This is a genomic window from Helicobacter pylori (assembly GCF_900120335.1).
In the GTDB taxonomy this organism is placed as follows: domain Bacteria; phylum Campylobacterota; class Campylobacteria; order Campylobacterales; family Helicobacteraceae; genus Helicobacter; species Helicobacter pylori_BU.
The window spans coordinates 1557133-1614803 of the sequence record NZ_LT635477.1 but is presented as its reverse complement, the minus strand read 5'-3'; the positions used below and the strand labels follow the sequence as shown (position 1 = coordinate 1614803).

Here is a 57671-nt window from a genome sequence, read left to right as displayed (position 1 = left end):
AAATAAGGCGGGCTTGTGATGATCAAATCCACGCTATTATCTGGCACTTCATTCATGTTGGCGCTGCTATGATAAAACACTTTATTGATATTCAATCTTATTTTTACCTTTTATTCAACTTCAATGGGTTTCACAGAGATAATTTTACAATGAAATAAGGGTATTTTAAAAAATGAGTCAGTCAAGGCAATCTAAATTTTCAATAAGCCAAACTCCCTAACGCTCTCGCTTAAAAGGTAATCGTCTTCTAGTAAAAAAATCTTTTTTTACATGGGGGTATTGTAGCACTTAATTAAAGGGCTTTGTTATAATACTTCCTAATGTTTTTTAAGGAGCGTGATGATGAAAACGAACGAAGCGCAATTTTATGAAGTTTTAGAAAACCTTTTCATAGGCGTTAAGATTGAAGACCAGCCAGAAAACCTTTTAAATCCTAACGCTAAAGCGGTGAAAAATGGCATGATCAACCTCATGAAGGCTAAAAGCCAGTATTACCACCATAAAAAACAAGAATTAAAAAAACTCATTGATTCAAAATGCCAAGACAACAACGATCTCAAAGAAGAATTGTTTGACAAACTCTATAGCTTTTTCAAGCGTTATTTCAGCGCTAATGGAGGGATTTATTTCAACGACACGCCCCTTTACGATAATCTTTATACCAAAAGCGATTATGAAAAATGCTCCCTTAAAAAAGACACCGCCTTATTTTATAAAACTAAAGATCTTTATTACGTGAAAAGCGAAACGATTTATAAGGATTTTTGCTTTGAATTAGAGGGTATTCTTTTTAATTTTGACGCTTCTTCACTAGAAAGCAAAAAGTATAATGAAAAAGTGGATTTAGTCTTTGATTTAAAAAGTATAGTAAAAGATATAGACACAAAAACTAACACCCTGAATTTCAGCGTTACACTCAGCAGCAAGGGGACTCAAACAAAAACGAATGAAATCCTAAAAGAATGCTCCAATCAAGGCGTCAAACTTGATGAAGAAGTGTTAAAAAAAGCGTTTGTGAAATTCAAAAAGCAAGGCAGTATGGATTATTTTATTCATAAAAACGCGCAAGGGTTTTTAAAAGAGCAGTTGGATTTGTATCTGTTTGAATACCTTTTTAAAGAAATGACTGCATTTGATTTAAAACGCCTTAATGGAATCAACATTATTAAAGAAGTGGCTTTAGAAGTGATTGCATTAGTGAGCGAGTTTGAAAACGAACTCTGTAAGATTTGGAACAAACCCCGCTTGGTGTTGAACTCGCATTTCATTGTGAGCTTAGACAAACTCAAAGCCAAAAACTACGATTTGAATAAGATCACAAGCCACCCAAACTACCCCAAACAAGTTAAAGAATGGGAAGACTTGAATTTAGAGATCGCAGACAATCTTTTAGAAAACGAGTTTTTGCCCCTAGACACACTCTATTTTAAAGATTTAGAAGAAGAGGTTAAAAGCTTATTCAGCGAAAATGAAATCAACGGCACGCTCATTAAAAGCGAAAACTACCAAGCCCTAAACTCCCTTAAAAACCGCTATAAAGAAGCCATTGATTGCATTTATATTGATCCGCCTTACAACACGCAAAACAATGAATTTGTTTATGCGGATAATTTCAAACGCTCCAGTTGGCTCGCTATGATGGAAAACCGCCTGGAGCTTGCGCATGCCTTATTGAGTGATAAAGGCGTGATGTTTGTGAGCATTGATGATAACGAACAGGCTTATTGCAAAGCGCTCATGGACGAAGTGTTTAATGGGGGGGGGTGATAACTTTGTAGCGAATGTGGTTTGGCAACGCTCCTACTCGCCTATTAATTTAAAAAAACATTTTTCCAACAACCATGACTATATTTTAACTTATGCAAAAAACATTGAAAACTTGCATGATTTTACCCTTGAACGCACAAGCGAGATGAATGCACGCTATAAAAATTTAGATAACGATGAAAGGGGCGTGTGGAAATCCTCCGATTTGTCAGTTGGACCGGCTGTTGAGCGTAATATTTACCCTATTTTTAACCCCTACACCAAGCAAGAAATATACCCTCCGCATGGTCGCTCTTGGGTTTATTCGCAAGAAAAATTACAAGAATTGATCGCTGACAATCGCATATCTTTTCCTACAAGCGGTAATGGTGTGCCACGCTATAAACGCTTTTTGAGTGAAGTCAAGCAAGGCGTAACCCCCATGAGCCTATGGACTTATCAAGAAGTAGGACACACCCAAGACGCCATGCGAGAAATTAAAGAGATTTTTGAAGGGCAAGCCCTTTTTGACACCCCCAAACCCGAAGCCCTACTCCAACGCATTTTAGAGATTTCCACAAAAGAAAACGACCTCGTGTGCGATTTTTTCGCTGGGAGCGGGACGACTTGCGCGGTGGCGCACAAGTTGAAAAGGAAGTATATCGGTGTTGAAATGGGGGAGCATTTTGAGCGCGTGATTTTGCCTCGCCTTAAAAAGGTTATAGGCGGTTTTAAAAGCGGCACGCTTAAAGAATTTAATGGAGGTGGGGTAGTCAAAGTTTATGAATTGGAAAGCTATGAAGAGATTTTAAGAAAAATCAAGTATGAAGACAACGACAAACCCCTAGCTTATGATGAACAATACAGCGATTTAGTGGAGCGCAAAGAACATTCTTACACGCTCAATATAGAAGCGCTAGAAAAAATGGGCGTGGATATTAAAGAGACTTTGGAAAATTTACACGGCGTTGGAGTGGAGTTTTTCAATGAAAAAGTGGTGAAGTTTAAAGGGAATGATAAAGAAGTGGGGATTTTAAAAGCCTTAAAAGAAGCGCTCATTTGGTAAGGAAGAATAATGGCAAAGAAAAAACAAGAAGTAAGGAATAATGAAATTTTTGTCGCTCAAAAACTCACTGAAGAGGAATTGAACGCTAACGAGATTAACGATCCGTTAGAAATGCTGGACTTTAAAAGCTTTGATAGTAATAAAGAGCTTTTAGATTACCAACAGCAAGCTTTGATCAACGCTTTTAGAATGCTTGTCGCTTATTTTAGGGATTTCAAAGAAAATAAAAAAGAATTTTACGCATTTTATCAAAAGCATTATTCATTCGCTAATTGCGATTTCGCTAAAAAGAAACTGAATCATTTGTTAAAGAGCCATTTTAAAGTAGAAAATGGTTGCGTGAAGTTTGAAAATTTTATCAACCGCCTAGCCTTTTACATGGCCACAGGGAGCGGTAAAACGATCGTCATTATCAAACTGGTAGAGCTTTTAAGCGTGGCTATGGCAAAGAGTCTGTTTTATTGAAGAAAAACAATTTAAGCGCTTTTAAGGAATTGAAAGATTTAAACGACAAGGAAAAAGAAATCGCGCTTTTAAAAGCGTTATTGCTTTTAGGCATGCAAAAACGCTATAAAACAGAAGGCTATTTTCATGACCCTTTAATGCTCGTGTTCACGCATTCTGTGAACGTGGAAAACAGCGATGCGGAAATCTTTTTTAAAACTTTAGCGCGCGTGATTGAAAATGACGATGAGAGCGATTTTTTAAAAGCCAAAGAAGATTTATTAGAGGAATTAAAGGAGCCGGAATTCCTTTTTAGCGATGGCAAAGATAAAGATAAAGAATATAAAATTGAGGTCTTTAAAGAAAGTTTAAACGATATAGATTTTAAACGCTTAAAAGAAGAGGTTTTTTATGCCAGTAACGGGTATATTGAAGTGATCATTAACCCTAAAAACAACCAAGAAATCGCTTTCAAGCTCAACACGAGCGATAAAGTCTTTTGCCTGATTAGAATAGGCGATATTACAGAATGGATCCGTGAAAAATTAAAGAGCGTGAAGGTGGTGAGTAAGAATTTGAGCTTTAAAGAAGAGAGCTATTTCAGCCAGATCGATAAGAGCAGTATCAATATTTTAGTGGGGTCTCGCGCTTTTGACACTGGGTGGGATAGCACAAGGCCTAGCGTGATTTTATTTTTAAATATAGGGCTTGATGATGACGCTAAAAAATTGGTGAAACAATCTTTTGGCAGGGGCGTAAGGATTGAAAGCGTCAAAAACCAACGCCAAAGGTTAGCGTATTTAGACATAGATGAAGCCATTAAAGAAAAGTTGAAACCAAACGCTGCAATGCTGGAAACGCTTTTTGTGGTACCCACCAACCATGCAAGCCTTGAAGCGATTTTAAAGTTCCAAAAAGAGAGTGAAAATGGGGGTGAGAATAGAGGCTCTTGGCATGAAATCAAATTAGAAAAAACGCCCATAAAACACGCCTTATTCGTGCCTTGCTACCGAAAAGAACAAACCAACGCTCTTAAAATTTCTCCAAGCGCTTCGTTTAAAATGAGCGAAAAAAATTTTAAGGATTTAAAAGAGTATTTTCATTTAATGAGTGAAAAGCATTTTATTTTAAAGCATGAAATTTATGACCCTAAAGATTATGCGCTGTTAAAAGATTTGATACAAACAGCGCATTTTAAAAAGGTATCAACCTGGCATTATAAAGATTTAGATTACATGATCTCTGAAATTAAAGGCAAGCTATACCCCAATCAAAAAGTGCCTAAAGACGAGTTTAACGCCCTAGATAATGAGAAAATCGTGCATTTTAAAAGGATTCAAGTTAAGGCGAGTAAAAAAGAAGCATTAATGAAAACCATCCAAGAAGTGAAAGAGTATGCGCCTTTGGATAAAGAAACTTTAAGAAAAAAAATCGCGCAAGGCGAGATCGACATTGATAATATAGACAAACACAAACAAGACAAAACGTTCAAAGTTGATGATGCAGAGCTGTTAAAGCTCAAAGAACATTACTACACCCCTTTAATTAAAGCCAAAAACTGCGATTGGCTTAAGCATGTGGTTAAAGTAAAGAGCGAGAGCGATTTTTTAGAAGAGTTGTTAAAGATTACAGAAATGTTGCAAGAAAACTATGATTTTTGGGCGTTCAGCAAGATTGATGAGCATTTAGACCATTTGTTTATCCCTTATATAGACAACGCTACAGAAAGGCGCTTTTTCCCTGATTTTATCTTTTGGCTGCAAAAAGGCAGCACGCAGATCATTTGCTTCATTGATCCTAAAGGGAGCAAACACACTGATTACGAACATAAGGCAGATGCGTATGAACTTTTTAAAGATAAGGTTTTTAACCCTAAAAACGATCCCAATCTCAAAATCAAAGTGGTTTTAAAATTTTATGGGGATAAGGATGATGTGGGGGAGGGTTATAGGGATTTTTGGATTGAAAAAGGGAAACTAGAATATTTTTTTCTGGATTTAAAGGATTGGTCTGATTTCATTGAAAGGGGCTAAAAACGCGTTTGAATAGCCTTGAATAGAGCGCTAGTTTTTCACACCGCTTAAAAACACATGCCTTAAAAGTTTGGCTTCGCTTAAAAAAGCGTTTTTCAACACCGCGCTTTTATAAGTGTAATGATCTTCAACGCTTGAAACTTCGCCCACAAACACCCCCGCTCCAAAAATCCCGTCTAACCCGCTCGTTAGCACCTGATCGCCTATGTTGATTTCAGCGCTTGGGACAATGAAATCCACGATTAATTCTTGCTTGAAATTAGTCCCTATAAAGCCTAAGACTTGATTTTGGCCTACCATCACGCTATAAGCGCACCGCTTGTGAGCGTTCAAAAACCCGTTCAAGCGCCCTTTTTCTAGCACGGCAATGCCTATGGCTTGGTTGTGAGAAACAAGGCCATAAATCTTGTTTTCTTCTAAATTCGTAATAGGTTTAAGAGAAACGCTGCGCGTGTCTTCTAAACTGATGAATGAAGTCATGAAAGTGGGGGTATAAGTCATTTTTGGATTTTCTAAAGGATAAATACTATTCAAACGCTCTTTCAAATCAGCGTTTTCTAGTTTTAAAGTTTCTAAAATCAAGCGTTCTTTTTGAAACTCCTTAATGTTTTGGGCTTGAAAAAAATACGCTTGAACGTTGTCCAGTAAGCTGTTTTTTGCGCTCATCAAGGCGTTTTTAATCCGGTCGCTGATATAAGAAGAGCTGCCTTTAATGTCTAAAAAATAAAAAATAAGAAAAATCCCTAAAAGCCAAAGGAATTTAAAATAAAAACGCATGCATTATTCACTAAAACCCACACGGCTGAGTAAATCCAAATCTTGTATGGCTTCCCCTGTGCCTTTGGCTACCGCCAATAAAGGCTCATCGCCCACATACACAGGGAGTTTAACCATATCGCTCAAATACTTGTCTAAGCCCTTAATCAAAGCCCCACCGCCGGTAAGCACCACGCCATTTTGCACAATGTCTTTCGCTAAATCCGGCTTCACCTCTTCAAGCACGCTCCTTAAAGCGCTAGAGATTTCCCTCACCTGATCTTTAATGGCTTCAAACACATCATCAGAGCTCAATTCAATCGTGTGCAATAGCCCGCTCACTTGATCCCTCCCTGACACTTCCATAGTGAGTGGCGGATCCAATTTGATCGCGCAACCGATTTCAATCTTAATCTCTTCGCCGGTGCGCTCCCCTATCAACAAATTGAATTTCTTGCGGATGTATTCCACGATGCTTTGATCCAATTTATCCCCAGCCACTCTAATGCTTTTAGAAATGACTAACCCCCCAAGGCTGATCACGCCAATTTCAGTCGTGCCACCGCCAATATCCACGATCAAACTCCCTTGCGGCTCTTTCACTGGCAAGCCTGCCCCGATCGCGGCTGCCATAGGCTCTTCAATCAAAAAGACTTCTCTAGCCCCAGCGCTCAAAGCGCTCTCTTTAACCGCATTCCTTTCCACGCTTGTCAGCCCATAAGGCACGCACACCATGATGCGCGGTCGGATCCATGTTTTTCGTTTGTGCGCTTTTTCAATAAAGTAGCGGATCATTTTAGCGGTAATGTCATAATCGGCGATCACGCCATCTTTCATGGGGCGAATCGCTCTGATGCTGTTAGGGGTTTTGCCTAGCATTTCCTTAGCCTCGCTCCCCACTGCCAAAATATCATAAGCTTTAGAATCAAACAACCCCATGCGCACCGCCACAATAGAAGGCTCATTGATAATAATGCCCTGCCCTTTGACCAACACGATCGTGTTAGCCGTGCCTAAATCTATGGCAATATCATGCGAAAACAAACCGATTAATTTGCTAAAAATCATGCCCTTTGTGATCCTTTGTTATTAAATTGAATTGAATTGATAAGCGTATTCCTTAAGGAAAGATTTTAGAATGCGTTTTAGCGATGATCAAAGGTTCAGCTTGTTTCAAAACACAATCTTTAGTGATACGCACTTCTGATCCCTTAAGCTTGGGTAAATCAAACATAATATCCAAACAAAAATCTTCAATGATCGCCCTTAAGCCCCTGGCCCCCGTTTTTCGCTCTAAAGCGAGTTGAGCGATTTCTTTAATGGCTTCTTCTTCAAAAATCAAATCCACTTCATCCATTTTGAAAAGTTGCTGGTATTGCTTGATTAGGGCGTTTTTAGGTTTTTGTAAAATATCCACCATCGCTTCTAAACTGATGCTATCTAGCGTGCTTAAAACCGGCAAACGGCCAATAAGCTCAGGGATAAGCCCATAAGTTACTAAGTCATGGGTTTGGACTAAATGCAGGATCGCTTCTTGCTCTTTTTTGCTCATCTTTTCTTGAGTGAAACCCAACACATTTTGCGTGGTGCGTTTTTTAATGATTTCAGCTAACCCGTCAAACGCCCCGGCGCAAATAAATAAAATATCGCTCGTGTCAATTTGAATGAAATTGCCCTCAGGGTGTTTTCTGCCGCCTTTGGGGGGGATATTCACCAAAGAGCCTTCAACGATTTTCAACAACGCTTGCTGAACGCCCTCGCCAGAAACGTCTCTAGTGATGGAGCGGTTTTCTGACAAACGGCTGATTTTATCAATCTCATCAATAAACACAATGCCTTTTTGGGCTTTTTGGACATTCCAATCGCTCGCTTGCAACAATCTTGTGAGGATATTTTCCACGTCTTCGCCCACATAACCCGCCTCAGTCAAGCTAGTCGCATCGCTAATGGCGATAGGAATATCCAAATGCTTGGCGAGAGTTTGCGCCATTAAAGTCTTGCCTGAACCTGTAGGGCCGATCAGTAAAATATTGGACTTGCTCAACTCCACTTCTTCTAAATGCTCTAACTCTAAATCGCTGTCTTGGTTGTCTTGTTTTTTGAGTTTTTCTTTAAAAGATAAGCGCTTGTAATGGTTATACACGGCTACGGAAAAAACCTTTTTAGCCTGCTCTTGCCCTATCACATAATTGTCTAAAACCGCCTTAAGCTCTTTAGGGGCTGGAATGCGAGAGAGCAAAAACTCTTCTTCATAGGCACTAGATTCCATTCGCCTCAATCGATCTCTTTTGAGCGCTAATAAAGAATCCATTCTGTCGTATTTGCTGTCGTATTTGTGCAATTCCCCATGCATCACATCTATACAATATTCGCACACGCACACATCTTTATTGAGATTGCTCGCAAAAATAATACGGCGTTTTTTGGGATCTCTGGATTCTGGTTTTTTGCAAAAACTGCAATAAAGCGTTTCGTTCATGTTATTCCTCTTGTTTTTCTTCGCTAGAATATTCGCTTGACTTATACGCCACGCCCCTAGAACTCTCTAAAATAAAAGAGCAAATCTCTTTCACAAAAGGGTTATTGACATGCTCTTCTAACTCTAATTTAGCGCTCTCTCTTAAAGAGGGGATAGGGCGGAACAACCTCTTATAAAGCGCATGAATAAAATCAATATCCTTACTCTCTAATAATTGGCGCATCCGGTGGCGGTTTAACCCCCTAATAAAAGCACGATTGCCCTCCACGGTGCAATAAGGCGGCACGTCTTTGCCTAAAGCACTCTTACCGGCTATCATGCACCCTTTAGCGATACGCACAAACTGATGGATCGCGGTAAGGCCGCCAATGTTGACATAATCGCCTATTTCAATATGCCCTGCTAAAGTTACGCCATTAGCCAAAATACAATGATTACCGATCACGCAGTCATGCGCGACATGCACGTAAGCCATGAGCAGGTTTTTATCCCCAATAAGGGTTTTTTGAATCCCCCCTTCAGTGCCGGGATTTATCATGCAAAATTCACGAATAAGGTTGTCTTCTCCAACAATCAATTCGCTGTATTCGCCCTTGTATTTTAAATCTTGAGGCTGTGTGCCTAGCACGGCAAAAGGAAAAATTTCGGTGTTTTTCCCGATGAAAGTATGCCCTTGTAAGGTTACATTGTTATGGAGTTTCACGCCATCATTGAGCTTGATATGATCCCCAATAACGCAAAATTCCCCAATCTCTACGCCCTTGCCAATCTCTGCCTTAGGAGAGATGATGGCTGTTTTTGCAATTTTACTCATTTTTATTCTCTCTCTGCGATCATGGCTTTTAATTCGGCTTCAGCGACCACTTTGCCATCCACTTGAGCCGTGCCGCCCACTTGCCAGATCATGCCCTTATGCTTTAAGACTTCTAAATGGTATTCTAATCTGTCGCCTGGGGTTACAGGAATGCGGAATTTAACCTTATCAATCGTCATGAAATACACGATTTTTGTTTTGGCTATTTCAGGGTCAAACCCCCACATGCTAGTGAAAGCCAAAAACCCTCCGCTTTGCGCCATGCCCTCTACGATCAAAACGCCCGGGAAAATGGGCTTATTAGGGAAATGCCCGTTAAACACATCTTCATTAAAAGTGATATTCTTATAAGCGACAATTTTTTGATTGGCTTGTAACTCTATAATTCTATCCACTAAGAGCATGGGATAGCGGTGCGGTAAAATCTGTAAGATATGCTCTATAAAAAATTGAGATTGTAAGTTTTGATGGCTTTGTTCCATAAAATAAACTCCTTGTTTTGGATTCAATTAAAGTGCCATTTTTAGCGTTGGTTATCCTATAAAAATAACCGCTATTATACCATAAGAAAACCGCTCGCTTGTATTTGCAAAAACGCCGATGCATTGCGTCATAAGCTTAAAGAAACGCTTTATTCAAACACCACTCATGCATCATTCATACATTATTCATGCGTGTGACTTAGAATATTCTCTCTTAAATGGTAGTGCGGGTATTTGTTAGAATCCAAAACCACTTGCCCCATGAGCTGCTTGTCCAAATTGAAAATTAAAGGGGCTAGATAATTCACGGTGGAAAGCTCAATAGGGGTTTGAACCACCATGATATTAGCGACTAGAACGCTCTTGGCTCCCTCTAATTCTAAAAGGATTTTTAAGGGGGTAGGCACTTCAAATTCGTATTTTCTTAAAGCAAAGGGATTGACCAGCGTGAAAGACACCACGGAATCATCTTCTGCGCTGTTCAAACGCAAAAAGATTTCATCAATCTTTTGCAAGTGCATTTTATGAATGGTTTCAAACCCTAAGATAGGCGCTTTCACATCAAAAATCATAGGCGATTGCATTCCCTTTAAAAAAGCACAAGATCTTCTCCTTAAAGAATAAAAGACCGCCTTAAAACCAGCGCTCAATGATTTCTAAACTAAAAATCTGTATTATATCAAACAATTTTGGTAAAATCAATTTTTGCTAGTTTTGGGTATAATTCAATGACTGAATAACGATGAAAGTTTAACTGAATAATTATAAAATATAACTAAGGAGTGAGAGATGAGTAAAATAAAACCACAAATCAAGAAAAATAATCCTAGCAAATCTAATTATAGTAGTGGGTGGCACATTTTTGGCGCGGTGTGCATGATTGGAGAAATAGTGCTTACGCTATTGGGTGGGGCTAAGAATAAGAAAAAATAACCATGAGTGGTTCAAAGATTTAATTTTATAAGACAAATGGCATGCGTTTAAAACATTTTAAGACATTCCTTTTTATCATAATGGCGGTGATTGTGATAGGCACCGGTTGCGCGAATAAAAAGAAAAAAAAAGATGAATACAACAAACCGGCGATTTTTTGGTATCAAGGGATTTTGAGAGAAATCCTTTTTGCTAATTTAGAAACAGCGGACAATTACTATTCTTCTTTACAGAGCGAACACATCAACTCCCCCCTTGTCCCAGAGGCGATGCTAGCCTTAGGGCAAGCGCACATGAAAAAGAAAGAGTATGTTTTAGCGTCTTTTTACTTTGATGAATACATCAAGCGCTTTGGGACTAAGGACAATGTGGATTATTTGACCTTTTTGAAACTGCAATCGCATTATTACGCTTTTAAAAACCATTCTAAAGACCAGGAATTTATCTCTAACGCTATTGTGAGTTTAGGCGAATTTATAGAAAAATACCCTAACAGCCGTTACCGCCCCTATGTAGAATACATGCAAATCAAATTCATTTTAGGGCAAAATGAACTCAATCGCGCGATCGCGAATGTCTATAAAAAACGCCACAAGCCTGAGGGCGTGAAACGCTATTTAGAAAGGATAGATGAGACTTTAGAAAAAGAGACTAAACCCAAACCATCGCACATGCCTTGGTATGTGTTAATTTTTGATTGGTAGGATATTTCAAACCATACAAATTTATAACAGAGAGATGAAAAATGACTGAAGATTTTCCTAAAATTCTGCCTTTATTGGTAGAAGAAGACACCTTTTTATACCCCTTTATGATAGCCCCTATTTTCTTACAAAATAATGCGAGCATCAAGGCAGCAGCTTACGCTAAAAACAATAAATCGTTAGTCTTTATTGCATGCCAAAAAGACAAATTGAACGATAATGAAGCCCCTTATTATGATGTGGGGGTGATAGGCTCTGTCATGCGTGAAGCCAACATGCCTAATGGACGCGTGAAATTGCTCTTTAATGGCATCGCTAAGGGGCGTATTTTAGAGCCTGCCAAAGAAAACGAGCAAGGCTTTTTGGAAGCTCAAATAAGCCCTATTGAATATTTAGAATACGATAAAGAAAACATTCAGGCTATTGTGGAAGTGTTAAAAGAAAAGGTGATCACTCTAGCCAATGTCAGCTCACTCTTCCCCCCGGATTTGATCAAGGCTTTAGAAGACAATGACGATCCTAACCGCATCGCTGATTTAATCGCAGCGGCCTTGCATTTAAAAAAAGATCAAGCGTATTTTCTTTTTGCGAACAACAACACCGAACAGCGCTTGTTGGATTTGATTGATATTGTGATAGAAGAGACTAAAACCCAAAAACTCCAAAAAGAAATCAAATCCAAAGTCCATCAAAAAATGGAGCAAACCAATAAGGAATATTTCTTAAAAGAACAGCTCAAGCAAATCCAAAAAGAGCTTGGCACAGACAAACAGCGAGATGAGGATTTAAACCAATACTACCAAAAACTAGAAAGCGTCAAGCCTTTTTTAAAAGAAGAAGCGTTTAAAGAGATTAAAAAGCAAATTGACCGACTGAGCCGAACCCATGCGGACAGCTCAGATAGCGCGACTTTGCAAAATTATGTTGAAACCATGCTGGATGTGCCTTTTGGGCAATATGAAAAAAAAGCACTAGACATTAAGCATGTCAAAGAGCAATTGGATAACGATCATTATTCCTTAAAAAGGCCTAAAGAGCGCATTGTGGAATACTTTGCCACCATGCAGCTTTTAGAAATGCGCCACAAGAAAAAACCAGAAAAAAAAGACAAAACTAAAGGCACGATTTTATGCTTTTATGGGCCTCCTGGCGTGGGTAAAACGAGTTTAGCTAATTCCATCGCTAAAGCGATAGAGCGTCCTTTAGTTCGGATCGCTTTAGGGGGCTTAGAAGACGTGAATGAACTAAGAGGGCACAGGCGCACTTACATAGGCTCCATGCCCGGGCGCATTGTCCAAGGGCTTATTGAAGCTAAAAAGATGAATCCGGTCATGGTTTTAGATGAAATTGATAAGGTGGATAGGAGTGTTAGGGGCGATCCAGCGAGCGCTTTATTAGAGATTTTAGACCCTGAGCAAAATATCGCTTTTAGGGATCATTATGCGAATTTCAGCATTGATTTGTCGCAAGTGATTTTTATCGCTACCGCCAATAATATTGACAGGATCCCAGCTCCCTTAAGAGACAGAATGGAATTTATCAGCGTGTCCAGCTACACGCCTAGCGAAAAAGAAGAGATCGCTAAAAACTACCTCATCCCCCAAGAATTAGAAAAGCACGCCTTAAAGCCTAGCGAAGTGGATATTAGCCATGAGTGCTTGAAACTCATTATTGAAAAATACACCAGAGAAGCGGGCGTTAGGGATTTACGAAGACAGATCGCAACGATTATGCGTAAAGCGGCTTTAAAATACCTAGAGGATAACCCGCACAAAAAAGGGCGAACCAAAAAAAGCGAAGACAAAGATAAAAAAGGCGGAAATGAAGAAAACGAAAAAAGAGGTGAGAGTAAAGACTTCTGCGTCTCTATCACGCCTGATAACCTTAAAGAGTATTTAGAACGCATGGTGTTTGAAATTGACCCCATAGATGAAGAAAATAAAATCGGTATCGTCAATGGCTTGGCATGGACTCCAGTGGGCGGTGATGTGCTTAAAATTGAAGCGGTTAAGATTAGGGGCAAGGGGGAATTGAAACTCACCGGGAGTTTAGGCGATGTGATGAAAGAATCCGCCATTATTGCCTTTTCTGTTGTCAAAGTCTTATTGGATAACGAAACCTTAAAAGCGCCCAAAATCCCTAGCGAGGCCGATGCAGAGAATAAGAAAAAGAAAAAAGCGCTGAAAGTTTATAACGCTTACGATTTGCACTTGCATGTCCCTGAAGGGGCTACGCCCAAAGACGGCCCGAGTGCTGGGATCGCTATGGCGAGCGTGATGGCGAGCATTTTGTGCGATAGGGCTATAAGAAGCGAAGTGGCGATGACAGGCGAATTGACTTTGAGCGGGGAAGTTTTACCCATAGGAGGGTTGAAAGAAAAATTGATCGCTGCTTTTAAAGCCGGCATCAAAACCGCTCTCATTCCTGTCAAAAATTACGAAAGGGATTTAGATGAGATCCCTACTGAAGTGCGAGAGAATTTAAACATCGTTGCGGTGAAAAACATCGCTGAAGTGTTAGAAAAAACCTTGCTTTGAAATTTGGCATGAAAGCAGGCATTATTGGTTTAGGGCTTATGGGGGGGAGTTTAGGGCTAGCCTTACAAGAATGGGGGCGTTTTAAAAGCGTTATAGGCTATGATCATAACGCTTTGCATGCTAAATTGGCTTTGACTTTGGGGCTTGTAGATGAATGCGTGGAATTTGAAAAGATTTTAGAATGCGATGTGATTTTTCTGGCTATTCCGGTTGAGGGCATCATTGAATGTTTGAAAAAAATGACTCCTATCAAAAAAAGCGCAACGATTATTGATTTAGGGGGGGCAAAAGCGCAAATCCTTCACAATATCCCTAAAAGCATTCGTCAAAATTTCATCGCCGCGCACCCCATGTGCGGGACAGAGTTTTATGGCCCTAAAGCGAGCGTTAAAGGGCTGTATGAAAACGCCCTTGTGATATTGTGCGATTTAGAAGATTCAGGGACTGAGCAAGTAGAACTCGCTAAAGAAATCTTTCTAGGCATTAAATCGCGCTTGATCAAGATGAAATCCAACGAGCATGACACCCATGTGGCTTATATCAGCCATTTACCCCATGTTTTGAGCTACGCGTTAGCTAACAGCGTTTTAAAGCAAAACGACCCAGAGATGATTTTATCCTTAGCGGGTGGGGGGTTTAGGGACATGAGCCGTTTGTCTAAAAGCTCGCCTTTAATGTGGAAGGATATTTTCAAACAGAACCGAGACAATGTCTTAGAAGCGATTGAAAAATGCGAAAAAGAAATCGCGCAAGCTAAGGCTTGGATAGAAAATAACGATTATGAGAGTCTCGCAGAATGGATGACGCAAGCGAACAAACTCCAGGAGTTCATGTAAAATAATTTAAAATTTGCATATCGTTGTTTTTAGGGCAATACGGAAAAAATAGTATAATTTTCATAACAAAGAGTAAAACATGAAAAACAAACTCTTATGGTTATTGACCTTAAACGCTGGATTGTTTGCTAGCGTTCCTAACCCAGCAAATGTTATAGTGGGGGTTGTGAAAAGTATTGTAGAATGGGGATTGTCTTTATGGATTACAAGTTGTTTCATATGGATAGCGTGGATTAACAAATCAGCACTATAAGAGGTTATTTTAAACCCGGATCTATTGTTGTGTTTGCCATAATCATTTTTATTTCATTCCTCCAACGCCTATAAAACCCTTATCGCTTCTAATAAAAACCAGTTTTAAGCCGTTTAGGGATTTGATTCCTTAAACCTTTTTATCCAAAATACCGGTGTTTTTACGGGTATTTTATATTGGTATTTTAAGGGCAGTTTTTAATACTTCTTAGAATTATTCATGTATTTAGGCAATTCATTCAACTCAGCGTTTTTATTGTTCTTAAAAACCACTTGCTTTTCAACTCGTTCGTATTCTTTGCAATCTCTTCTCATTTCTTGTAAGGGGTATTTTTGGTTGTCATTAGGGATATAAAAGCATTCGCTTTTAGCGTTTTCATAGCTATCCGTTAGGCTTGTATCATAGTGGTACCAAAAGCCGCTAGGGATAGCGATATTCTTAGAGCTAAAAGTCCTGTAACCCTGTTTGATGATAGTAAGTTCTTCTACTAAAACTTGGTGGTATTTCCTGGCCAAATTACGGCCCTCTTTTTCCACCAATAAAACAGAATGCCTGTTGGTGTTTTTGGCTTCAGGGGTGATATTAGTCATTCTGTAAGTCTCTCTTAAAGGATTAGAGGCAAAATCAAAAGAAGCGTCATTCGCCACAAAATGCCCCCTATCAAAACCGCTTTTTGTGTAGTCTTTTGTCGTGGCTTGTTGATACTCCGCTAATCGTGTGTCCGTTTTAAACTCATAGCGTTTTTCAATATTGTTTTTATCCACTAAATCCCCAAACAACACGCTCACGCCATAAATAGGGTTTTTTAATTCGCTAGAATAACACACCGAATAGAAGTTATTTTTTAAGACCTTACAATCAATGTTAGTGAGCATGCCATTAGCGTTATGAGTGGGATTGTGGTTTTTAGCAGGATTAGCGCTGTTGACTTGATCCTTGATTTCATTAAGCTTTTTAGCGGTGTAGCTGTTAATAGCCTTAGTGAAATTATCCAACATGTCCGCTTGGAGCCAACTCATAGCGATCAGGCTAAAACAGAGCCAGTTTTTAAAGGTTTTCATGTTTCACTCCCTTTTTGATTGGCTTGAATACTACAACAATATTTTTAATAGTTTATTTTTAAGGATCTTTTTTATTTTATAGCGAGTTTATAGCGAGCGAATGCTTACTGCTAACAGATTAGTTATCCTTATGTCAGGCAAAGCTAAAATTTTTTAGCCCAAGCGTTTAAAATCCCTCCAACCTTTAAACCATATTATTTATTTTTGCCCACTAAATAGGCATAGCGTTTTGATGCGTTAAGTGGCACGCGTTGAATAATCAAACTCAAGAATAAAAAATTTCATTGTATTTTTTGGTGATCTCATCTATCTCCCATGCGTCTTCATCAATATCGCCCAAGTTTAAATAGTCTTCATTAGAGTCTAAAGAAGCGCAACAAATCCTTTTTTGCTCATTGAGATCTAATTTTTGGAACTCTTCGCTATGGATTTCATCCATCTTATTATCGGTGCGTTTTAAAAAGCGCGCATTTAGCGCGTTAAAGATTTTTAGGCATTCATCGGCGCTTTTAGCGTTAAGGATTTGTTTTTTAATTCCTGAATTCACTTCTTTTAATTCAGCATAGACGAAACTCCCGCCCCCTTTAAAATCGCATTTTTTAGAAATGCCCCCTTGCTCGCCCTCTATGACTTTTTTTAACCTTTCTTTAGTGATAGTTTCTATATAGTCCATTTGCTCGATACCAATGTAGCGGCGTTTCATTTTGTGCGCCACCGCGCAAGTCGTCCCGCTCCCGGCAAAAAAGTCCAACACGAGGTCGTTTTCGTTGGTAGAAATTTCTAAAATTCTTGAAATTAGGGCTTCGGGTTTGGGTGTTGAAAACAAATCGGTATTTGAATTTGCAAAAAGGACTTTTATTTCACTTGTAGCTTTTATATTTGTGGTAACCCCACATTCTGCGTTAAAAACATTGCTTGCCTTTACTTCCCTATCGCCTTTTCTAATATATCTCATAGAAAACTCATCGCTTTTTATCACAAAAGTTGTGCCTTCTCTTATTTCGTTATCCAGCTTGTCTTGTGTCCATTTAAATTTGGCGTTAATTCTTACCATGTTTGAATTTGTTTTATTTACTATTCTTAAATCATCAATTAATTCCATTTTATTAAATTTTGTAGGCTTAATCACTCCCTTAAAGGTTTTAAAATATATGGAATTTGGTGGAAATTGTAAAGTTCTCTTTACATTTACTTCATTTAAAATAGGAAAATCTTGTCCTTCTTCAGCCATATCCCTATTGAAAATAAGCCCAAATTTAGTTTTTTCATAGCACAAAATATATTCTGTTTTTATGCGTATTCTTGATAAGCTATTACTTGTCTTTTCCCACACAAAACAAACTACAAAATTCTCCCTAAGAAAAATCTCATCCATTAAAACCTTTAAATAAGCCTGTTCGTTGTCGTCGCATTGCACAAAAATCACGCCATCATCGCTTAAAAATTCCCTAGCCGCTTCAAGCCTGTTTTTCATAAACACTAGCCAAGAGCTGTGGTTAAAATTATCGTTGTAATTAAAGCTGTCATTACCCGTATTATAAGGGGGGTCAATGTAGATGCATTTCACTTTTTTAGCGAATTTCTTTTTTAAAGTTGGTGTTGTTATCTTTAGCGTTACCGAGTAAAACATTGTCTTTAAAAGGGAAATTCAAAACGACTAATTCGCTAGATTTGATAAAGCCCTCTTGTGAAAATAAGCCTATTTTATTTTTAAATCGTGTGAAAGAGCGGTCTAATTCTTTTATTTCTAAATATTTTTCTAAACATTCCAATAACGCCTTTTCATTGAATACGAGCGAATTGGCGATCGTTTTAAAAAAGTGTTTTTTGTAGTCGTTAGCGTTTTCATGCTCAAGCATGAAAGTTAAAAGCTTTTCATCATGCTCTATAATTAAAGTGACTAAGCGTTCTTTAGTGAAATGATTGATTAAAATATCTAGTAGGGTTTTGAGTGGGGTTTTTAACATTCTTTGTCCTTAAAGGTTTGATGGAAAGCGGTTTGAAAATCGCCATTGACTGCGCTATTATGGAGCGTGAAAAAAGGCAAGCCTTTTAAATGGAGTTTTTTGTTATGGCTTTTAAGCGTGGCGTTTTCTAGCATTTCTAAAAATTCTTTTTTCCAAGCGTTAGAAGGCTCTAAATGCTCGCCTTTAGCTTCCATATAACAAGTGAAGCCTAAAAATTCATCTTCATGCGTTTGGGCAAAAAGGATAAAATCCGGCTCAAAACCTTGCGCGTAAAAGGGGCCTTCTATATTGCAAAAAACTTTTAATTCAGCGAAATGATCGTTCCTTAAAACGCACCATTCTTTGAATTTCTTGTCTAAAAGCTCTTTATGGTCGTTGATAAAATCTAAAAACTTCCTTTCTAAATCGCTGTCTAGTTTTCGCATGTCCTTAAAAAGCAGCCATTCATAGGGGGGAATGTCTTTTTCCCATTCGCTAGCGCTAAGGCTTTTATTGTGCGTTTCAAATTCTTTTAATTCTAACGCGCTCACGCTAGGTTCATCTTGCTTTTTTAAAAGCGTGTCTTTTAAGTTTCCAATGATATAAACAGCGAGTTTTAAAAGCGTTTTGTTGTCGTCAAACTTTTGGTTTTTATGGAAGTTTGTTTTTAATGGCGAAATATATTGCTCTATAAATCCCACCTTATTGTTAAAGGCATGTTTTGTAAAGGCTTTTTTAAGCGTTTTGAAATCCAGGTTTTTTAAATTAAGGGCTTTTAAAAAATAATTTAGGGGGATTTTATCTAAGGCATGGGTCATATAATAAGTTCTATCGCCTTTATTTTCTTCTTTAAAATCCACTTTCTTTTCACGCACATTAAAAGCAAATAAAGGGACATGCAAGCTTTGGAGTGTGGCTTCAACAGGGTCTGAATAGTCCATATTAAATAAGTTTTTCTTATTTGTCTTTTGCGTTGCTCGCATAGTAGCATTTGAAACGCTTGGTGGGTGTTAAGGGGATAGTTGTTTTTTCCTTTTCCTTTTCAATGAATCCTAATCCTAAATCTTGTAACTCTTCTTTTAATTTAGCGATAAACTCGCTGTTATAAATGGCATGGTAGTCTAACCTCTCTAGCGCGCTTAAGGAATTATCAAGATCAAATTTGCGTTGGTAAAACTCTATGCGGCTTGGCTTGAAATCGTTATAGCTAAAGGGGTAGTATCTCGCTCCTCGCCCTATGAGCTGGGCGTCTTTAATGGTGTCTTTTTGATTCGCTTTGTTTTTAAGCCTGACAATGTCAAACAAATTCAGCACATCCCAGCCTTCATTGAGCTTATCCACGCTAAAAATCACTCTTTTAGGGTTGTCTCTGTCTTCTAGGGAGTTCAATAAAAGCATGCCTTTTTCTAATTCTTTTTCGTTATTGGTGTTAATTTGAACGCTTTCTTTGAATTTATTTTGTAGAAGCGCGACAAGGTTAGGGGCGTGGTTTTGCTCATCAAAAAAGTTTTTAGCGGCTTTAAAAAAAGTGTTGCGGCTGTGATTGAAAAAATTTTCTAAATCTAAAGGGCTTAAATTTTCTAAAAAGGTATTGAAGCGCTCTTGATTTTTCTTACTCTCTTCAATCCTTTCGCTTTTAAACAAAATACATGGTTTAAAGTTTTCAATATTGTGGTGTTGGGCTAGTAATTCTTTATACAAACTGGAAACGCATGCCCCTAAAAAGCGTGTTTCTAATTCTTTGTTTTCATAGGAAAGGGAGTAGATGTTTTTGCAAAATTTATCCTCGCTAAATTCTTTTAAGGTGTAATCGATCACCTTTAAATTTTCATATTTGTCTTTAACGCTTTTTTCATTAGGGATAGTGGCGCTAAATTCCAGCAATAAATTGTCTTTATTTTGTTTTAGGGCTAATTTCACCACGCTTTCCCAGTTGCGTTTTTCACTAGCCTCACTATCATTTAATTTCTTTTTAGTTTCTGTGTTTAAGTGGTGTGCTTCATCCGCTAAAAAAACTAATTTCTGATCTTTTAAATCCTCTAGGGTGATAGCGTTTTCTTTAGCTCTAGTGAATAGTGAAAACAAGCCTTGAATGGTGCTAAAATAAATGTTGATAGCGTTGTTGTGGCTCTCGTTCAAATTATTGATGCTTTTAATTTCTGTGTTTTCATCATTGATATTGATACTTTCACTAAAAAGGTATTTTGACGAAGCGCTGTCTGTAAAATTCAATTTCGTTTTTTCTAAAATGCTAACACTATTCACAAAAAAGATAAAGTTTTGATAGCCTTGCTTGTAGCATTCTAAAATCAAACCCGCCATCACTAAGGTTTTGCCACTACCGGTGGCCATTTCAAACATGAAATGCTTTTGAGTTGGGTTAGATTGGCGTTTTTCTAAATAATTATCTATCGCTTGCTTTTGGTAATCTCTAAGCTCTTTTTTTAAATTACTGGTGATGTGGGTGGGTAGCTCTATTTCTTTATTATTGGGCGCGTTATTTGGCGCGTTATTAGGCGTGCGATCTTTTATCGCTGATTGGGGGGGGGGGGGGGTAACTTTGATTGAATGAATCTTGCATGAAATCCCTTAAGTGAAAAGTTAAGGGAATTATAGCGTAAAGTTTTGAGATTGGTTTTTTAGGGGCGATAGCTTGCAATTAAAATTAAATAAAGTTTTAGTTTTAATATTTAATGGAATAAAGCCCTTAAAATCAAAAGCGCTTCTTTTTCTTTGCTATAATCAACCTAAAAAAACCAATATTTTTAACCAAACAAAGGATTACGATGCAAGAGATTTTTTTATGTTCTATTTCCAATGTGCGCAGTGGGGATTGTAAGGAAGATTGCGCTTATTGCACGCAAAGCTCGCACCACCAAGGAGCGATCAAGCGCTATAAATTTAAAGATGAAAAAGTGGTTTTACAAGAGGCTAGAGCGTTAAGGCAATTAGGGGCTTTAGGGTTTTGTCTGGTTACTTCAGGGCGCGAATTAGACGATGAAAAATGCGAATACATCGCTAAATTAGCTAAAGCCATCAATCAAGAAGAATTGGGCTTGCATCTCATCGCATGCTGCGGGCGCGCGGATTTGGAGCAATTAGAATTTTTAAGAGATGCGGGCATCCATAGCTATAACCACAATTTAGAAACTTCGCAAAATTTCTTCCCTAAGATTTGTTCCACGCACACATGGGAAGAAAGGTTTATCACATGCGAAAACACCTTAAGGGCGGGGTTAGGCTTGTGCAGTGGGGGGATTTTTGGGCTTAATGAGAGCTGGGAAGATCGGATTGAAATGCTTAGGGCGTTAGCTTCGCTCTCCCCGCACACCACGCCGATTAATTTTTTCATTAAAAACCCGGTATTGCCCATTGATGCAGAGACTTTAAGCGCAGATGAAGCCCTAGAATGCGTGCTTTTGGCTAAAGAGTTTTTGCCTAACGCTAGGCTTATGGTGGCTGGGGGGCGTGAAGTGGTGTTTAAAGATAACGACAAACAGGAAGCCAAGCTTTTTGAATACGGCATCAATGCGGTGGTGCTAGGGGACTATTTGACCACCAAAGGCAAAGCCCCTAAAAAAGATATAGAAAAACTGCTCTCTTATGGCTTGACAATGGCGACAAGTTGTCATTGATGAGGGAATTTTTTAAAAGCGTTAGAGGGTTTTTGAACCTTCTTAGAATGATTTTCCCCGAGCGCTTTCAAAACGCCTTTTTAGGCTTGAGCGAATTGTTTTACTACGCTTCCAGCTTGAGTTTTTATACGATTTTGTCTTTGTCGCCTATTTTATTGTTTGTGTTCAGTCTTTTTGTGTCTCATTACTTGCAAGCGCACAGCGGTGAAATGGAAGCCTTGATTTTCCCTAACGCTCCTAAACTCATTGGCGCAATTAAGGATTTTTTAGAAAATTTTAAAAAAACAGACATGACTTTAGGCACGCTTGAAGAGGTGTCCATTGTGGTGGCGTTGGTGCTTTTTTGTGAAAACTACCGCTCCATCGCATCAAAAATTTTTGATGCAAAGCCTAGAGATTATGCGCATTTTAAGGACAAAGAAATCTTTTTATTTTGGGGTTTTGGCACGACTTTAGTGTTTTTATTCGCTTTGCCTTTGGTGGTGTTTTTTGACATTAAGATTCAAGTGTTTTTTGAAGATAAAGATTCAAGCTTGTTGCATGTTTTAAGATGGATAGGCACTTACGTGTTTTTTTTGATCCTTTTTACCATTCCCACGAATAAGGTGTTTAAACATTATTTTTGGGTGTTTTTATGGGTGTTTTTTACGAGCGTTTCTTGGCATGTGTTAAAATGGGCTTTCACCTATTATGTGTTATACAACCGCACCTACCATGAGCTGTATGGGAGCGTTTCTATTTTGTGGTTTTTGATGAGTTGGGTGTATGTGAGCTGGCTTGTGATTTTAATTGGCATGTATGGGTGTAAAATGTGCGACATGTTCGATCCTAAAGGAGTGTTTAAGAAATTTTTAGGTTTTTTTAAAAAAGAAACTTGATGAAAAAAGTTTTCTTTTAGATCGATTCTAAAAATCTAAAACACAAAAACCATAAACCCCCCCAAACAACCCAACCCAAAAAAGTTAAAAACAAAAGAAATAAAAAAAACAACACCAACGGAATAAAGAATAAAGAATAAAGAATAAAGAATAAAGAATAAAGAATAAAGAATAAAGAATAAACCCCTAAACAAAAACAAGCAATCAATAATGAAATCAGATAAAAAGCAAGATTGAAAAAACATTTCCCTATCCCTGCACCGACCTACATTCCCACTCTTGAAAAGAGCAGTATTATCAGCGATGAAGAGCTTGACTTCCAGGTTCGGAATGGTTAACTGGGTAGTTCCTCTTCTCTAAAGGCACAAGGAAAAGGGAGCTAAAGATAAAATGCATTTACCCTTAACTCCCCTTTCTCTTTATAGGGAGCTGTTTTTTAACAAAGAAGATAGTTAATAGCCTTTCACTTTAAAAAGAATGGATGGTATCTCATTCCTCATTAAAGTTCAATCCTATAAAAGTCTTCATAAAACTCCAACTCTCTTACACTCAGTAAGGCAGTGGTAACTCATTCGCGCTCTATTGTCGTTATCTTATACAAAAAGCAAAAAACAAGCCAAACGCTCTATTAGTAGTAGTCAGCTAAACGCATTACTGCGCTCACACATCTACCCTATCAAGCACATAGTCTTTGTGCGAGCTTCAGGGAAAGTTTATCTTGGAGTTGGCTTCCTGCTTAGATGCTTTCAGCAGTTATCACATCCGTGTGTAGCTACCCAGCGATGCTCTTGGCAGAACAACTGGTGCACCAGTGACACGTCCATCCCGGTCCTCTCGTACTAGGGACAGCTCTCCTCAACTTTCCTACGCCCACGGCAGATAGGGACCGAACTGTCTCACGACGTTCTGAACCCAGCTCGCGTACCGCTTTAAATGGCGAACAGCCATACCCTTGGGACCTGCTCCAGCCCCAGGATGCGATGAGCCGACATCGAGGTGCCAAACCTCCCCGTCGATGTGAGCTCTTGGGGGAGATCAGCCTGTTATCCCCGGGGTACCTTTTATCCTTTGAGCGATGGCCCTTCCACACAGAACCACCGGATCACTATGACCGACTTTCGTCTCTGCTTGACTTGTATGTCTTACAGTCAGGCTGGCTTGTGCCATTACACTCAACTTGCGATTTCCAACCGCAATGAGCCAACCTTTGCAAGCCTCCGTTACTTTTTAGGAGGCGACCGCCCCAGTCAAACTACCCACCAAGCATTGTCCTGCCTGTGGATAACACAGGCCAGTTAGCTAACAGAAACATCAAGGGTGGTATCTCAAGGATGGCTCCATAAGAGCCAAAGCCCTTACTTCAAAGCCTCCCACCTATCCTGCGCATGATATTCCCATTAGCAGTGCTAAGTTGTAGTAAAGGTCCACGGGGTCTTTCCGTCTTGCCGCGGGTAGGAGGAATTTTCACCTCCACTACAATTTCACTGAATCTCTGGTTGAGACAGCTCCCATCTCGTTACGCCATTCATGCAGGTCGGTATTTAACCGACAAGGAATTTCGCTACCTTAGGACCGTTATAGTTACGGCCGCCGTTTACTCGGGCTTCAATTCAACGCTTCATCTTGCGACTGACGCATCCTCTTAACCTTCGAGCACCGGGCAGGCGTCACACCTTATACTTCCTCTTACGAGTTGGCAAAGTGCTGTGTTTTTGGTAAACAGTCGGGAGGGACTCTTTGCTGAGACCACATCGCTGTGGCACACCTTATCGCGAACTTACGGTGCTAGTTTGCAGAGTTCCTTAACCAGAGTTCTTTCACGCGCCTTAGAATACTCATCTCATCTACCTGTGTCGGTTTGCGGTACGGACGACTATGGATATGCTTAGAGGCTTTTCTTGGCACGACGGTATCAGCGATTCTCCCTTTGTCCTGAAAGGACTCAAAGAGCCTGTTTGGGTTTCAAATACAGAGGTGGATTTGCCTTCCCTCCAATCTACGCCCTTAGACTAGCGCTTCCATCAGCTAGCTCGCTTAACCCTATGCGTCCCCCCATCACGCTCCACAAGTCGGTATTGGAATATTAACCAATTTGCCATCACCTACCCCTTTCGGACTCGGCTTAGGACCCGACTAACCCTACGATGACGACCATCGCGTAGGAAACCTTAGATTTACGGCGGATACAATTCTCATATATCTTATCGTTACTCATTCCTGCATGCTCACTTCATACCGCTCCAGCACTCCTTACCGGTATACCTTCAACGCTGGTATGAACGCTCTTCTACCACTGTGTCAAACACAATCTACAAATTCGGTGTCTATCTTAGCCCCGTTATATTTTCAGCGCATGACCACTAGACCAGTGAGCTGTTACGCTTTCTTTAAAGGATGGCTGCTTCTAAGCCAACCTCCTGGTTGTTTGAGTAGCCACACATCTTTTTCCACTCAGAATAGAACTTAGGGACCTTATTTGGTAGTCTGGGTTGTTCCCCTTTTGACGATTGATTTTATCACCCACCGCCTGACTCCCAAGATACGATAAAAGGTATTCGAAGTTTGATAGGGTTTGGTACCGCGGCGAGCAGCCCTAGCCCAATCAGAGCTCTACCCCCTTTTATTATCACTTGAGGCTATACCTAAATATATTTCGAAGAGAACCAGCTATCACTAAGTTTGTTTGGCCTTTCACCCCTATCCACAGCTCATCCCAACCCGTTTCAATGGGTACGAGTTCAGTCCTCCACGCGCTATTACACGCGTTTCAACTTGGCCATGGATAGATCACTTAGCTTCGGGTCTGCAGCATCTGACTCAAGCGCCCTATTAAGACTCGCTTTCGCTACGGCTTCGCATTCGCTTAACCTTGCCAGATACCACAACTCGCAGGATCATTATGCAAAAGGCAGTCCATCACCCTGATAAATCATAGGGCTCTGAATGATTGTAAGCAGATGGTTTCAGGTTCTATTTCACTCCGCTCACTGCGGTTCTTTTCACCTTTCCCTCACGGTACTTGTTCGCTATCGCTCAAAGAGTAGTATTTAGGGTTGGAGAGTGGTCTCCCCGGCTTCAACCTGGATTTCTCGTGTCCTGGCCTACTCTGGATACTGCTACCTGAGAACGCCTTGTCGCATACAAGGCTATCACTTTCTATGGCTTACCTTTCCAGGTAACTCTGCTAAAGCGTTCTCTTGGATGTTGCAGTCCTCAACCCCGAATGCAAGCACTCGGTTTGCCCTTTTCCCCGTTCGCTCGCCACTACTTAGGGAATCTCGTTGATTTCTTTTCCTCTAGTTACTGAGATGTTTCACTTCACTAGGTTCGCTCTCTGTAATTAGAGTAACTAATATCTCTATTAGTTGGGTTGCCCCATTCGGACATCTACGCATCAAAGCTCCTTGACAGCTCCGCATAGCTTATCGCAGTCTAGTACGTCCTTCATCGCCTCTCTTTGGCAAGGCATCCGCCATCTGCTCTTAAAAGCTTGTTTTAAATTTTAAAATATCCTTTAAAACCCGCCCTTTTATAATGAATAACGACAATTGCACGAATATTCTTCAGCGCTACCACTGCCTTAATGAATATAAGACAGAGTTATTGTAGTTTTACTTTACTTTTACATAGGCTATTAACAATATTAAATCAAATAACTTCGTTTTTCTTCAAAAACCCGCTATAATCGCTCTTGAGCATTAAACCCTTAAAGAAGACTAACAATGCTTGATCCCTAATCTTTTTTAACGCTCAAGTTTTATCAGCTGGTGGGCTTTTATATTTTTATATTTAAAGCTTTTAGCTTTTACAACTTGCTTGAGTTTGAATTAAAGAACTTTTTAAAGCTTGTCTTTAAAAACGAAATGTAATTATAGACATGCAATGCTTAAAGTTTGCTTAAAGTTTTGAGAGTTTGGAAGAAAATTTAGAGTTTGAAAGGAATGGATAAGAGTTATTGGAAACAATTGGGGAACTAATTGGAATGGGGGGCTAAAAAATAGAGCTAAAATAAAGCTTTAAGATTAAACGCATCATTAAATTTAAACAAGAACGCATTTTTATTAAAAAATCAAAATTAAAAAAATCAAACACATCATTAAATCAAACACATCATTAAATCAAACACATCATTAAATCAGACGCACCATTAACCATTGATTAAATACCGCTAGAACACCCCCAAGTCATCTTTTTTTCAAAAAAGGGGCAGGAATGGCATTCTATCATTCTATCATTCTATCATCATTCTATCATTCTATCATTCTATCATTCTATCATTCTATCATTCTATCATTCTATCATTCTATCATTCTATCATTCTATCATTCTATCATTCTATCATTCTATCATTCTATCATTCTATCATTCTATCATTCTATCATTCTATCATTCTATCATTCTATCATTCTATCATTCTATCATTCTATCATTCTATCATTCTATCATTCTATCATTCTATCATTCTATCATTCTATCATTCTATCATTCTATCATTCAATCATTCAAGCAATCAAGCAATCAAGCAATCAAGCAATCAAGCAATCAAGCAACGCTACCATACTTTTATAACTTTTTATCCTTTTACAAAAACCTATTTAAAAATCCCCTACTTTTTATTATTCCCTCTTTTATTCCCCCTTGCATTCCCCTACGCAACATTTTTCAACCATTTGATTTCATAAGCCCCATTTTTCAATCATCAGTGGGGCTTACAGAGTTAAATTCAATACAAGGAGAAGATGATGGCTCAGTTAGAAGATTTAAAAGCGCATGAAAAATACAATTTGTTGTTGTGCATGGTTTCAGGCGCTTATAAAGGAACTATTCCAGGAAATGAGGATTTTAAAGAATGGTGCGATGAATGCACTTTGACAGGTTTTCGTCCAAGAATGGGCGAAGTGGTTCAATACGAACATTTTGAACTCATGCGTAAAGCGGATTATGTGATTAGTATTGTGAATGAGAATTCAACGACTAGAGGGGCTGAAGTCCAACGGAGCGTTTTTGCCCTAAAAATTGACCATGACACTATCGGGACTGATGAAGAGGGAGCGCTAAAGGTTGAGGGCGTTTGCGCTCAAAAAGGGAGCCAAGAATACGAAGAATTAGTCAATAAAAACACTTGGCATTTCACGCGCAGCACCCGACTTGGAAAACCAAAATTGATTAAAAGAAAAAGTTAAAGGATTGTGGGTTTTAACCCATAAACCCATTCATTTTAAGAAAGGATTTTAATGGAATTGTTAAATTTAGACGGAGTGATTGAAAAAGGCGTGTTTGAAATCCCTAGCTATCAAAGGGGGTATGCATGGCAGATGAGGCAATTGAAGGATTTTTGGAACGATTTAGAGCATGTCTCTAAGCTAGGAGATAAATTCCATTACATGCACAGCCTAACCTTAAGAAGGCTTGAAAATGAGCTTGAAGACAGCGCTTTTGAAATCATAGACGGTCAGCAACGATTGGCTACAAGCCTGATTTTACTAGGCCTTTTAGCCAAGATTACCCAACATAAAGACCCAAAGTATGATTCAATGAACCTTGAACCCGTTCTGTCCTATAAGTATTATGGTTTGAGTGAAGCTTTTGGGGCGATCATTGGGAGAAGAAAAAGATTTAGAAAAGTTTCAAACTTCTTTTTACGCTAAAAATTTGATTGACGCTTATGAATTTTTTAAAGAAAAAATCAGCGATACGCCTATGGAAACGCTTGAAAGAATGTTTGATGCCCTCACTAAAAAAATGCTTTTTAGCGTGGCGGAATTGAATGATAATCGAATCGATCCGTTCAGCTCTTTTGAAACGATCAACAATCGTGGCAAGGATCTATCCACTCTGGAATTGTTCAAAAACCGCCTGCATTTTGTAGCGCATAAGATTTGTAATGGACAAAAATTAGAAACGCTTCAACAAGAAATCAATAAAACCTACACGATCATTTATGACGATTTGAGATCCTTTAAAGATGATGATTTAGAGAGGTTTTTAAAGCATTTTGTAGCGTATTGTTATAGCGAAAAAAGGGATTTTAAAAAGAGGTTATTGGAAATGGAGTTTAACGCTCATAAAAAATATACCCATAACACACCCTTTAGCGATGAATATGACAAAATAGACGAATTGTTATTCTATCTTTCTTATTCTTCTAAAGTGTGGAATTTCTTGCACACGCTTGATGAAAAAGCTATCACCCTTAAAGAATTTAAGATAGAAATCACGCCTAAAACGCGCACCTTGTTAGACAAAATGCGGCGCTTAAACGCTTTGAGCGATAACGCTTTTCTGCCCTTATTGCTCTCTCTTTTTACCATACAGCTTGAAGGGAAACACGCTAACAAACAGCCTTACACCACCAAAAAATTAGAGGGATTGTTAGAGTATTTAGAACGTTTCGGGTTTTTGATCTATGGGGTTGTTGGTAGGGATACAGCTAAAAATGAATGGATTGGATTGGCTTTTAGAGCGTTCCAAGCGTATAAAGAAGGAGAGGGGAATATCGCCATTGAAGATCTCCCAACGCTAGAAAAGAATTTTTTCAACAGACAAAAAAATAGTGCTTTAGAATTGCTTGAAGAGAATATCCATTCCAAAAAGAAACCCAGAAAATGGTATGAGTGGGGCAAGGCACTGAATTACTTGCTTTATGAATACGAGCTATACCATAACCCTGAAACGACTCTGAATTTTGATGGTAGTATAGAAAGCATTGAGTATATCTTGCCCCAAAACCCCGATCAAGGCTATAGCGCTAAAGAAAAAAATTGGGCTAAAACCCCCATATCGTGCATGCTTTAGGGAACTTGCTCTTAATCCCTAAAAACGCCAACAGCTCTTTAAGCAACAAGCCTTTTGATGAAAAAAGAAAGGCATACCTAAAAGGCTCTTATAGTGAAAAAGAAGTGGCTAAAAACGCTTCTTTCGGGCTTATAGAGATTCAAGAAAGGAGCGAAAAATTATTAGACTTTTTAATCTCACGCTATCGTATCGCTGAATTGGTGGGCGAAAACGCCATTAAAGCTTTTAAAAACGCTCTTTTGAAAGAGATCAAATGAAGCGATCACTCAAAAATAAGGGGGCGTTTGAAAAACGCCTACCCCACAACAAGGAGGAACAAGCCATGCCAAAAAAATAAAAAACATTGAAAAACATTGAACGACCGATTATAGCGGAATTTAAAACAAATTTTTACCAAGGAGTATTTTATGGGTCTTCAAAATGAAAATAAATTAAAAGTAGGGGCGTCAGTCAAAGCCACGATCAACGATAAAGTGGTGGAGGCTAAAGTCATTAGCATTGGGTTCAATCGTGTAACCTTAAAGACAGATAAAGGTCAGCAAGGCTCTTATGTTTTCAATAGCGATAAGTTCTTAAAGTGGTTCAATAAAGTTCCATTGACCGAGCATATGAGACTTCACGCTGAAAACAAAAAAGCGGAGAGGATTTGTTAAAAGGCGTTAAAGTGGTAACTAGCGGACCGAGTGTTAAGGATAGGACTTCAACTCCTAAATAGCCTAAAGAGAAAGAAAGCAAATTTAAGTTGGACTTTGATTTTGATGACAAAACAACTTCTCCCTTTGCTGTTATGATGGAGCCTTATACTAATGAGGAGCGTAAGAAAAGACTTGGTGTGTTATTCGCTCCAATGAGTTATGAGGGACGAGGGTTTCAATTTAGTTTAATCGTTATTCACGCTCTCTCTTTTATGGAGGAGTTAAAGCACCATAGCGACCACGAATTTAACACTATGATTGAAAACAGAAATATTGAAGAGGCGTTCTTTGACACTTTTGATGATATGCTTATGGGTGATGTTTGCTTATTCTGTAAGGTGATTGAAACTTATGCGAAAAACTTAAAAAGACCTGATGGTAGCTTTGGTGTTACTTTGGAAGAGTGGGGTTGGGTTTTACCTAAAAATCAAAAAGAGGCGTATTTTGTAGCACAACTCTTATGCGATGGCGGTATCAATAGGTATGGCTTAAGCTGTGCGGGTCTTGGTGAGAATTTGCTAAAAGATATTGAATTAAATCTCGGTTTAGCGACTAGAGATGAGATTGATGAGATTTTAGCCGATGAAAACGAGGGCGAGGCTGAAAACACCACCTTTAAAGATGAGGAATAATCCCCCCTTACTCTCTTGTGAGGGGTCTCCTTTTTTTTCTCTTTTTATCTCTCTTTTATTCTTTTCTTTTATTTTTCTTTTTTCAAATGTTGCTTGGCGTTTCTTGTATCTTTATTTTAGCTATAATCCATTTATAGTGTTCTTTTAAGAAATCGTGCGCAAATACCCGTTTTCGCTCAGCATGACATACAAGCGCCCCATGATTTCTTTCTTTTCTTCCATGTCCAGTTGGTTGTTGTCTTCAATTTTTTGCTTTAAAAGGCGCTCGATCTCTTTAGTGTCATAGTCCAAATCGTCTAACACGTCTAAAATCGTTTGGGCTTCGCAAATATCTTCCACTTCATAATCGCCTTTTTCATCAAAAACCACGCTAAATTCCGTAGGGTGCGTGAATAAATTGTGCTTCATGCCTAAAACTTCTTGATACGCTCCCACTAAAAAGAACGCTAAAAAGTATTCTTCTTCATCTATGTCTATATCATGCAAAAACAAGGGCTTCGTGGAATCAAAAGCGATTTCCCCATCGCTATCGCAAGTAATATCCCACAAGCTCGCGCTCCTGGTGGGCTTTTCATCTAGTTTATTCAAGGGCATGACCGGGAAATTCTGCCTCAAGCCCCAATAATCCGGCAAGCTTTGGAAAAACGAGCAATTCAATAAATAGCGCTCTTGGACCTGCTCTTGAATGCGTAAAATATCGTTATGATCCTTAACATAAAGCAATTGCACCGCTTTTTTGACGATCAAATGGGCTAAAACTTCAGTGTTGCTCCTGTCAATCAAATCAATATAGCCCAAATCAAAAAGCGTGAATAGCGACTCGGTGTGATCAAAACTATCATGCAAGTATTCAATGGCGTTTTTTTCATTGATATTAGCGAGCAAGTCTAGCATTTCATCAATCAAGGGGGGGTTATTATTTTCTTTAATTTTTAGGGATTTTTCATTGTATTCATGCGAAAACAATTCTAACACCGGGGCCACTAAAACGGCATGGTTAGCGGAAATGTAACGGCCTGATTCAATGAAAATGTCCGGCTCGATTTCTTGCTTATTTTTCACAATTTCCCTCAATAAAAACACCACATCAGCGCTGAATTCCTCTAAAGTGTAGTTTTTATCTTGGTGGTGCTTGTGTTGGGTGTATTCTACGGCTAACCCCCCTCCAATATTCACGCTATTGAGATTTTTAGCGCCCATTTTACGCAATTCTGCATACAAGTTGCCCGCTTCTCTTAAAGCCTTTTTTAAGGGCGAAATATCGCTGATTTGAGAGCCTATGTGGAAATGTATCATGTGGAAATGCTCTAGTAAGTCGTTTTCTTCTAAAAGGCGCATCGCTTCTAAAACTTCCGTGCTGCTAAGGCCAAATTTAGAATTGATCCCCCCACTCTTTGCCCAAACACCGGTGCCAGCGCTGTGCAAACGGATGCGAATACCAATTTTAGGGCAGGCTACAAAATCGTTTTGTTTAGCCACAGCGATAATGGTTTTTAGCTCATTCAAACCCTCAATCGTTAAAGTGATCTCATGCTGCATGCTTTTAGCGATAAAGCCAAGCTCAATCATCTCCTTGTCTTTAAAGCCATTCACGGTGATAGGAGCTGTGGGGTTCGTGTAGCTCATCGCAATGATGAGTTCGGATTTACTCCCGGCCTCTAAACCATAATCCAAACCCTTAGCCCCTTGTACTAAAGGCAAAACAAACGAGGGCATTTGATTGACCTTTAAAGGGAAAACCGCCTTAAAAGCCCCGCTGTATTGATATTCTTTAATCGCTGAAGAAAACGCATCAAACAGGCTTTTGATTTGTTTTTGCACCAAATGGGGGAATCGCACCAACAAAGGCCCTCTATAGCCCTTATCGCGCACGCTTTGAACGATTTCTAAAAGCGAGGGGTTTTTGCCATGACAAACTTTAACCAGACCTTTTTCTATCTTAAATTCGTTATTGCTCCAAAAATTAATCCCATAATCATGGACTTCTTGCATTTTTTATCCTTTTATCACGATAAGGTTTTAAAGAGGTTGGGGTTGTTTTTAAAATCTCTGATCGCTTCTTCATAAACTTTTTCAATTTGAATGACTGAATTTTCTAAAGTGTAATTTAAAGCGCTTTTAGCGTATTCGTTTTGCATTCTTTCTCTTTCAAGTTTGTTTTCTAACCACCAGTCTATTTTAGCGCTCAAATCTTTAGCGTTATTAGGCTCAAATAACGATCGTTCATCTAGCGCGAATTGCCTGGTCGCGCTTAAAGGGCTATTAGCGATAACAGGCACAACCCCCACGCTAATGGCTTCTAAACACGCAATCGCTTCGCTCTCCACATTGGCCGTGTGCACATAAAGGGTGCAAGTTTTTAAAATCTCTAACAATTCATGGGAATTGACAAACCCAAATTCCGTTTTTACGCCTAGTTTCTGGGCTAGAAGTTTGATTTTTTTCTCATCAGGCCCCTTGCCTTTGAGTAATAATACAATGTCTTGTTTGTATCGGCTTAAAGCAACCGCTTTAATGAGAACGCTTTGATTTTTTTCATTAGAATAGCGCCCTACCATAGCGATTTTAAAGGGCGTGGTGTCAAAAAGGCTTTTTTGCGGGTGCTCAAATTTAAACATGGGATCAAAGCCGTTAGAGATAGCGTATTTTTTCCCTCCATAGTTGTATTTTTCCAATTCTTCTACAATGAATTTTGACGGGCAATGGATATGGTGGATATAGCGGTAATGCGAAGATTTAAACCATGAAAAAAGCATGGTGTTTAGCCAAGAAAATTGCCCCAATTTCATGTTATAAGAAATATGCTCTGGCTGTAAATGGAAAGAGCCAATATAAGGCACTTGCATTTCTCGCGCGATTTTTACGGCTGTTTTTTCTAGCAAAAAAGGCAAATAAGTATGGATCATGTCCGCTCCCTTAAAAGCCTTTCGTAGAATTTTTTCATCCGGTTTAGCAAAAAGAATGTGCTGTTTGTGTGAAATTTCTGTAACTAGGGGGATATAGCGCTCTTTAAGGTTGTAATACCCCTCTTCTTCACTCCCTAAATTATCCACATGAGGGGCAACCACTCTCATCGCATGCCCTCTTTTTTTCAGCGCTTCAAAAAAACGAAACGCTGTCATAGAAGTGCCATTACTGGTGTCTTTAAAGCTATCCACGACTAAAACAATAACCATTTACTACTCTTCTTTAAAATTGAATTTAAAAGGCTTTTTATCAAACACCACGATTTCTACCATTCCCTCTAAAACCTGAATGTCTAACACAAACGCCTCTATCCTTATTTCAGCTTTTTTCACGCCATCTTGAATGACTTGTGCTTTAATGAGTGCTTCTTGATTCAATTCTAGGGGGGCGTAAAAATTGATGTTATTAGAAACCACCACGCTGTATTTTTTATTCAACGCGCACAAGGCCGCATAATTGCACGCAAGAAGCACAAACCCGGCATGCACAAAATTTTCTTCATACACCATGTTTTCATTGCCCTTGAAACGGACATGGGCGATGTTTTTTTCTAAAACGACCAATTCAGTGCCAACGCTTGGTTTGAAATTCTTACAAGTCTCTAAAGAGTCATAATCCACATGAACGACTGATTCTTGCACTATCTTATCCTTTATTTTAACGCTTGCTTGGTTTAAGCATTTTAAAATACCCCCTTAAAGGGGCGTCATACCCCTCTAAAGTTTTAGAGTGATCCGTTTTATCCAAAAAATCTTCCAAACTTTGCCCCAAAATAAAATCCGTTTTACGCTGTTCTTTAGGCGTGGTCTTTGAAACGCTAAGAATCTCAAAATTTTCAAACCCCACCCTTTCGCACCACCCTTTTAAAGCGCTAACGCTAGGGATAAAATAAACGTTTTTCATTTTAGCGTAAGTTTTTTTAGGGCAAAGGGCGATGTCTAGGGGCGAATCAATAATAAGCGTATCCAACACCAGCTCCCCTTTTATCTTTAAAGCATGATACAAGGCTTTTAAAGCTTCTAGCGGGCTTTTCCTGTGGTATAGCACCCCTAAGCAAAAAACGACATCAAAAGCGTTAGGGTATTTTTCATGCAAACCCTCTACCCCTAAAGACTCATAAATGATTTTTTTTTCTTTATCAAAAAAGGGGGCTAAAAATTCAAATTGTTTTTTGACTAAAACGCCCGGATCAAACCCCACCAAACTTTTAGGCTTATGTTCTAGCATCTTAAACAAGTAATAGCCGTTATTGCAACCCACATCAGCCACTATTTTGTCTTTTAAGGGAGTGGCGTTTTTGACTAGATCCCATTTAATGGAGCTATCCCATTCGCTATCAATCTTAATTTGAGAAATTTCAAAAGGGCCTTTACGCCATGGCCTTAGTGCCATGATTTCTTCTAAAAGGGTTTTTGGATTGAATTTATCGTTACAAATGAGCATGACTTACCATAGCGTGGGGGTTTTTTTAAAAAGGGGGGGGTTTAAAAGGGATTCTAAATGATGGGAGCTAATCCCATAAATAAAAGCGAAATTAAACGCTAAATTTTTTAATTGCTCTTTAAGGTTGTTATGAGTGGTGTAACAATAAGGGTTATTTTTTTCAAAGAAAGCCACGCTGTTTTTACGACAAAACACGACAATTTTCCCCCACGATAAATTCTCAAAGGCTTTTTGAAGCATCGTTTCAAACAATTCTTTTGAAGTCTCAGCGGCAATCACCCTTGCCGTTGCGCCATAGGGGGCTATTTCTAAATTTTTATTCACAAAAAAGGGTTTGCAATGATCTATTGGGTATTCTTTTTTGCCTAAAAGATTCAAATCAAATTCAATCTTTAATTTCTCGCACAATTGAATCACCCTTTTTAAAGGCTCTAAAAAGATGCATGGCATTTTTAATTCGTATTCTTGTTTTTCATAGACTAAAGCACTGCAAAAAAACGATTGGTTGAGAACAATCAAACGGCTTTCTTTTAAATCGTCTTTCAAATCTTCTTTCAAGCGTTCTTGCTTGTAAAACAAATGAAGCCACTCCAATTTATCAAAAAAGGCTATTTTACACCCTTCCATAATGAATAAATCTTCAAGACTCTCTTTCAAACACCACACAAATTCGCTCACGATGATTTTAGAAGCGATCTCTAATTCTATGGGGCTTAACAACGCTCCAACCACGCGCTCATTCAACAAACAAAATTTAAACAAATGGTTCAAAGAATGCTCTATATCTTTAAGCTTGATCCATGCCACATCCTTATCGCTTAAAGGATATTCTCCTGTATATAAAATCCCATAAGCCCCTAACTCTAAAGCTTTAGGAATGAGCGCATGATCTTTAGCGGCAAATAAAGAGCCTTTTTGGACTTTATTTAAGGACAAAACAATAGAATTAAAATAGCTGATTGAGGGTGTGTTTTGCAATTCACCCAAACTCAATTCTACGGCTTCATTCACCCCTAATCGCATTTAACTGATCAAACTTCCTGCGATTTTTTCTTTGGTAGGGCTGATTAAAGCTAGATTATCGCTATCTCGCACCGCTAAAATCATGCCCTCACTCATTTCGCCCATGAGCTTTGCGGGTTTTAAATTAGCCACCACGCACACCATTTGCCCCACCAAACTTTCAGGCTCATAATCCAAAGCGATCCCTGAGATGATCTGCCTCAAACGATTTTCGCCTAAATCCACTTTTAAGCGCAGTAATTTATTGGATTTTTCAATCCTTTGAGCTTCTTTGATAAGCCCCACTTTAATCTCTACTTTTTTGAAATCCTCAATATTGATATAATTTTCTTGTGTTGGTGGGGCTTTTTCTTTTTCGTCTTTTTTTTCTTTTTCTTGATTTTCTTTTAGTGGGGCTTTTTCTGGTGAGGCTTTTTCCACTTTTTCCATTTTACAAAATAAAGGCTCGGTGTCTTGTAAAACCATATCTTGTAAATTTTTAGCTTTAAAAAAGCGTTCGTAATTATTGGGCGTGATTTCTACACGAAAAGCGCTCGCTAATTTCATAGCGCTCTTTGGCATGAACGCATAGAGCAAGAAGCTTGATTGTAACAGCGCGTTTGCGATCAAACTCAATAAAGCTTCTAGTTTTTCTGATTCGTTGTTTTTATGCAAGACCCACGGCTCTTCTTTAGCGATGAGTTTATTCAAAAAATCATAAATATTAAACAATTCCTCTAAAGCCTTATGCAACTGCATTTTAGGTACGAAAGAATTAGCGTTATCTAAAATTTGATGCGCTTTTTCTAGCTCTTTAGGATAATATGCGGTGATTTTGGCACTTTTTAGAGAATAATTGAAATATTTTTTAGCCATGCCTAGCAAGCGATTCAGCAAATTCCCCAAATCGTTATTCAAATTCGCATTGATCCTTTCTGTTAACGCTTTTTTAGAAAAATCCCCATCTTGCCCAAAAGGCACCTCACGCAATAAAAAATAGCGTAATTCTTCAATCCCATACTCCATAGCGAGCTTTTGAGCGTCTAAAACATTACCCAAGCTCTTACTCATTTTCACGCCCTCTATCGTCCACCACCCATGCACGCAAAGCTGTTTGAATAAGGGCAAATTCAAACTCATCAAAAAGGCTGGCCAATAAATGGCATGGAAGCGTAAAATATCCTTACCCACAATATGCCTAGCGCGTTCAAAATGCACCATTTTATTGTCTAAATCGTTCAAATACCCTAACGCGCTCGCATAATTCAATAAAGCGTCCAGCCAAACATACACCACATGTTTAGGATCGTTCATCTTTTTAGGCAAAGGAATGCCCCACTCAAAGCTCGTACGCGTGATAGACAGATCCAATAAACCCTGCTCAATAAAAGAAGTTACCTCATTTTTACGATAAATAGGCAAAATCGCTTCAGGGTTTTTAGCGTAAAACTCCAATAAAGGCTTTTCATACGCGCTCAATTTAAAAAAATAACTCTCTTCTTCTAAAAGCGTAGTCTCCCTCAAGCAATCAGGGCATAGGACTTTATCGTTCGTGTTGTCCGTTTTAGAGATCGCACAATAACTCTCACAGCTCACGCAATAATACCCACTATAAGTGCCTTTATAAATGTCCCCTTTTTCAAACATGATTTCAAAGGCGTTTTGCACGCATTTTTGATGCTCGCTGTCTGTGGTGCGGATAAAACCATCATAATCCAAATTGAAAAAATCCCACTGGTTTTTAAAAATCGCGCTAATGCTATCGGCGTAAGCTTTGGGGCTTTGATTCCTCAACCTCGCGCTTTGTTCGATCTTTTGCCCATGCTCATCGGTGCCGGTTAAAAAAAAGACTTCTTCGCCTTGAAGCGTGTAATACTTCTTTAAAGTGTCCGCAATCAAAGTCGTATAAGCATGGCCAATATGAGGGATGTCATTCACATAATAAATGGGGGTTGTGATCAGTGATTTTTGCATCTTTATAATCGTGTTACCTTAAATTTGTTTAAATCTCTTAATTTTAACATGCTTTTAGAAATTTAGAGAATAGAGGTTGAATTTATGCTTATTCATGGGGTGTTTTTAGCTTAAAATCCATTATAATTAGCGCTCAAAAAATTGAAAAATGAGTTAAGGAATAGACAGATGATTTCAAAATTTTTGCTCAAAAGCATGTTCAAGCAGTGGAAAAACGGCGATTATCAGGTCGTTTTTTGGGACAATAGCGTTTATAGGAATGGCGAACATTCGCCTAAATTCACCCTTAAAATCCATCGCCCCCTGAAATTTAGCGACATTAAAAAAGACATGTCTTTGACGATCGCTGAAGCTTATATGGATGGCGTGATTGATATTGAAGGCTCTATGGATGAGGTGATGCACTCTTTGTATTTGCAAACCAATTATGAGCATTTGCACAAGCATGATAGCGCTAAAGCCGTTCAAAAACCCCTTAAAGAAAGCTCCAATATTTCTAAACATTACGATTTAGGGAATGACTTTTATTCTATTTGGCTGGATGAAACCTTAAGCTATTCATGCGCTTATTTCAAAAAGGACGATGACACCCTCCATGCCGCCCAACTCCAAAAATTGGATCACACTTTAAAAAAACTCCATTTAAAACAAGGCGAAAAACTGCTGGATATAGGCTGTGGCTGGGGCTATCTCTCCATAAAAGCCGCGCAAGAATATGGGGCAGAAGTGATGGGGATCACCATTTCTAGCGAGCAATACAAACAGGCTAACAAACGAGTCCAAGAGCTGGGCTTAGAAGATAAAGTAACGATCAAATTATTGAATTACCAGGATTTAGACGGGCGGTTGTATCGCTTTGATAAGGTGGTGAGCGTGGGCATGTTTGAGCATGTGGGTAAGGATAATTTGCCCTTTTATTTCAAAAAAGTTAAAGAAGTGTTAAAGAGAGGCGGGATGTTTTTGCTCCACTCCATTTTATGCTGTTTTGAAGGCAAGACTAACGCATGGATGGATAAATACATCTTCCCGGGCGGCTACTTGCCCTCTTTAAGAGAAGTGATGAGCGTGATGAGCGAGTGCGACTTCCACCTGATCATGGCTGAAAGCTTACGCATCCATTACGCCAAGACTTTAGACATTTGGCGAGACAATTTCAACCACAATCTAGACCAAGTGAAAAGACTCGGCTATGACGAACGCTTTATCCGCATGTGGGATCTGTATTTAAGGACTTGCGCTTCCGCTTTCAGGGTGGGGAGTGCGGATTTATTCCAATTGCTTTTAACCAACAGCGTGGATAACACTTTCCCCTTAACCAAAGAATACATCTACCAATAATTGCAAGTTTTAGATTTTAGCCCCTTCTTTCAGGCTAACTTCTGGCAAACTCTCCACATACAAACTCTGTGATGGGAAAGCAAAACTCAAATGGTGCTTTTCCACAATCCCCATGATTTTTAGCATCACGTCTTCTTTGACTTCTAGCCACTCTTCCCAAACCACCGTCTTAGAAAAGCAATACACTAAAATATTAATAGAGCTGTCCGCAAACTGGTCTAAAAAGACAAACAGATTGTTTTTATACCCTAAAAAATCGTCAATAGAAACAATATCCTTTTTAAACATGTAGCGGTAATCGCTCGCATTTTGCAAAGCGCTATCGGCCCCATTAGCGATTTTGGGGTGGTTTTCTAGCATTTCTTTAATGTCTTTCACGCAAAGCTGTAAAGCGCTTTGGCTAGAGCTATAAGTTAAGCCTATTTCCATTTTAATACGCCTTCCCACTTTACGACGGCTCCAATTCCTGATGGGTTTTCCGGCTAACTCTGAATTAGGCACGGACAAAAGAGCGTTATCAAAGGCTCTGATCGTGGTGCGCCTTAACCCCATTTCCACCACCGTGCCTTCCACTTCACCGCACACGATCCAATCCCCTTGAGAAAACGAATTGTCTAACAACAAGATGACAGAAGCAAAAAAATTCGCCAACACATCTTTAACCGCTAAAGCCACCGCTAACCCTCCAATCCCTAAAGAAGCGATGATGGCTGAAACGTTAAACCCTAGTTGCTTCAAAACCCCTAAAAGCGCGACAATAAAAATCAAAAAATACACGACTTTTAAAATCAAGTTGATCACTTCTTTTCTAAAATTGTGCGTGCTTTTGGTAGCCATATTCGTAACTAACGCTTCCCCATAGCCTTTAAAAAGTGCTATCACTAACCATGCTAAAAGCATGATATACACCGCGCCCACCCACATAGAAACTTTAGGAGGCGATGCGTTAGGGTAGTAGAAAATGTCTAAAGCCACATCGCAACTGAATAGGGCTAAAAAGACAGAAACCGGCGAAACAATGCTGCTTTGCACATTGACATGCATTTTTTTATTGCGTTGCATGATTTCAAAAATACGATCTAATAATAAGGCTAAAAGCCAAGTGATCAATTTCCTTAAACCTAACAATAAGGCTAAAATCATCAAAGCCAGCGCGATCTTACTCACTTGCAAACTATGGGCTGTGAAAGGCAAGACCTTGCTGATTTTGTTTAACACAAAATCCATATTCACTTCCATGATCAAGTTTTTAGGAAGCACTTCTTTAGGGTGGTTTTTAATGTAACGCAAAACTTCAGTGTAAGTGTTCAAACGCAATTCATAATCGCTAAACATCTGCTCTAATTCATGCATTTTGACATTGCCTAAATTTTTAGGGAAAGTGTAGAGTTTGAATTGCCCTAAACGCAAAAGAAAAGCATCGCTGATACTTTCCACGTCTTTTTGTTCGCTAAAAATATCAATACTGCTCCTGATTTTATCTATAAAACGATACAAAATTTCATCTATCAACAAAATATCTAAAGACAATCTATCTTTCATGAAAGTGTAGAAATCATCACCCTTAATGCTTTTAGACAAACGCTTTTTGATTTTTTCCTGCTCTTTTAAATTTTGGTTTATATCAATCCCGATCTTATCCCTTTCATTCAACACTTTAGAAGTCAAACTTTTAATCAAATCGTTCTTTTGGGTGTTATACAGAGAAATTTCAGCGCTTCTTTCAGGGTTTTTTTTGTAAGTTTCAATGACTTGATTGAGCTGGTTGATTTGATTGAAAATCAAAAACAAATCCACCGCATCTGTCTCATGCTCTTCAACCGCCCTCAAAGGATTTAAAAAGAGCGATAATACCAATACCCACCACAATAATAAACGCATGCAAAACCCCACTCAAACAAGATAAAATCTTTCTCACAATTTCTAGCGATTATACCAAAAATTAGAAACGCTTCGCCCCATAAAGTTACCCATGCAATTTGAAAGCGCTTTTTATTTAGCCCTAAAAAGCGGGCTTTATCCCAATTGTGAGTCTCTTTTTAGATCGCTACATCGCTTGATGCGATGCTTGGAGTATTTTTACATTTTATAATTAAAATACAGCCTTAATTTTTAACAAAAACTCTTGCTTTATTTAATATTTTTATAGTAGGATTTCGCATAGGTCGTAGTCAAAAAGCTTTCCCTGTTCGGTGCAATGAAGTCACGGATAATGTACACATTTTTATATATCTCTTATTCTTTAAATTTTATCATCGCTTTTGTTAAATGTTCTTGCGTGAGATCCATGCTTTAGGGATTTCTAACCCTATCTTTTGTAATTGGGCCATAGGGCAAAAGGGTAGTCCAAACTCGCTTTTGCACTTGCGATACCACTCATCATTTTTTAAAAAACACCTTTTAGGCTTCAAATACGGCTAAAACAAAGGGATTTGTAATCAATCTTTAGAAGAAAAAACCATAAAAACATAGTATCCTATGCCTACAAGAAAAACAAGAATTAAGAAAATGAGCAATCCCCACTCTAAAGAATCCATAATTCCTCTTTAAAAAATGTCAAAAGTGGTGCGCTTGGCAGGACTCGAACCTGCGACCTACGGCTTAGAAGGCTGTTGCTCTATCCAGCTGAGCTACAAGCGCATTAATGGTATTAATGTTAGGTGGTACGCCCGAAGGGAGTCGAACCCCTAACCCCCAGATCCGAAGTCTGGTGCTCTATCCAATTGAGCTACGAACGCCTACAATTCAAATAAAGGAATGACTAACATAAACTCGGTAAAACGCTTATTTTATGAGATGGGGTGGAAGATGGGAATCGAACCCACGACCCTCAGGACCACAATCTGATGCTCTAACCGACTGAGCTACTCCCACCATTCAATGAAAAGAAGCGATATTTTACCAAAGAATTTTAAACAGAACAACAAATTACGCAAAAAGTGGTCGGGGCGAAAGGATTCGAACCTTCGACCCCTTGGTCCCAAACCAAGTGCGCTAACCAGACTGCGCTACGCCCCGAAATTTTCACATGAAGCGTTATTATAACTGAATTTTCTAATTTTTGAGCGTAATTTTTCAAAAATACCGCTAAAAATCAAAATTAACGCTCAAAAAACACCTAATCCAACCCCCCACCCTTTTAAAAGCTACTTTTTTAAAAAACAGCTCTCAATGATTTTAAGCTTTTCGTTTCTAAAAAACTACTTTCGTTTTTTCATTTCACTAGAAACTTTTTCATAATGTTCCATGTGTTTTTTGCTTAACTCTTTGGTGATATACACCATCACTTTGTGATAGGCTTGATTCATGATTTTTTTAATGGCTTGATCATGGTCGGTTTCCTTGATCCTATGCACAAAAGTTTTGGGGACAAAACCTCCAGAATTGGTACGCCGCAACTCCACTCTTTCAATCACAGCCTTAATCTTTGAAACATCAATACCAAAACTATGGATAATGTCTTCACTTTTTGGCTCAACAAAATTCAAGTTCAAATACCCTGAAGACATGTCTATCACTTTTTCTTCATTGAGCGCATCGCTCTCTTCTACAATATCTTCTAAGATAGCCACATTCCCATCCATGCGTAAAACGAGCAACGCTTTTTCTTTGATGTCTTGAGGGATTTCGCTAACATCTTTAAATTGCGAAACGCTATAGCCCTTTCTCTCTAAAAAATTACTCAATTGGAGGAACAAAGACTTCTCAAATTCTTTTTGATAATTTTCAGGGATAACTTTATTAGCCTCTATTTTAGGATCGATTAAGACAACCAAATGGTTATTTTTAGGCTCTTGTTTGCCTTTAATAGGATAGTGGAAGTGCAACTCCACAGACTCGCCCATGTTATTGTGCTGTTGCTTCATAGGCATTCCATCAGCTAGAGCCGTATAAAACGCCCCACTTGCTAGTAACGATCCTAAAACGATTGCTAAACTACCTTTTTTCATTAAATTCCTTTCTTTCTTTTTCTTTAAAATCAATTCCTAATCTTACCCAAAAAATCCCACTTTTAGCGCTATTTTTAAGATAATCATTCCCATTCAATCGTTCCTGGTGGTTTAGAGGTAATATCATACACCACCCTATTGATACCATTCACTTCATTAGTGATGCGGTTAGAAACCTTTTCTAAAAAAGAATGCTCTAAAAATGAAAAGCTCGCTGTCATGCCATCGCTCGCATTCACCGCTCTTAAACAAATAGCGTTTTCATAAGTGCGATTATCCCCCATAACCCCCACAGAATTGACATTCAACAGCACGCAAAAAGCTTGCCAAACCTTGTCATACAAATCCGCCTTTTTAAGCTCCTCTATAAAAATAGCATCCGCTTCTTGCAAGCGTTTGATCTTACTCTCACTGATTTCGCCTAAAATCCTTATCGCAAGCCCAGGCCCTGGAAAGGGGTGGCACATTAAAAAATCCTGGCTAACGCCCAATTCTTTACCCAACAAACGCGCCTCATCTTTAAACAATTCCCTTAAAGGCTCTATGAGTTTAAAGTCCATCCATTCAGGCAGTCCGCCCACATTATGGTGCGTTTTGATCACTTTTGAAGGCCCTTTAACGCTCACGGATTCAATCACATCAGGGTATAAAGTGCCTTGGGCTAAAAACTCAATCTTGCCTTTTAAATGGTGCTTTTTGGCTTCTTTTTCAAACACTTCAATAAAGGTTTCGCCGATGATTTTTCGCTTCAATTCAGGCTCGCTCACGCCCTTTAGTTTAGACAAAAAGACTTCTTTAGCGTCTATCGTGTTTAAAGGGATTTGCAAGTCTTTAAACATCGCTTGGACTTTTTCTTTTTCATTTTTACGCAACAAGCCATGATCCACAAAAACAGCGATCAAATTATCCTTAATGGCTCTGTGCAATAGCGTAGCGACCACCGTAGAATCCACGCCCCCACTCACCGCGCACAACACCTTAGCGTTAGCGATTTTTTCTTTCAACCGCACTATTTCTCTTTGAGCGAAATGCTGCATCCCCCAAGTTTTTTCACAACCGCAAACTAAAAGGGCAAAATTTTCTAAAATCTTGCCTCCCTCTTCGCTTTGAACGACTTCTGGGTGGAATTGCAAGCCAAAAATCTTGCCGTTTTCAATCGCACAATGGGGGGAATTAGGGCTTTTTGCAAGGGTAGTGAAACCTTTAGGCAATTCTATGACTTTATCCATGTGGCTCATCCACACAAGGCTTTTAATCTTCACGCCTTTAAAAATCACAGAATCTTGAGTGATTTCTAAAATAGCCTTACCAAATTCTTGCTCATTCGCATAGGCCACTACCCCCCAAAAAAATCTACCAGATACTGCATGCCGTAGCAAATCCCTAAAATCGGTAAATTCAAATCAAAGATTTTTTCATTGGGCTTGTAAGCGTCTTTAGCATACACGCTCGCTGGCCCCCCGCTCAAAATCAATCCCTTAGGGGCTTTTTTTTGAATGTTTTCTACGCTTTCAAAAAAAGGGACTATCTCTGCATAAATCCCGCTCTCTCTCAATCTTCTAGCGATCAGCTGCGTGTATTGGCTCCCAAAATCTAATACTAAAATCATCGCTCATTCTTTATTTTTGTTTGTGTTTTATCATACTGGCTCTTATAATCCACTCTGTGGCTCTCAGCCAACTCAGGCGCTTTTTGCACAAACCAGCGTTCTAACTTTTCTAATTTGTGTCTATAATTTCCACCTTTTGAGCAATATTGAGAATTGATAAGCGAAAAGACATAGAGCGTTTTATTTTCTTTAGATTGGAATAAAAACTCTTTATGAAAAAGCGCTTTTGCGGGCATACCACTCATCACAGCCTCAGACAATAAAAAAGCGTCAAAATCGCAAAGGACTTTTTTGCTCAATTTGTTGCTTTTGGTAACCACAAAAATGAGATCTGTTTTCATGTCTTGTTTAAAAGCTAATGAAAGCACATTCAAAAAGGGCGGGGTTAAACCTTTATCCACCCTAACCTTAAGGGCTTTAGAAGAATCCCCCAATAACACCCCTCCAAAAAAAAGTAATCCCACACACAAGCTCGTTTGAAAAACGCTCATCTTTTAATCCTTGACTTATTATCGGTCGCATAACCACAAGTTACATGACGCATTGGAAAGTATTATAACATAAAATTGAGGATTAGCCCACGCTTTAATCTGGTTAGCTGTCAAGTCTTTAGTTATTAAGTCTTTATTGGGTAAAGACGCTTTCATGGTAATATCCGCTTTCACTCCTTTTAAGCCCCAATGATGCTTGGTGTTGAAATGGAATGATAGGGCTTGACCAATTCATACTTTCTAAGTCTTCTGATATTAACTAAGGCCGTATTGACTGAAATGGCTTGCGTCACGCTGCTTGTAGGGTGCGAAGAAGTGAGCGTATTCACACTCCCTGCATTGCACCTTGGGTTTCTAGTATTCACATCTTCTGGATCATACCACGCCCCTTCTTGGATGCTCAAAACCCCTTGACGGATATTTTTAGTTACAAACGCCCCTGCTAACAACCTCCCCCTAGCGTTAAACACTTCTACGATTTCACCATGCCTAATGCCTAATTTATTAGCGTCTAGTTCGTTGATCATTACAGGCTCTCTGCCTTGAATTTTATACACATTCCTAACCCAAGTGTTATCAAGCTGTGAATTGACACGATATTTGGGGTGCGGAGAAATTAAATGGAACGGATAAGTCTCAGCCATTTTAGAGCCTAGCCACTCAGCTGGCTCAAACCAAGTGGGATGCCCTTTAAAATCAGCCAGTTTAAAATCCGCACATTTTTGAGAAAAAATTTGAATTTTCCCGCTCTCTGTATCTAGCTTATTGTTGATAGGGTCTTGCCTGAATTTCGCATGACGCACAAACTTTCTCGCGTTTTCAGGGATTTCAAACTCCACAAAGCCATCCCTCCAAAACTGATCAAACGATTTCAAAGTAGGGCCATCGCTTTTTTCATAAAGGCCCTTAATCCATTCCATGTAACTCTTAGATTCAGTGAATCGCTGCTCTGTTTCATTGCCCCCAACGCGTAAAGCGAGCTGCCTGAAAATCTCATAATCGTCTTTAGATTCATAAACAGGCTCTACCACCTTACGCATGGCATAAATTACGTTCTTAGAATAACTCCCCCCAAAAGTAATATCATCTCTTTCCATAGTGCTAGTGGAAGCAAAAATAATATCAGCAAATTTTGCCGTAGGCGTCCACCAAGGCTCATGCACGATCACGCAATCTAAGGTTCTTAAAGCGCGAATCAGCTCGTTTGTATCAGCTTCATGCCCTAATAAATTCGCCCCACAATTATAGATCATTTTGATTTTAGGCAATTTGAGTTTTTTACCCATAAAATCAATTTCTTTATCCGGATTCAAAATCGCTTCAGAAACTCTAGATGTTGGAATAGCACTTTTTACAGAATTATTCCCTTGTGAAATCATAGGGACAATTCTTGCCCCAGAGCCTGCTTGAGCGTTGCCTCCATAATGCATAGAAAAGCCAAATCCCCCACCCGATAAGCCCACTTGACCAATCATGCTGGCTAAAACAATTAACGCCCAATCCGGTTGCTCGCCATGCTGAGCTCTTTGCATGGCCCAATTACCCGCTAAAAAAGTGCGTTTAGAAACAAACAAATCCGCTAATTCTTTGATCTTTTCTGCGCTCACTCCAGTGATTTGAGACGCCCATTCTAAAGTCTTAGGCGCCTTATCGCTCTCTCCTAGCAAATAGGGTAAAAATTTATCAAAACCATCAGTGTATTTAGCGATAAACTCTTTATCGTATTGATTGCTTGTATAAAGATGATGCATCATGCCTAGCATTAACGCTACATCAGTGTTAGGGCGAATGGGTATCCATTCAGCGCTAAAGGCTTGAGCGGTTTCGGTATAAATGGGATCGATACTGATGAATTTAATGCCGGCTCTTTTATACTTAGGGTAGTAGCTGTCATTGACATGGTTTGGCACAAAATAATCAATGCGGTTGCACTTGAATAAATCCGCCCCCCACATGACATACACCTTACAATTTTTAATCATCTCTTCATGCGTGGTTTGTTGTGAATAAACTTCCATATCCCCTACAATCATAGGGTTTATTCTTGCGGCCGCGCCATTACTATATTCCCCATCAGTGCCAATAGCTCCCCCTAAAGTCGTGTTAAAAAAACGCCATGCTAGATTATTACAACGATGCAAGCTGCCCGCATGCCCCCAACCACCATAACTGGCATTAAAGATGTTTTCTTTAGGGATTTCTTTAAGCTTTTTAGCCGCTAAATCCAATGCCACATCCCAACTCACGCGCACAAATTCTTCTCTCCCACGCAATTCTTTGTGGTTTTTTTTGTTTTCTAAGAAGCTCTTACGCACGCAAGGATACTTCACCCTACTATCTGAATACACCCTATCTGCCATCGCTTTTAACATCATGGTAGGGTTATAATCGCTCTTTTGGGGGACAATATCTTTAATCACTCCATTTTGAACCTTTGCGATAAAGGGGCCAAAATGGGTTGCATGCGGAATGGATTTTACTTTTTCAAAAACACCAACAGCTTTCAAAACATTAGTACTAGCGAGCGCGAGTGGGATTTTTGTTAGGATACTTCTGCGTGAAATGGACATGGTTCTCCTTCAAGCTTGCATTCTGTTAAAACACCCCAAATTCTAACACGTATTCACCTAAAATTACCGCTAATAAGCCCTCAAGCATGGGCGTTAATTTAAAACTACTTTTTATTCACGCTGCTCATGTCAGCGACTTTCCCCCACATCAAGCGGTATTTCCTCTTCATAAATTCAATTTCTTCCCTCGCTTGATTGAGTTCATCGCGCAAAAGATCAATGGTTTTTTTATCTTCTTCATAGACTTCTTGCATAGAGATTAAAGCGTCTTTTAAAAACATGTTTTCATTTTTAAAGGCTGAAATCGTTTCATCTTTAGCGCTAATGACTTTATCATGCAAATTTAAAATCGTGTTAATGGTCTTTTCCACAAACACAGGCTCTAAAGAACGCCCGTTCATATCCATAGAAATCAAATTATTTTCTACCTTTTTGATTAGAGCGTTCGTCCCGCTGCTCGCATCAATTAAAAGCTTGTTGTGGCTTATCTTGCTTTTAATTTTACCGATATTGACTAATTCCAGGATCCTTTCTTTAGGAAGCCCTGAAAGGCGGCTGAACTCTTCTAATTCAAGCCATGCTAAAGCGCTCAAATCCTCTAAAACCACCGGCTCTTTAGACTCTTTTTCTTTATCCTCTACCTTTTGCTCATTTTGTTGCACCGCTTTCGCTTTGTTCAAATCTAAAATATCCAAATTTTTCCTTAAAAATAGTTTTAGCTTAACGCAATTTTTTAACCGCTTTTTTCAAGCTGTCTAGCAAATAATCAATATCGTTTATGGAATGCGTGAAGTGCAAGCTCACTCTAAGCCATCCGGGTTTAGCGCTAAAATCGCTTGACTTTTGGGCGTTAAGATTCAATAAATCATGCCCATAAGGCCCTGCGCAAGAGCAACCTGCCCGGGTTTCAATAGCGTATTCATAGCTTAAAACCCTCGCTAAATCATAAGGCGAAATCCCTCCAATATTAAAAGCCACTACCCCCACACGACTCGCTGTTAAATTCCCATAAATATTAATAGCGGGCAAGTCTTTTAAGCCATGCATAAGCACTCTTAAAAGGTTGTTTTCTTTCTTATGGATAAAATCCAAACCGCATTCATCTCTTAATTGATACGCTAGAGCGCTCCTGTAAAATTGCAACAATCCTGGCGTGCCAAACTCTTCTCTTAAAGGCAACTCATCAATAAATTCATGCCGTGTGCGGTTAGCGTATTTAATCACGCCCCCTGCGCTAAAACTCGGGGCGATTTGCGTGTCAATCAAATCTTTAGCAATGCCTAAAAGACCGCACCCTCCAATGCCCCCTAAAAGCTTATGAGGGGCATAAAAACCGGTTTGGTATTCGCAATCTTTAGGGTTAGCATGCGCGCTAAAATTCGCTAAATCCAAAGCTAAAATAGCCCTATATTCCTTACACAATGATGAAACTTCTTTTAAAGGCGTAAGAATTCCCGTTACATTAGAAGCCGCACTCACAGAAACCAAGCTGTTAGGGGATTTTTTTAAAATTTGCTCTAAAATTTCTAAATCCAATAAGCCATGTTCATTTAAAGGGATACGCACCACCTCACACAAGCCTTCACGCCAGCTAATTTCATTAGAATGATGCTCATAAGGCCCCACAATCACACGCTTTAAAGCCATATCTTTCAAATACGGCTCTAAATTTTTCTTCGTTTTTGAAGGGATACACACCCCTAAAATTTCTTGAAATTTCTTAATCGCTGAACTCGCCCCATACCCCGCGCTCAAGACGCAATGATTAGCGCTCAAATTTAAAGAACGCTTCAATTTTTCTTGGCATTCTTTTAAAAGCATGCCCATTAAAATCGCATGCTTAGAAGCGACAGAATGGGCGTTCGCGTAATAAGGCAGTAAGGATTTCACGCGCTTTTCCACTAAAGCACTCGCTAAACCTGAAGCCCCCCAGTCAAAATAAGACACCCCTTTTTTTAAAATAATGCTAGACTTAACTTGATCTAAAAGGTTCTCGTTAGGGTTGAGTAAGGGGGCAAAACTCCTGTTTAAAAACGCTCGCACGAAATACCACCAACGCTTTTAATGTTTATCTCCGCTTAAAATATGAAAATGCAAATGCATCACCTCTTGCCCCGCGTTTTTACCCACATTCGTTAAAAGCTTGTAACCCTTTTCTTTGATGCCTAATTTTTCCACCACTTCAAAAATAAAACTTGTCATTTGCGCCATAAGCTCTGGGGTGATGCCATTAAAATCCTGAATGCTTTGCTTAGGGATCACTAACGCATGCACTTTAGCTTTAGGGTTAATGTCATAAAAGGATAAAAAACGCTCGTTTTCTAAAATCTTAGAGCAAGGGATTTCGCCTTGGATTATTTTTTCAAACACATTCATGCTCTTTTTACTCCCTTTTAAGGTTTTTCTTTTATTAAAGTTGTATTATAGCTTTTTAAAAATAAAATATAAGGATCGTTATTGCACACCTTAATAGAGCGATTAGAAAAGGTTACTAACAGCAAAGAGTTAGAAGAAGTGCGTTTGAATGCTTTGGGTAAAAAAGGGGTTTTTGCGGATAAATTCAACCAACTCAAAAATCTAAACGGCGAAGAAAAAAACGCCTTTGCTAAAGAAATCCACCATTATAAACAAGCGTTTGAAAAGGCCTTTGAATTGAAAAAAAAGGCTATTTTAGAGCTTGAATTAGAAGAACGCTTGAAAAAAGAAAAAATTGATGTGAGCTTGTTTAACGCTACCAACACAAGCTCTTCTCACCCTTTGAATTATACTAAAAATAAAATCATTGAATTTTTTACCCCATTAGGATACAAGCTTGAAATCGGCTCTTTAGTGGAAGATGATTTCCATAATTTCAGTGCTTTAAACTTGCCCCCTTACCACCCTGCAAGAGACATGCAAGACACTTTCTATTTTAAAGATCACAAGCTTTTAAGGACTCACACTTCGCCCGTTCAAATCCACACCATGCAAGAACAGACCCCACCCATTAAAATGATCTGTTTAGGCGAAACCTTTAGGCGCGATTATGACTTGACCCACACGCCCATGTTCCACCAAATTGAAGGGCTTGTCGTGGATCAAAAAGGGAATATCCGTTTCACGCACTTAAAGGGCGTGATAGAAGACTTTTTGCATTATTTCTTTGGCGGCGTGAAATTAAGGTGGCGTTCAAGCTTTTTCCCTTTCACAGAGCCAAGCGCTGAAGTGGATATTAGTTGCGTGTTTTGCAAACAGGAAGGCTGTAGGGTTTGTTCGCGCACAGGCTGGTTGGAAGTGTTGGGCTGTGGCATGGTCAATAATGCGGTGTTTGAAGCCATAGGGTATGAGAATGTGAGCGGGTTTGCCTTTGGCATGGGGATTGAAAGATTGGCCATGCTGACTTGTCAAATCAATGATTTACGCAGTTTCTTTGAAACTGATTTGAGAGTGTTGGAGAGTTTTTAATGAAACTAAGCGTCAATGATTTGAATGTTTTTGTCAATACGCCTAAAGATATAGCCAAACTCTGTGAGGATTTGAGCCGCTTAGGTTTAGAAGTGGAAAGCTGTATCCCTTGTATCGCTCCTAAAAATGTGGTTGTGGGTAAGGTTTTAGAAAAAGCCCCCCATAAAAACGCCGAAAAACTCAGCGTGTGTCAAGTGGATGTGGGTAAAGAAGTGTTGCCAATCGTGTGCGGGGCTAAAAATGTCGCGCCAAACCAATTTGCACCAGTCGCCCTCAAAGGAGCGATCATAGGCTCAACCCCAATCGCTAAAACCGAGCTTAGGGGGGTTGAAAGCCATGGCATGATTTGCTCTAGCACTGAATTAGGCTTCCCTAAAATCAATGATGGCATCTTGGAATTAGATGAGAGCGTTGGGGAGTTGGTTTTAGGGAAAGAATTAAACGAATACGCCCCTTTCAACACGCATGTTTTAGAAATTTCATTGACTCCTAATCGTGGGGATTGCTTGAGCGTTTTAGGTATTGCTAGAGAAATTAGCGCCTTTTATCACACGCCCCTAAAACCTATCAAGGCTTTAAATTTTACACCCAAAAGCGATTTGATCACGCTTAGTGTGGGTGAAAATATTGAATCGCATCTGGCTTATTATTTGATTTATAATCATTCTTTAAAAACCCCTTTAAATATCAAGCTTTCGCTCGCTCATAACAATGCCTTAAGCGAGAACGACCTGAACAATTTCATAGAATTTAGCGCGCATTTTAGTGGGGTAATATTGAACGCTTATGGCCTGAATACAACCCCTGTTGATTTGAGCGTGAAAAACGATGAAAACAACCTTGAAAGCGTTTATATCAACCATCAAAAACGCTCCACTATCGCTATCAAGCATCAAGATCAAAAAGATTTGAGCGAGTGTTTGCTTTTAGAGGCGAGTTATACCGATCCTGTAAGTCTGTCTTTAAAATTACACGCTCTAAAAGATAAAACGCTTCAAAAAGACAACGCCCTTATTTATAGAAGTGCTAGGGGGAGTAACCCTAATCTATCAGACGGCCTGAATTTTTTAAGCGTTCATTTAAAAGCCACGATTTTAGAAAGCAAACAAACCAAGCATTCTTTAAAGGATCGTGCCCTTAAATTCCAGCTTGAAGACATCACCGAAATTTTGGGGCTTGCCGTAGAGGAAGAAAAAATTCAAGGCATTTTAAAAAATTTAGGCTTTAAAGTTAGCGCAAAAGAGCCAAACTCAAAACCCCAAATTTTAGAGGTTATTGTTCCCAATTTCAGGCATGACATTAAAACGATCCAAGATATTGCTGAAGAAATCTTGCGCTTTGTAGGGATTGATAATTTGATCTCAAAGCCCCTTAATTGCGTCAGTAGCAAAAATTCAAACCCCCATTATGACACGCACCGCTTTTTTGAAAACCTTAAACACAAGGCTCTCGCTTGCGGTTTTAAAGAAGTCATTCATTACGTGTTTTACTCTAAAGAAAAACAGCAAAAACTGGGCTTTGAAGTTTTAGAAGATCCCCTAGAATTGCAAAACCCTATCACAACGGAATTAAACACCCTAAGAACGAGTCTTGTTTGCGGGCTTTTAGACGCCAGTTTAAGGAATAAAAATTTAGGGTTTAAAAGCATAGCCCTTTATGAAAAAGGGAGCGTGTATAACTCTAAAAGAGAAGAGATCCAAAAACTAGGCTTTTTAATAAGCGGCTTACAAAAGAAAGAGAGCTACCCTTACGCTAAAGGCAAGGCGTGGGATTTTTATTCTTTCGCTGAATGCGTTTCAAGAATTATAGGGGATTTTAGCTTGGAAAAACTAACCACTCAAACCCCCATTAACCACCCCTACCAGAGTGCTAAAATCATTCAAAATCATGAAGTAATAGGCGTGATCGCTAAGATCCACCCTAAAGTGATTCAGGAATGGGATTTGTTTGAAAGCTATTACGCTGAGATAGACGCTTCTAAACTCAAACGCCCTGCCATGCTGTTAAAACCCTTTAGCATTTACCCTAGCAGTATGAGGGATTTGACTCTCATCATTGATGAAAATACCGCTTTTAGCAGGATTAAAAAAGCCTTAAAAGACGCTCAAATCCCTAATTTAAGCGAAATTCTACCCCTTGATATTTTTAAAGAAAGCGATAACACCATAGCCTTAAGCGTGCGTTGCATGATCCATTCTTTAGAAAAAACCCTGAATGATGAAGAAGTTAATTCAGTTGTTCAAAAAGTGCTTGAAATTTTAGAAAAAGAATTTAACGCCCGCCTTAAGGGATAAAGACAATAAAGGATAGTATGTGATAGAGCTTGACATTAACGCCAGCGATAAATCGCTCTCGCACAGAGCCGTTATTTTTAGCCTGCTCGCTCAAAAACCTTGTTTCGTGCGGAATTTTTTAATGGGAGAAGATTGTTTAAGCTCTTTAGAAATCGCTCAAAATTTAGGGGCTAAAGTGGAAAATATCGCCAAAAATTCTTTTAAAATCACACCCCCAACGGCTATAAAAGAGCCTAATAAGATTTTAAATTGCAACAATTCTGGCACCAGTATGCGTTTATACAGCGGGCTTTTAAGCGCTCAAAAAGGGCTTTTTGTTTTAAGTGGGGACAATTCCCTAAACGCACGCCCCATGAAAAGAATCATTGAGCCTTTGAAAGCTTTTGGGGCAAAGATTTTAGGGAGAGAGGATAACCATTTCGCCCCTTTAGTGATCTTAGGGAGTCCCTTAAAAGCTTGCGATTATGAAAGCCCTATCGCTTCAGCTCAAGTCAAAAGCGCTTTTATTTTAAGCGCCCTACAAGCTCAAGGCATAAGCGCCTATAAAGAAAGCGAGCTTAGCCGTAACCACACAGAAATCATGCTTAAAAGTTTGGGGGCTAACATTCACAATCAAGACGGCGTTTTAACAATTTCACCCTTAGAAAAACCCCTAGAAGCTTTTGACTTTACCATAGCCAATGATCCGTCTAGCGCGTTTTTTTTCGCCCTCGCTTGCGCGATTACGCCAAAAAGCCGCCTTCTTTTAAAAAATGTCTTGCTCAACCCCACTCGCATAGAAGCTTTTGAAGCGTTGAAAAAAATGGGCGCTTCCATAGAATATGCGATTCAGTCCAAAGATTTAGAAGTTATTGGCGATATTTACATAGAGCATGCCCCTTTAAAAGCGATCAATATTGATCAGAATATCGCTAGTCTTATTGATGAAATCCCCGCTTTAAGTATTGCTATGCTTTTTGCAAAAGGCAAAAGCATGGTTAAAAACGCTAAAGATTTACGAGCTAAAGAAAGCGATAGGATTAAAGCGGTTGTTTCTAATTTCAAAGCTTTAGGGATTGAGTGCGAAGAGTTTGAAGACGGGTTTTACATAGAAGGATTAGGAGATATAAGCCCATTAAAACAGTGCTTTTCTCAAAAAAAACCCCCCCTTATCAAAAGCTTCAATGATCACAGGATTGCGATGAGTTTCGCTGTTTTAACTTTAATTTTACCTTTAGAAATTGACAATTTAGAATGCGCAAACATTTCTTTCCCGCAATTCAAACGCTTACTCAATCAATTCAAAAAAGGGAGTCTCAATGGAAATTAAAATGGCTAAGGATTATGGTTTTTGTTTTGGCGTCAAAAGAGCGATACAAATCGCTGAAAAAAATCAAAACAGCTTGATTTTTGGATCGCTCATTCATAACGCTAAAGAAATCAATCGTTTGGAAAAAAACTTCAATGTGAAAATTGAAGAAGATCCTAAAAAAATCCCTAAAAATAAGAGCGTGATCATAAGAACCCATGGCATTCCTAAGCAGGATTTAGAATACTTGAAAAATAAGGGGGTCAAAATCACTGATGCGACTTGCCCGTATGTGATCAAACCTCAGCAAATTGTGGAATCCATGAGCAAAGAAGGGTATCAAATCGTGCTTTTTGGGGATATTAACCACCCTGAAGTCAAGGGCGTGATCAGCTATGCCACTAACCAGGCTTTAGTCATCAATTCGTTAGAAGAATTGCAAGAAAAAAAATTGCAACGGAAAGTGGCCTTAGTTTCTCAAACCACCAAGCAAACCCCAAAACTCTTGCAAATCGCTTCCTATTTGGTAGAAAGATGCACTGAAGTGCGTATTTTTAACACGATTTGTAACGCCACTTCCTACAACCAAAAAGCCGCTTTGGATTTGAGTAAGGAAGTGGATATTATGATAGTCGTGGGCGGTAAAACTTCTTCAAACACCAAACAGCTCTTAAGCATCGCCAAACAGCATTGTAAAGACAGCTACTTGGTAGAAGATGAAAACGAATTAGAGTTAGCGTGGTTTAAGGATAAGAAATTGTGTGGGATTACCGCTGGGGCTTCCACGCCGGATTGGATTATAGAAAATGTCAAGCAAAAAATCAGCACGATTTAACACGTTTTGAAAATTTTCTTTAAAAAAACCGCTAATTGTTAGTTTTTAAACGATTTTGTAAGCCAAAAAAGGATACAATCCCCTTAAGGATTTTATATTTATTTTATAGTAAGGCAGTCAATGAGCAAGATAGCAGACGATCAGTATTTTAATGACGAGGAGGAAGACTTCGCAAAACTCTTAGAAAAAGAAGAAACTCTAGAAAAAGGCACTATCAAAGAAGGGTTAATCGTTTCCATCAATGAGAATGATGGGTATGCCATGGTGAGCGTGGGCGGTAAGACAGAAGGCCGTTTGGCTTTGAATGAGATCACCGATGAAAAGGGGCAATTGATGTATCAAAAAAATGACCCCATTGTCGTGCATGTGTCCGAAAAAGGCGAACACCCTAGCGTTTCCTACAAAAAGGCCATTTCCCAACAAAAGATTCAGGCTAAAATTGAAGAATTGGGCGAAAACTATGAAAACGCCATTATTGAGGGCAAGATCGTAGGCAAGAATAAAGGAGGCTATATCGTGGAGTCTCAAGGCGTGGAGTATTTCCTCTCCCGCTCGCACTCTTCTTTAAAGAATGACGCGAACCATATCGGCAAACGCATTAAAGCGTGTATCATTCGTGTGGATAAGGAAAACCACTCTATCAATATTTCTCGCAAACGATTCTTTGAAGTCAATGACAAACGACAGCTTGAAGTTTCTAAAGAATTGTTAGAAGCTACAGAGCCGGTGTTAGGGGTTGTGCGCCAGATCACTCCTTTTGGTATTTTTGTAGAAGTTAAGGAGATTGAGGGCTTGGTCCATTATTCTGAAATCAGCCATAAAGGGCCAGTCAACCCTGAGAAATACTACAAAGAGGGCGATGAAGTCTATGTCAAAGCCATCGCTTACGATGAGGAAAAAAGACGCCTTTCACTCTCTATAAAAGCGACCATAGAAGACCCATGGGAAGAGATCCAAGACAAGCTAAAACCCGGATACGCCATTAAGGTGGTGGTGAGCAACATTGAACATTATGGGGTGTTTGTGGATATTGGTAATGATATTGAAGGCTTTTTGCATGTTTCTGAAATCTCTTGGGATAAAAATGTCAGCCACCCTAGCCATTACTTGAGCGTGGGGCAAGAAATTGATGTGAAGATCATTGACATTGATCCTAAAAACCGCCGCTTAAGGGTTTCTTTAAAACAGCTCACTAACAGGCCTTTTGATGTTTTTGAATCCAAACACCAAGTGGGGGATATTGTAGAGGGAAAAGTGGCGACTTTAACGGATTTTGGGGCGTTTTTGAATCTGGGTGGGGTGGATGGCTTGCTCCACAATCACGACGCTTTTTGGGATAAAGATAAAAAATGCAAAGACCACTATAAAATTGGCGATGCGATCAAAGTCAAAATCCTTAAAATCAACAAAAAAGATAAAAAGATTTCTTTGAGCGCGAAGCACTTGGTGACTTCCCCTACAGAAGAATTCGCTCAAAAGCATAAAACAGACAGCGTGATTCAAGGCAAAGTGGTGAGTATTAAGGATTTTGGCGTTTTCATTCATGCTGATGGCATTGATGTGCTGATCAAAAACGAAGATTTGAACCCCTTGAAAAAAGACGAAATCAAAATAGGGCAGGAAATCACATGCGTGGTTGTTGCGATTGAAAAATCCAACAACAAGGTGCGTGCTTCTGTGCATAGGTTAGAGCGTAAAAAAGAAAAAGAAGAATTGCAAGCTTTTAACACGAGCGATGATA

37 protein-coding genes, 4 tRNA genes, 2 rRNA genes and 6 pseudogenes (2 of these 49 only partly in view) are annotated in these 57671 nt (G+C 39.1%); 19 read left to right on the top strand and 30 right to left on the bottom strand.

All coding sequences use genetic code 11. The annotated features are described in order from the left end of the window. Positions 1 to 95, bottom strand: partial view of a DNA methyltransferase gene (locus tag CS889_RS07955; RefSeq protein ID WP_089087334.1) — the start only. It extends 1183 nt beyond the left edge of the window; the window shows 95 of its 1278 coding nt (coding positions 1-95); it begins with the start codon at positions 93 to 95; its stop codon lies beyond the left edge, outside the window. A 247-nt stretch (positions 96 to 342) separates the two neighbouring features. Between CS889_RS07955 and CS889_RS08710 the strand changes: the two genes are divergently transcribed. From CS889_RS08710 to CS889_RS07945, 3 genes and pseudogenes are all read left to right on the top strand, one after another. Next, entirely contained in the window at positions 343 to 1767 is a 1425-nt protein-coding gene (locus CS889_RS08710; protein ID WP_331712923.1) for a DNA methyltransferase, read from the top strand. Continuing rightward, positions 1754 to 2812, top strand: coding sequence for a site-specific DNA-methyltransferase (locus CS889_RS08705; RefSeq protein ID WP_331712920.1), 1059 nt, complete (start codon positions 1754 to 1756; stop codon positions 2810 to 2812). The genes CS889_RS08710 and CS889_RS08705 overlap by 14 nt, the downstream gene beginning before the upstream one ends. Before the next feature lie 9 nt (positions 2813 to 2821). Further along, positions 2822 to 5289, top strand: a pseudogene (locus tag CS889_RS07945) (DEAD/DEAH box helicase family protein). Between the two features lie 30 nt (positions 5290 to 5319). On the opposite strand, the gene mreC reads toward CS889_RS07945, so the two are convergent. From mreC to fliW, 6 genes are all read right to left on the bottom strand, one after another. Beyond that, positions 5320 to 6066: a rod shape-determining protein MreC gene (mreC, locus tag CS889_RS07940; protein ID WP_089087333.1), complete on the bottom strand. Its 747-nt coding sequence runs from the start codon at positions 6064 to 6066 to the stop codon at positions 5320 to 5322. 3 nt (positions 6067 to 6069) lie between these two features. Beyond that, a complete protein-coding gene (locus tag CS889_RS07935; protein ID WP_000577744.1) occupies positions 6070 to 7113 on the bottom strand; it encodes a rod shape-determining protein in 1044 nt (347 codons plus the stop codon). Positions 7114 to 7165: 52 nt separating this feature from the next. After that, positions 7166 to 8524 (bottom strand): ATP-dependent protease ATP-binding subunit ClpX, encoded by a 1359-nt coding sequence (gene clpX / locus CS889_RS07930; RefSeq protein ID WP_001006339.1) that lies wholly within the window; start codon positions 8522 to 8524, stop codon positions 7166 to 7168. 1 nt (position 8525) lies between these two features. Beyond that, positions 8526 to 9338 (bottom strand): acyl-ACP--UDP-N-acetylglucosamine O-acyltransferase, encoded by an 813-nt coding sequence (lpxA, locus tag CS889_RS07925; RefSeq protein WP_089087332.1) that lies wholly within the window; start codon positions 9336 to 9338, stop codon positions 8526 to 8528. A gap of 2 nt (positions 9339 to 9340) precedes the next feature. Beyond that, a complete protein-coding gene (fabZ, locus tag CS889_RS07920; protein WP_015643707.1) occupies positions 9341 to 9820 on the bottom strand; it encodes a 3-hydroxyacyl-ACP dehydratase FabZ in 480 nt (159 codons plus the stop codon). A 182-nt stretch (positions 9821 to 10002) separates the two neighbouring features. Next, positions 10003 to 10392: a flagellar assembly protein FliW gene (gene fliW / locus CS889_RS07910; RefSeq protein WP_001875894.1), complete on the bottom strand. Its 390-nt coding sequence runs from the start codon at positions 10390 to 10392 to the stop codon at positions 10003 to 10005. Between the two features lie 217 nt (positions 10393 to 10609). On the opposite strand from fliW, the gene CS889_RS08365 reads away from it, so the two are divergent. Genes CS889_RS08365 through CS889_RS07895 form a run of 4 tightly spaced genes read left to right on the top strand, consistent with a single transcriptional unit; the run spans position 10610 to position 14830 of the window. Next, entirely contained in the window at positions 10610 to 10753 is a 144-nt protein-coding gene (locus CS889_RS08365; protein ID WP_000034897.1) for a hypothetical protein, read from the top strand. Positions 10754 to 10794: 41 nt separating this feature from the next. Next, a complete protein-coding gene (locus CS889_RS07905; protein ID WP_001237311.1) occupies positions 10795 to 11457 on the top strand; it encodes an outer membrane protein assembly factor BamD in 663 nt (220 codons plus the stop codon). Positions 11458 to 11498: 41 nt separating this feature from the next. Continuing rightward, positions 11499 to 13994, top strand: a complete 2496-nt coding sequence (lon, locus tag CS889_RS07900; protein ID WP_089087331.1) for an endopeptidase La — start codon at positions 11499 to 11501, stop codon at positions 13992 to 13994. 8 nt (positions 13995 to 14002) lie between these two features. Next, a complete protein-coding gene (locus tag CS889_RS07895; protein WP_089087400.1) occupies positions 14003 to 14830 on the top strand; it encodes a prephenate dehydrogenase in 828 nt (275 codons plus the stop codon). 450 nt (positions 14831 to 15280) lie between these two features. On the opposite strand, the gene CS889_RS07885 is transcribed toward CS889_RS07895, so the two are convergent. From CS889_RS07885 to CS889_RS08695, 3 genes and pseudogenes are all read right to left on the bottom strand, one after another. Beyond that, complete coding sequence (locus CS889_RS07885) at positions 15281 to 16144, bottom strand: DNA/RNA non-specific endonuclease (RefSeq protein ID WP_077642256.1); 864 nt, start codon at positions 16142 to 16144, stop codon at positions 15281 to 15283. A gap of 265 nt (positions 16145 to 16409) precedes the next feature. Beyond that, positions 16410 to 18111, bottom strand: a pseudogene (locus CS889_RS07880) (DNA methyltransferase). Beyond that, a pseudogene (locus CS889_RS08695) lies at positions 18105 to 20502 on the bottom strand (DEAD/DEAH box helicase family protein). The pseudogenes CS889_RS07880 and CS889_RS08695 overlap by 7 nt, the downstream one beginning before the upstream one ends. A gap of 374 nt (positions 20503 to 20876) precedes the next feature. On the opposite strand from CS889_RS08695, the gene CS889_RS07870 reads away from it, so the two are divergent. Both CS889_RS07870 and CS889_RS07865 read left to right on the top strand, forming a co-directional pair. Next, positions 20877 to 21725 (top strand): biotin synthase, encoded by an 849-nt coding sequence (locus tag CS889_RS07870; RefSeq protein WP_089087330.1) that lies wholly within the window; start codon positions 20877 to 20879, stop codon positions 21723 to 21725. Beyond that, positions 21725 to 22603, top strand: coding sequence for a YihY/virulence factor BrkB family protein (locus CS889_RS07865; RefSeq protein WP_089087329.1), 879 nt, complete (start codon positions 21725 to 21727; stop codon positions 22601 to 22603). Before CS889_RS07870 ends, CS889_RS07865 begins: the two co-directional genes overlap by 1 nt. 252 nt (positions 22604 to 22855) lie before the next feature. On the opposite strand, the gene rrf is transcribed toward CS889_RS07865, so the two are convergent. After that, positions 22856 to 22973: ribosomal RNA gene (gene rrf, locus CS889_RS07855) — 5S ribosomal RNA — on the bottom strand. 237 nt (positions 22974 to 23210) lie between these two features. Then, positions 23211 to 26099 (bottom strand): 23S ribosomal RNA (locus tag CS889_RS07850). A gap of 716 nt (positions 26100 to 26815) precedes the next feature. Here CS889_RS07850 and CS889_RS08760 point away from each other — a divergent pair. From CS889_RS08760 to CS889_RS07820, 4 genes and pseudogenes are all read left to right on the top strand, one after another. After that, positions 26816 to 27172, top strand: coding sequence for a CMP-N-acetylneuraminate-beta-galactosamide-alpha-2, 3-sialyltransferase (locus CS889_RS08760; protein ID WP_157769359.1), 357 nt, complete (start codon positions 26816 to 26818; stop codon positions 27170 to 27172). Between the two features lie 173 nt (positions 27173 to 27345). Beyond that, complete coding sequence (locus tag CS889_RS07840; RefSeq protein WP_089087326.1) at positions 27346 to 27786, top strand: hypothetical protein; 441 nt, start codon at positions 27346 to 27348, stop codon at positions 27784 to 27786. 51 nt (positions 27787 to 27837) lie between these two features. Further along, positions 27838 to 29655 (top strand): annotated as a pseudogene (locus CS889_RS08575) (DUF262 domain-containing protein). 150 nt (positions 29656 to 29805) lie between these two features. After that, positions 29806 to 30725, top strand: a pseudogene (locus CS889_RS07820) (hypothetical protein). Between the two features lie 144 nt (positions 30726 to 30869). Here CS889_RS07820 and speA read toward each other — a convergent pair. The 6 genes from speA to metG are packed head-to-tail and all read right to left on the bottom strand — an operon-like array spanning position 30870 to position 38111. Beyond that, positions 30870 to 32717 (bottom strand): arginine decarboxylase, encoded by a 1848-nt coding sequence (gene speA / locus CS889_RS07815; protein WP_077656473.1) that lies wholly within the window; start codon positions 32715 to 32717, stop codon positions 30870 to 30872. Between the two features lie 14 nt (positions 32718 to 32731). Further along, entirely contained in the window at positions 32732 to 33901 is a 1170-nt protein-coding gene (locus tag CS889_RS07810; RefSeq protein ID WP_089087324.1) for a glycosyltransferase family 4 protein, read from the bottom strand. Between the two features lie 3 nt (positions 33902 to 33904). Beyond that, the gene (locus tag CS889_RS07805; protein ID WP_001158303.1) at positions 33905 to 34333 is read right to left on the bottom strand and encodes a hotdog domain-containing protein; all 429 of its coding nucleotides are present in this window, start codon (positions 34331 to 34333) and stop codon (positions 33905 to 33907) included. Positions 34334 to 34349: 16 nt separating this feature from the next. After that, complete coding sequence (gene cmoB, locus CS889_RS07800; protein WP_089087323.1) at positions 34350 to 35135, bottom strand: tRNA 5-methoxyuridine(34)/uridine 5-oxyacetic acid(34) synthase CmoB; 786 nt, start codon at positions 35133 to 35135, stop codon at positions 34350 to 34352. A gap of 3 nt (positions 35136 to 35138) precedes the next feature. Further along, positions 35139 to 36158: a ferrochelatase gene (locus tag CS889_RS07795; RefSeq protein WP_089087322.1), complete on the bottom strand. Its 1020-nt coding sequence runs from the start codon at positions 36156 to 36158 to the stop codon at positions 35139 to 35141. Next, positions 36159 to 38111 carry a methionine--tRNA ligase gene (gene metG, locus CS889_RS07790; RefSeq protein ID WP_089087321.1) on the bottom strand — a complete coding sequence of 651 codons (1953 nt, stop codon included), beginning with the start codon at positions 38109 to 38111 and terminating at the stop codon, positions 36159 to 36161. It lies immediately after the preceding gene. Positions 38112 to 38279: 168 nt separating this feature from the next. Here metG and cfaS point away from each other — a divergent pair, with 168 nt between their 5' ends. Next, the gene (gene cfaS / locus CS889_RS07785; protein ID WP_089087320.1) at positions 38280 to 39449 is read left to right on the top strand and encodes a cyclopropane fatty acid synthase; all 1170 of its coding nucleotides are present in this window, start codon (positions 38280 to 38282) and stop codon (positions 39447 to 39449) included. Positions 39450 to 39458: 9 nt separating this feature from the next. Here cfaS and CS889_RS07780 read toward each other — a convergent pair whose 3' ends face one another. The 12 genes and pseudogenes from CS889_RS07780 to CS889_RS07715 all read right to left on the bottom strand — a co-directional run bounded on the left by CS889_RS07780 (position 39459) and on the right by CS889_RS07715 (position 50445). Continuing rightward, positions 39459 to 41330 carry a mechanosensitive ion channel family protein gene (locus CS889_RS07780; RefSeq protein ID WP_001238084.1) on the bottom strand — a complete coding sequence of 624 codons (1872 nt, stop codon included), beginning with the start codon at positions 41328 to 41330 and terminating at the stop codon, positions 39459 to 39461. 682 nt (positions 41331 to 42012) lie between these two features. Beyond that, positions 42013 to 42089: transfer RNA gene (locus CS889_RS07775), tRNA-Arg, on the bottom strand. 21 nt (positions 42090 to 42110) lie between these two features. Beyond that, positions 42111 to 42187: transfer RNA gene (locus tag CS889_RS07770), tRNA-Arg, on the bottom strand. Between the two features lie 59 nt (positions 42188 to 42246). Further along, positions 42247 to 42323, bottom strand: a tRNA-His gene (locus tag CS889_RS07765). Between the two features lie 66 nt (positions 42324 to 42389). After that, positions 42390 to 42467, bottom strand: a tRNA-Pro gene (locus CS889_RS07760). 182 nt (positions 42468 to 42649) lie between these two features. Further along, positions 42650 to 43399, bottom strand: coding sequence for an HpaA2 protein (hpaA2, locus tag CS889_RS07755; protein WP_000715750.1), 750 nt, complete (start codon positions 43397 to 43399; stop codon positions 42650 to 42652). Positions 43400 to 43482: 83 nt separating this feature from the next. Beyond that, a pseudogene (guaA, locus tag CS889_RS07745) lies at positions 43483 to 45008 on the bottom strand (glutamine-hydrolyzing GMP synthase). Continuing rightward, a complete protein-coding gene (locus tag CS889_RS07735; RefSeq protein ID WP_089087318.1) occupies positions 45005 to 45499 on the bottom strand; it encodes a hypothetical protein in 495 nt (164 codons plus the stop codon). The pseudogene guaA and the gene CS889_RS07735 overlap by 4 nt, the downstream one beginning before the upstream one ends. A gap of 179 nt (positions 45500 to 45678) precedes the next feature. Then, on the bottom strand, positions 45679 to 48069 hold the full coding sequence (locus CS889_RS07730) for a molybdopterin guanine dinucleotide-containing S/N-oxide reductase (protein ID WP_089087317.1): 2391 nt from the start codon (positions 48067 to 48069) through the stop codon (positions 45679 to 45681). Positions 48070 to 48173: 104 nt separating this feature from the next. Further along, positions 48174 to 48764, bottom strand: a complete 591-nt coding sequence (locus CS889_RS07725; RefSeq protein WP_000352026.1) for a DUF3972 domain-containing protein — start codon at positions 48762 to 48764, stop codon at positions 48174 to 48176. 25 nt (positions 48765 to 48789) lie between these two features. Further along, a complete protein-coding gene (locus CS889_RS07720; RefSeq protein ID WP_089087316.1) occupies positions 48790 to 50112 on the bottom strand; it encodes an aminotransferase class V-fold PLP-dependent enzyme in 1323 nt (440 codons plus the stop codon). A gap of 18 nt (positions 50113 to 50130) precedes the next feature. Further along, the gene (locus CS889_RS07715; protein ID WP_001100349.1) at positions 50131 to 50445 is read right to left on the bottom strand and encodes a histidine triad nucleotide-binding protein; all 315 of its coding nucleotides are present in this window, start codon (positions 50443 to 50445) and stop codon (positions 50131 to 50133) included. Between the two features lie 81 nt (positions 50446 to 50526). Here CS889_RS07715 and pheS point away from each other — a divergent pair, with 81 nt between their 5' ends. From pheS to CS889_RS07690, 5 genes are all read left to right on the top strand, one after another. Beyond that, complete coding sequence (gene pheS, locus CS889_RS07710; protein WP_089087315.1) at positions 50527 to 51513, top strand: phenylalanine--tRNA ligase subunit alpha; 987 nt, start codon at positions 50527 to 50529, stop codon at positions 51511 to 51513. After that, the gene (pheT, locus tag CS889_RS07705; RefSeq protein ID WP_089087314.1) at positions 51513 to 53807 is read left to right on the top strand and encodes a phenylalanine--tRNA ligase subunit beta; all 2295 of its coding nucleotides are present in this window, start codon (positions 51513 to 51515) and stop codon (positions 53805 to 53807) included. Before pheS ends, pheT begins: the two co-directional genes overlap by 1 nt. Before the next feature lie 19 nt (positions 53808 to 53826). Next, on the top strand, positions 53827 to 55116 hold the full coding sequence (gene aroA, locus CS889_RS07700; protein WP_089087313.1) for a 3-phosphoshikimate 1-carboxyvinyltransferase: 1290 nt from the start codon (positions 53827 to 53829) through the stop codon (positions 55114 to 55116). Continuing rightward, on the top strand, positions 55106 to 55930 hold the full coding sequence (locus CS889_RS07695) for a 4-hydroxy-3-methylbut-2-enyl diphosphate reductase (RefSeq protein ID WP_000403562.1): 825 nt from the start codon (positions 55106 to 55108) through the stop codon (positions 55928 to 55930). Before aroA ends, CS889_RS07695 begins: the two co-directional genes overlap by 11 nt. A gap of 120 nt (positions 55931 to 56050) precedes the next feature. After that, on the top strand, positions 56051 to 57671 hold the 5' portion of the coding sequence (locus CS889_RS07690) for a 30S ribosomal protein S1 (protein ID WP_089087312.1). 38 nt of this gene lie beyond the right edge of the window; only the first 1621 of its 1659 coding nucleotides appear in the window; the start codon lies at positions 56051 to 56053; its stop codon lies off the right edge, out of view.

Excerpts from the sequence above, each read along its gene's own strand:
- CS889_RS07810 (WP_089087324.1), bottom strand. The coding sequence starts at position 33,901 with ATGGTTATTGTTTTAGTCGTGGATAGCTTTAAAGACACCAGTAATGGC.
- mreC (WP_089087333.1), bottom strand. The coding sequence starts at position 6,066 with ATGCGTTTTTATTTTAAATTCCTTTGGCTTTTAGGGATTTTTCTTATT.
- CS889_RS07935 (WP_000577744.1), bottom strand. The coding sequence starts at position 7,113 with ATGATTTTTAGCAAATTAATCGGTTTGTTTTCGCATGATATTGCCATA.
- CS889_RS07735 (WP_089087318.1), bottom strand. The coding sequence starts at position 45,499 with ATGAGCGTTTTTCAAACGAGCTTGTGTGTGGGATTACTTTTTTTTGGA.
- CS889_RS08710 (WP_331712923.1), top strand. The coding sequence starts at position 343 with ATGAAAACGAACGAAGCGCAATTTTATGAAGTTTTAGAAAACCTTTTC.
- CS889_RS07895 (WP_089087400.1), top strand. The coding sequence starts at position 14,003 with ATGAAAGCAGGCATTATTGGTTTAGGGCTTATGGGGGGGAGTTTAGGG.
- fliW (WP_001875894.1), bottom strand. The coding sequence starts at position 10,392 with ATGATTTTTGATGTGAAAGCGCCTATCTTAGGGTTTGAAACCATTCAT.
- lon (WP_089087331.1), top strand. The coding sequence starts at position 11,499 with ATGACTGAAGATTTTCCTAAAATTCTGCCTTTATTGGTAGAAGAAGAC.
- CS889_RS08705 (WP_331712920.1), top strand. The coding sequence starts at position 1,754 with ATGGGGGGGGGTGATAACTTTGTAGCGAATGTGGTTTGGCAACGCTCC.
- cfaS (WP_089087320.1), top strand. The coding sequence starts at position 38,280 with ATGATTTCAAAATTTTTGCTCAAAAGCATGTTCAAGCAGTGGAAAAAC.
- CS889_RS07905 (WP_001237311.1), top strand. The coding sequence starts at position 10,795 with ATGCGTTTAAAACATTTTAAGACATTCCTTTTTATCATAATGGCGGTG.
- CS889_RS07795 (WP_089087322.1), bottom strand. The coding sequence starts at position 36,158 with ATGCGATTAGGGGTGAATGAAGCCGTAGAATTGAGTTTGGGTGAATTG.
- fabZ (WP_015643707.1), bottom strand. The coding sequence starts at position 9,820 with ATGGAACAAAGCCATCAAAACTTACAATCTCAATTTTTTATAGAGCAT.
- clpX (WP_001006339.1), bottom strand. The coding sequence starts at position 8,524 with ATGAACGAAACGCTTTATTGCAGTTTTTGCAAAAAACCAGAATCCAGA.
- CS889_RS07730 (WP_089087317.1), bottom strand. The coding sequence starts at position 48,069 with ATGTCCATTTCACGCAGAAGTATCCTAACAAAAATCCCACTCGCGCTC.
- hpaA2 (WP_000715750.1), bottom strand. The coding sequence starts at position 43,399 with ATGAAAAAAGGTAGTTTAGCAATCGTTTTAGGATCGTTACTAGCAAGT.
- CS889_RS07695 (WP_000403562.1), top strand. The coding sequence starts at position 55,106 with ATGGAAATTAAAATGGCTAAGGATTATGGTTTTTGTTTTGGCGTCAAA.
- CS889_RS08365 (WP_000034897.1), top strand. The coding sequence starts at position 10,610 with ATGAGTAAAATAAAACCACAAATCAAGAAAAATAATCCTAGCAAATCT.
- metG (WP_089087321.1), bottom strand. The coding sequence starts at position 38,111 with ATGCAAAAATCACTGATCACAACCCCCATTTATTATGTGAATGACATC.
- CS889_RS07885 (WP_077642256.1), bottom strand. The coding sequence starts at position 16,144 with ATGAAAACCTTTAAAAACTGGCTCTGTTTTAGCCTGATCGCTATGAGT.
- lpxA (WP_089087332.1), bottom strand. The coding sequence starts at position 9,338 with ATGAGTAAAATTGCAAAAACAGCCATCATCTCTCCTAAGGCAGAGATT.
- CS889_RS08760 (WP_157769359.1), top strand. The coding sequence starts at position 26,816 with ATGGCATTCTATCATTCTATCATTCTATCATCATTCTATCATTCTATC.
- cmoB (WP_089087323.1), bottom strand. The coding sequence starts at position 35,135 with ATGCTCATTTGTAACGATAAATTCAATCCAAAAACCCTTTTAGAAGAA.
- speA (WP_077656473.1), bottom strand. The coding sequence starts at position 32,717 with ATGCAAGAAGTCCATGATTATGGGATTAATTTTTGGAGCAATAACGAA.
- CS889_RS07865 (WP_089087329.1), top strand. The coding sequence starts at position 21,725 with ATGAGGGAATTTTTTAAAAGCGTTAGAGGGTTTTTGAACCTTCTTAGA.
- CS889_RS07840 (WP_089087326.1), top strand. The coding sequence starts at position 27,346 with ATGGCTCAGTTAGAAGATTTAAAAGCGCATGAAAAATACAATTTGTTG.
- CS889_RS07715 (WP_001100349.1), bottom strand. The coding sequence starts at position 50,445 with ATGAATGTGTTTGAAAAAATAATCCAAGGCGAAATCCCTTGCTCTAAG.
- CS889_RS07870 (WP_089087330.1), top strand. The coding sequence starts at position 20,877 with ATGCAAGAGATTTTTTTATGTTCTATTTCCAATGTGCGCAGTGGGGAT.
- CS889_RS07780 (WP_001238084.1), bottom strand. The coding sequence starts at position 41,330 with ATGCGTTTATTATTGTGGTGGGTATTGGTATTATCGCTCTTTTTAAAT.
- pheT (WP_089087314.1), top strand. The coding sequence starts at position 51,513 with ATGAAACTAAGCGTCAATGATTTGAATGTTTTTGTCAATACGCCTAAA.